Annotated in this window: 46 protein-coding genes (2 of these 46 only partly in view); 23 read left to right on the top strand and 23 right to left on the bottom strand. The window is 44.8% G+C overall.

Annotated elements, in window-relative coordinates:
- The 3 genes in view from PBT90_RS17550 to panC are tightly spaced (at most 21 nt apart) and all read right to left on the bottom strand, a layout consistent with a single transcriptional unit that may run on beyond the window.
- Window positions 1-117 carry the start of a lysylphosphatidylglycerol synthase transmembrane domain-containing protein gene (locus PBT90_RS17550; RefSeq protein ID WP_320055333.1) on the bottom strand. The gene continues 891 nt to the left of window position 1, outside the view, so 117 of the gene's 1,008 nt are visible here — the first part of the coding sequence; its start codon is at window positions 115-117; the stop codon falls past the left edge of the window.
- Window positions 114-461, bottom strand: coding sequence for an aspartate 1-decarboxylase (gene panD, locus PBT90_RS17545; RefSeq protein WP_264807800.1), 348 nt, complete (start codon window positions 459-461; stop codon window positions 114-116). The genes PBT90_RS17550 and panD overlap by 4 nt, the downstream gene beginning before the upstream one ends.
- A 21-nt stretch (window positions 462-482) precedes the next feature.
- Window positions 483-1,331: a pantoate--beta-alanine ligase gene (panC, locus tag PBT90_RS17540; protein ID WP_264807799.1), complete on the bottom strand. Its 849-nt coding sequence runs from the start codon at window positions 1,329-1,331 to the stop codon at window positions 483-485.
- A gap of 129 nt (window positions 1,332-1,460) precedes the next feature.
- On the opposite strand from panC, the gene PBT90_RS17535 reads away from it, so the two are divergent.
- The 3 genes from PBT90_RS17535 (at window position 1,461) to glmS (ending at window position 5,600) form a co-directional block, all read left to right on the top strand.
- Window positions 1,461-2,279, top strand: a complete 819-nt coding sequence (locus PBT90_RS17535; RefSeq protein WP_264807798.1) for a glycogen/starch synthase — start codon at window positions 1,461-1,463, stop codon at window positions 2,277-2,279.
- Window positions 2,200-3,639 (top strand): DUF4270 domain-containing protein, encoded by a 1,440-nt coding sequence (locus tag PBT90_RS17530; protein WP_264807797.1) that lies wholly within the window; start codon window positions 2,200-2,202, stop codon window positions 3,637-3,639. The genes PBT90_RS17535 and PBT90_RS17530 overlap by 80 nt, the downstream gene beginning before the upstream one ends.
- Window positions 3,640-3,758: 119 nt before the next feature.
- Window positions 3,759-5,600 carry a glutamine--fructose-6-phosphate transaminase (isomerizing) gene (glmS, locus tag PBT90_RS17525; protein WP_264807796.1) on the top strand — a complete coding sequence of 614 codons (1,842 nt, stop codon included), beginning with the start codon at window positions 3,759-3,761 and terminating at the stop codon, window positions 5,598-5,600.
- Window positions 5,601-5,631: 31 nt separating this feature from the next.
- Here glmS and PBT90_RS17520 read toward each other — a convergent pair whose 3' ends face one another.
- The gene (locus tag PBT90_RS17520; RefSeq protein WP_264807795.1) at window positions 5,632-5,856 is read right to left on the bottom strand and encodes a Kazal-type serine protease inhibitor domain-containing protein; all 225 of its coding nucleotides are present in this window, start codon (window positions 5,854-5,856) and stop codon (window positions 5,632-5,634) included.
- 114 nt (window positions 5,857-5,970) lie between these two features.
- Here PBT90_RS17520 and prfA point away from each other — a divergent pair, with 114 nt between their 5' ends.
- Together prfA and PBT90_RS17510 are read left to right on the top strand one after the other, a co-directional pair.
- Window positions 5,971-7,050, top strand: a complete 1,080-nt coding sequence (gene prfA, locus PBT90_RS17515; protein ID WP_264811480.1) for a peptide chain release factor 1 — start codon at window positions 5,971-5,973, stop codon at window positions 7,048-7,050.
- An 84-nt stretch (window positions 7,051-7,134) separates the two neighbouring features.
- Window positions 7,135-7,662 carry a GNAT family N-acetyltransferase gene (locus PBT90_RS17510; RefSeq protein ID WP_264807794.1) on the top strand — a complete coding sequence of 176 codons (528 nt, stop codon included), beginning with the start codon at window positions 7,135-7,137 and terminating at the stop codon, window positions 7,660-7,662.
- Window positions 7,663-7,828: 166 nt separating this feature from the next.
- On the opposite strand, the gene PBT90_RS17505 is transcribed toward PBT90_RS17510, so the two are convergent.
- Window positions 7,829-10,636 (bottom strand): YCF48-related protein, encoded by a 2,808-nt coding sequence (locus PBT90_RS17505; RefSeq protein WP_270130383.1) that lies wholly within the window; start codon window positions 10,634-10,636, stop codon window positions 7,829-7,831.
- Between the two features lie 406 nt (window positions 10,637-11,042).
- Here PBT90_RS17505 and PBT90_RS17500 point away from each other — a divergent pair, with 406 nt between their 5' ends.
- The 9 genes from PBT90_RS17500 to PBT90_RS17460 all read left to right on the top strand — a co-directional run bounded on the left by PBT90_RS17500 (window position 11,043) and on the right by PBT90_RS17460 (window position 25,592).
- Window positions 11,043-11,699, top strand: a complete 657-nt coding sequence (locus tag PBT90_RS17500) for a Tll0287-like domain-containing protein (RefSeq protein ID WP_264807792.1) — start codon at window positions 11,043-11,045, stop codon at window positions 11,697-11,699.
- Between the two features lie 245 nt (window positions 11,700-11,944).
- On the top strand, window positions 11,945-15,115 hold the full coding sequence (locus tag PBT90_RS17495) for a SusC/RagA family TonB-linked outer membrane protein (RefSeq protein ID WP_264807791.1): 3,171 nt from the start codon (window positions 11,945-11,947) through the stop codon (window positions 15,113-15,115).
- Window positions 15,116-15,127: 12 nt separating this feature from the next.
- The gene (locus PBT90_RS17490; RefSeq protein ID WP_264807790.1) at window positions 15,128-16,996 is read left to right on the top strand and encodes a RagB/SusD family nutrient uptake outer membrane protein; all 1,869 of its coding nucleotides are present in this window, start codon (window positions 15,128-15,130) and stop codon (window positions 16,994-16,996) included.
- A 65-nt stretch (window positions 16,997-17,061) separates the two neighbouring features.
- The gene (locus PBT90_RS17485) at window positions 17,062-20,418 is read left to right on the top strand and encodes a VCBS repeat-containing protein (protein WP_264807789.1); all 3,357 of its coding nucleotides are present in this window, start codon (window positions 17,062-17,064) and stop codon (window positions 20,416-20,418) included.
- A 48-nt stretch (window positions 20,419-20,466) separates the two neighbouring features.
- Window positions 20,467-21,417 (top strand): formylglycine-generating enzyme family protein, encoded by a 951-nt coding sequence (locus PBT90_RS17480; RefSeq protein WP_396127652.1) that lies wholly within the window; start codon window positions 20,467-20,469, stop codon window positions 21,415-21,417.
- Between the two features lie 20 nt (window positions 21,418-21,437).
- A complete protein-coding gene (locus tag PBT90_RS17475) occupies window positions 21,438-22,751 on the top strand; it encodes a Gfo/Idh/MocA family protein (protein ID WP_264807788.1) in 1,314 nt (437 codons plus the stop codon).
- A gap of 2 nt (window positions 22,752-22,753) precedes the next feature.
- The gene (locus PBT90_RS17470) at window positions 22,754-23,668 is read left to right on the top strand and encodes a hydroxypyruvate isomerase family protein (protein ID WP_264807787.1); all 915 of its coding nucleotides are present in this window, start codon (window positions 22,754-22,756) and stop codon (window positions 23,666-23,668) included.
- 13 nt (window positions 23,669-23,681) lie between these two features.
- On the top strand, window positions 23,682-24,722 hold the full coding sequence (locus tag PBT90_RS17465) for a YCF48-related protein (protein ID WP_264807786.1): 1,041 nt from the start codon (window positions 23,682-23,684) through the stop codon (window positions 24,720-24,722).
- A 135-nt stretch (window positions 24,723-24,857) separates the two neighbouring features.
- A complete protein-coding gene (locus PBT90_RS17460; RefSeq protein WP_264807785.1) occupies window positions 24,858-25,592 on the top strand; it encodes a 1-(5-phosphoribosyl)-5-[(5-phosphoribosylamino)methylideneamino]imidazole-4-carboxamide isomerase in 735 nt (244 codons plus the stop codon).
- Between the two features lie 60 nt (window positions 25,593-25,652).
- On the opposite strand, the gene PBT90_RS17455 is transcribed toward PBT90_RS17460, so the two are convergent.
- Entirely contained in the window at window positions 25,653-26,003 is a 351-nt protein-coding gene (locus PBT90_RS17455; RefSeq protein ID WP_264807784.1) for a hypothetical protein, read from the bottom strand.
- A gap of 73 nt (window positions 26,004-26,076) precedes the next feature.
- Here PBT90_RS17455 and PBT90_RS17450 point away from each other — a divergent pair, with 73 nt between their 5' ends.
- Window positions 26,077-26,415 (top strand): tRNA-binding protein, encoded by a 339-nt coding sequence (locus tag PBT90_RS17450; RefSeq protein WP_264807783.1) that lies wholly within the window; start codon window positions 26,077-26,079, stop codon window positions 26,413-26,415.
- A gap of 3 nt (window positions 26,416-26,418) precedes the next feature.
- Here PBT90_RS17450 and PBT90_RS17445 read toward each other — a convergent pair whose 3' ends face one another.
- From PBT90_RS17445 to PBT90_RS17415, 7 genes are all read right to left on the bottom strand, one after another.
- Window positions 26,419-27,234, bottom strand: a complete 816-nt coding sequence (locus PBT90_RS17445) for an NAD(P)-binding domain-containing protein (RefSeq protein WP_264807782.1) — start codon at window positions 27,232-27,234, stop codon at window positions 26,419-26,421.
- Window positions 27,235-27,401: 167 nt separating this feature from the next.
- On the bottom strand, window positions 27,402-28,028 hold the full coding sequence (locus tag PBT90_RS17440) for a sterol desaturase family protein (protein ID WP_264807781.1): 627 nt from the start codon (window positions 28,026-28,028) through the stop codon (window positions 27,402-27,404).
- A 113-nt stretch (window positions 28,029-28,141) separates the two neighbouring features.
- The gene (gene bshA, locus PBT90_RS17435; protein ID WP_264807780.1) at window positions 28,142-29,278 is read right to left on the bottom strand and encodes an N-acetyl-alpha-D-glucosaminyl L-malate synthase BshA; all 1,137 of its coding nucleotides are present in this window, start codon (window positions 29,276-29,278) and stop codon (window positions 28,142-28,144) included.
- A 215-nt stretch (window positions 29,279-29,493) separates the two neighbouring features.
- Window positions 29,494-31,212, bottom strand: coding sequence for a GMC oxidoreductase (locus PBT90_RS17430; RefSeq protein ID WP_264807779.1), 1,719 nt, complete (start codon window positions 31,210-31,212; stop codon window positions 29,494-29,496).
- Complete coding sequence (locus PBT90_RS17425) at window positions 31,205-31,759, bottom strand: gluconate 2-dehydrogenase subunit 3 family protein (RefSeq protein ID WP_264807778.1); 555 nt, start codon at window positions 31,757-31,759, stop codon at window positions 31,205-31,207. Before PBT90_RS17425 ends, PBT90_RS17430 begins: the two co-directional genes overlap by 8 nt.
- 57 nt (window positions 31,760-31,816) lie before the next feature.
- Window positions 31,817-33,220 (bottom strand): sulfatase-like hydrolase/transferase, encoded by a 1,404-nt coding sequence (locus PBT90_RS17420; RefSeq protein WP_264807777.1) that lies wholly within the window; start codon window positions 33,218-33,220, stop codon window positions 31,817-31,819.
- Between the two features lie 15 nt (window positions 33,221-33,235).
- Complete coding sequence (locus PBT90_RS17415; RefSeq protein WP_396127651.1) at window positions 33,236-35,287, bottom strand: alpha-L-fucosidase; 2,052 nt, start codon at window positions 35,285-35,287, stop codon at window positions 33,236-33,238.
- 130 nt (window positions 35,288-35,417) lie between these two features.
- On the opposite strand from PBT90_RS17415, the gene PBT90_RS17410 reads away from it, so the two are divergent.
- A complete protein-coding gene (locus PBT90_RS17410) occupies window positions 35,418-37,661 on the top strand; it encodes a TonB-dependent receptor family protein (protein WP_264807776.1) in 2,244 nt (747 codons plus the stop codon).
- A 399-nt stretch (window positions 37,662-38,060) separates the two neighbouring features.
- The gene (locus tag PBT90_RS17405) at window positions 38,061-38,624 is read left to right on the top strand and encodes a hypothetical protein (protein WP_264807775.1); all 564 of its coding nucleotides are present in this window, start codon (window positions 38,061-38,063) and stop codon (window positions 38,622-38,624) included.
- A 209-nt stretch (window positions 38,625-38,833) separates the two neighbouring features.
- On the opposite strand, the gene PBT90_RS17400 is transcribed toward PBT90_RS17405, so the two are convergent.
- A complete protein-coding gene (locus tag PBT90_RS17400) occupies window positions 38,834-40,738 on the bottom strand; it encodes an ABC-F family ATP-binding cassette domain-containing protein (RefSeq protein WP_264807774.1) in 1,905 nt (634 codons plus the stop codon).
- 299 nt (window positions 40,739-41,037) lie between these two features.
- Here PBT90_RS17400 and rlmN point away from each other — a divergent pair, with 299 nt between their 5' ends.
- Together rlmN and PBT90_RS17390 are read left to right on the top strand one after the other, a co-directional pair.
- Window positions 41,038-42,105, top strand: coding sequence for a 23S rRNA (adenine(2503)-C(2))-methyltransferase RlmN (gene rlmN, locus PBT90_RS17395; RefSeq protein ID WP_270130367.1), 1,068 nt, complete (start codon window positions 41,038-41,040; stop codon window positions 42,103-42,105).
- Between the two features lie 56 nt (window positions 42,106-42,161).
- Window positions 42,162-42,638, top strand: coding sequence for an outer membrane beta-barrel protein (locus tag PBT90_RS17390; RefSeq protein WP_270130365.1), 477 nt, complete (start codon window positions 42,162-42,164; stop codon window positions 42,636-42,638).
- A gap of 129 nt (window positions 42,639-42,767) precedes the next feature.
- On the opposite strand, the gene PBT90_RS17385 is transcribed toward PBT90_RS17390, so the two are convergent.
- Genes PBT90_RS17385 through PBT90_RS17370 form a run of 4 tightly spaced genes read right to left on the bottom strand, consistent with a single transcriptional unit; the run spans window position 42,768 to window position 46,746 of the window.
- Window positions 42,768-43,703, bottom strand: coding sequence for a rhomboid family protein (locus PBT90_RS17385; protein ID WP_270130363.1), 936 nt, complete (start codon window positions 43,701-43,703; stop codon window positions 42,768-42,770).
- Between the two features lie 2 nt (window positions 43,704-43,705).
- On the bottom strand, window positions 43,706-44,497 hold the full coding sequence (locus tag PBT90_RS17380) for a rhomboid family intramembrane serine protease (RefSeq protein ID WP_264807770.1): 792 nt from the start codon (window positions 44,495-44,497) through the stop codon (window positions 43,706-43,708).
- Window positions 44,490-46,346: a DNA mismatch repair endonuclease MutL gene (mutL, locus tag PBT90_RS17375; RefSeq protein ID WP_264807769.1), complete on the bottom strand. Its 1,857-nt coding sequence runs from the start codon at window positions 46,344-46,346 to the stop codon at window positions 44,490-44,492. The genes PBT90_RS17380 and mutL overlap by 8 nt, the downstream gene beginning before the upstream one ends.
- Window positions 46,339-46,746, bottom strand: coding sequence for a hypothetical protein (locus tag PBT90_RS17370; RefSeq protein WP_264807768.1), 408 nt, complete (start codon window positions 46,744-46,746; stop codon window positions 46,339-46,341). Before PBT90_RS17370 ends, mutL begins: the two co-directional genes overlap by 8 nt.
- 368 nt (window positions 46,747-47,114) lie before the next feature.
- On the opposite strand from PBT90_RS17370, the gene PBT90_RS17365 reads away from it, so the two are divergent.
- Window positions 47,115-50,075, top strand: coding sequence for a glycoside hydrolase family 3 N-terminal domain-containing protein (locus PBT90_RS17365; protein ID WP_264807767.1), 2,961 nt, complete (start codon window positions 47,115-47,117; stop codon window positions 50,073-50,075).
- A 6-nt stretch (window positions 50,076-50,081) separates the two neighbouring features.
- On the opposite strand, the gene PBT90_RS17360 is transcribed toward PBT90_RS17365, so the two are convergent.
- Entirely contained in the window at window positions 50,082-51,032 is a 951-nt protein-coding gene (locus PBT90_RS17360; RefSeq protein WP_264807766.1) for a pyridoxal-phosphate dependent enzyme, read from the bottom strand.
- A gap of 90 nt (window positions 51,033-51,122) precedes the next feature.
- Here PBT90_RS17360 and PBT90_RS17355 point away from each other — a divergent pair, with 90 nt between their 5' ends.
- Entirely contained in the window at window positions 51,123-51,791 is a 669-nt protein-coding gene (locus tag PBT90_RS17355) for a peptidoglycan DD-metalloendopeptidase family protein (RefSeq protein WP_264807765.1), read from the top strand.
- On the opposite strand, the gene PBT90_RS17350 is transcribed toward PBT90_RS17355, so the two are convergent.
- On the bottom strand, window positions 51,788-52,558 hold the full coding sequence (locus PBT90_RS17350) for a type III pantothenate kinase (protein WP_264807764.1): 771 nt from the start codon (window positions 52,556-52,558) through the stop codon (window positions 51,788-51,790). The two genes, PBT90_RS17355 and PBT90_RS17350, sit on opposite strands and share 4 nt — an antisense overlap.
- 130 nt (window positions 52,559-52,688) lie before the next feature.
- Between PBT90_RS17350 and PBT90_RS17345 the strand changes: the two genes are divergently transcribed.
- The gene (locus PBT90_RS17345; protein WP_264807763.1) at window positions 52,689-53,165 is read left to right on the top strand and encodes a GNAT family N-acetyltransferase; all 477 of its coding nucleotides are present in this window, start codon (window positions 52,689-52,691) and stop codon (window positions 53,163-53,165) included.
- Window positions 53,166-53,335: 170 nt separating this feature from the next.
- On the opposite strand, the gene guaB is transcribed toward PBT90_RS17345, so the two are convergent.
- The 3 genes from guaB to PBT90_RS17330 all read right to left on the bottom strand — a co-directional run bounded on the left by guaB (window position 53,336) and on the right by PBT90_RS17330 (window position 57,037).
- Window positions 53,336-54,811 carry an IMP dehydrogenase gene (guaB, locus tag PBT90_RS17340; protein ID WP_264807762.1) on the bottom strand — a complete coding sequence of 492 codons (1,476 nt, stop codon included), beginning with the start codon at window positions 54,809-54,811 and terminating at the stop codon, window positions 53,336-53,338.
- A gap of 186 nt (window positions 54,812-54,997) precedes the next feature.
- The gene (locus PBT90_RS17335; RefSeq protein ID WP_264811477.1) at window positions 54,998-56,185 is read right to left on the bottom strand and encodes an RsmB/NOP family class I SAM-dependent RNA methyltransferase; all 1,188 of its coding nucleotides are present in this window, start codon (window positions 56,183-56,185) and stop codon (window positions 54,998-55,000) included.
- A gap of 54 nt (window positions 56,186-56,239) precedes the next feature.
- Window positions 56,240-57,037, bottom strand: coding sequence for a hypothetical protein (locus PBT90_RS17330; protein ID WP_264807761.1), 798 nt, complete (start codon window positions 57,035-57,037; stop codon window positions 56,240-56,242).
- A 56-nt stretch (window positions 57,038-57,093) separates the two neighbouring features.
- Here PBT90_RS17330 and prmC point away from each other — a divergent pair, with 56 nt between their 5' ends.
- Window positions 57,094-57,671 carry the 5' portion of a peptide chain release factor N(5)-glutamine methyltransferase gene (prmC, locus tag PBT90_RS17325; RefSeq protein ID WP_264807760.1) on the top strand. 262 nt of this gene lie beyond the right edge of the window, so the window shows 578 of its 840 coding nt (coding positions 1-578); its start codon is at window positions 57,094-57,096; its stop codon lies off the right edge, out of view.

Raw genomic sequence — 57,671 nt, 5'->3', positions numbered from 1 at the left:
CTGAGCAATCAGGGTTTCTAGTTCTATATCGCGATACAAAAACCAAAAAATCCAGACCGCTATCCCAAAGGAGAGCAGGATCTGGATGATTTGTTTGATGCGCTTAGAATTGATCAAATCAGTTTATTTTGATCGTCGGGGAAGACGATGGTAGGTTTGTGTTTTTTGGCTTCTTCGAATTCCATTCCGGCGTATGAAATGATGATGACGATATCTCCGACTTGGGCTTTTCTGGCTGCGGGGCCGTTGAGACAAACCTGTCCGGTGCCACGCTCCCCGGTAATCACGTAAGTTTCCAATCGTTCACCATTGTTGATGTTTACGATTTGCACTTTTTCATTTTCAATAAGATTCGCCGCATCCATCAGATCTTCATCGATCGTGATCGAACCTACATAGTGCAATTCTGCCTGAGTGATTTTCACCCGGTGAATCTTTGATTTCAGTACCTGGATTTGCATTGGTTTAATTTTGCCGCAAAATTAAGGAATTATTGGAAGGTTATCGATCAATCTGACATTTCCAATGTAAGCTGCTACGCAAATGGATGATTTTTGCTTTAAATCAAATTCTGAATATCCTTCAAAGCTCTCAGGGTGAATGAGTTCGAAATATTCCAGCTTTGCCAAAGGAGCCTGCTCAAAATCGCGGTGGATTTGTTGCTGCACCTTCAACCAAGGTTGCTTAGCCAAAAGTTCCTCCTTGGCTTTTGTCAGACTGCTGTATAATAAGAGTGAGGCCTGCCTTTCCTCCTGTGACAGGCGCACATTTCTAGAAGACATGGCCAGCCCGTCCTTTTCCCTTCTGGTGGGAACTATTTCCAGTTGGACGGGGATGGAGAGGTCACTGACCAGTCGTTTGATTATGCCGGTTTGCTGCAGGTCCTTTTGACCAAAGAAAGCCTTGTGGGGCCGTATTATGTTGAAAAGCTTAGCTACGATAATTCCCACTCCGTTGAAATGTCCCGGGCGAAAGGCACCTTCCAAAACGCGTTCCAGTTCTCCGAAATCAATACTGAGTTTAGGCTGGCTGGGGTACATGGTATCCGTATCTGGCACAAATACATAGTCAACTTTTTCCTTTTCCAGTTTCTCCAGATCCTGTTCTAGCGTGATAGGATAATTATCGAAATCTTCTTGGTTGTTGAACTGAGTAGGATTGACAAAGATGGAGGCGATGACGATGTCTGTGCTGGATTTGGCCTGTCTGACCAGGTCTAAATGACCTTGATGTAATGCGCCCATGGTAGGGACTAATCCAATGTTTTTGTCGGTTTTGATGCAATCAAGCCAGTATTTGTTCCAATCTGCCTCGGTATGGATGACCTTCAAAGTGTAAGGGTTTAGGATGGGTAAATAGAGGCAAATCTAGATTAATATTCAGAAAAACAAGGCTATTTAGGCTTTTTTTATTATCTTTGCGCAGTTGTTTTTTCACCTTCAACTTAAAATCCAATAAGCATGTCCAAATTACGTATTCTCTACGTTGCCAGTGAAATCAACCCTTTTCTTCAAACTTCCGAAGTAGCTAACTTCTTAAGATCTCTGCCTCAGGCTATGCAAGAGCGCGGCATGGAGATCAGGATTTTGGTGCCTAGATTCGGTTTGATCAATGAGCGCAAAAACCGCCTTCATGAGGTGGTGAGGCTTTCCGGGATCAATATCGCAGTAGGAGAGGAAGAAAAACCATTGGTGATCAAAGTTGCGTCTATCCCTAATGCCAAGTTGCAGGTTTATTTTATTGATAACGAGGACTACTTCCAGCGCAAGCATGTGTTCCATGACAAGCAGCAGAAGTTTTACGAGGACAATGATGAGCGGGCTATTTTCTTCTGTAAAGGAGTGATAGAAACCGTGAAAAAACTGGGCTGGGCCCCGGATATCGTGCATTGCAATGACTGGATGACCAGTTTGATACCGATGTATCTGAAAACTACCTATAAGAGCGAGCCTTTATTTAAGGATACCAAATCTGTATTCGCGATTTATAACAACGGATTTTCTCATACCTTTGGCGATGATTTGTTAAACAAGGTTAAGATGGTAGATATTGATGATACTATTTTAGCACCTTTGAAAAGCAAAGACTTTACAGGATTCATCAAGATAGGTATGGAATATGCCGACTTGGTGGTCAAAGGCGGAGAAGTCTCCGCAGAATTAAACCAACTAATCGAGGATTTCTCAAAAGACAAGAAGTTTGACATCAGCATTGAAGCAGAATCAGAAGAACAAGCTCACGAAGAGCTTTACGGTATTTACACCAACCTCGCCGGTTAATCTGGCCCTTGGGGCCATCTTGTCCTTATTTCTTATCAGTTCATGTAGTGACCCTGCCACAGTGGGGATCGAGCTTGCGCCTGGCAACAATCAGATCGGAGTGTTCTTCGAGGATTTTGAATTGCCAGCCGAAGTGGTGCTATTGGATTCTTTCAATACCACCAATCAAGCTGTACTTATTGTAGGGGAGGAAGAGGATGATTTTTTTGGAAAAACCTCCGCTACTGGTTACGCCAGAGTGGCAATAAATCCTGATGCTTCCCGTCCAGCGGAGAACGCCTTGCTGGATTCTATTTTCTTCCAACTGAATGTGGTAAGTGTCAGTGGAAATGACTTGGATCAGCCCAAGTATTTCTCCATTCATAAGCTACAGGAGCAGATTCTGGATACGGTCTATTACAACTTTGATGCCCTAGCCTATGAAGCCGAAGCTTTTTCTTCCGGAGAAGTGGTTTTCGGAGAAAATACCGATTCATTGGTGAATATGCAGTTAGAAGAGGCTTTTGCTGATGAGATCTTTCAGAAAATGCAGACTGGCCCTGAGTTTAATAATCTAATTTCATTCAGAGAGTACTTTCCGGGAATAGCGATTAAGGCAAGAGAAGGAGATAATAGCACAGTGGGTGTGGGCTTGGGTGCTAACACAGGCATTACTGCTTATTACCATTATGAAGGTGATACCGTATCTACCAGTTATAGTATCCCTACCGGAATAAGACTCTCAGGCAGTACGCAGACGGTGGCGACCAGAAGTTTTTCAGGCGTAAAAAGCGATCGTGCAGGAACCCCAACTCAGGTGGTCACCGAACCTCAGGAAAGCTATGATGTGGGTGCTCAGGTAGGCATGAAGTCCGGCGTGGGTATCGCTATACGCTTAGATACCAGTCCTCTAGATTCATTTTTGGACACCCTGAGTGGAATTACCTTTAATCAGGTCAGTTTAGAAGTAGGCGCTATAGAATCTTACGAGGAAGGAGATTATCCACCTTCAGCATTCTCGGTTTATTTTACTGATGAAAGCAATGAATTTCTGGAGAATGAAGATGGAGCTTATCTGCTTGTACAAGGAGATGGTCAACCCCAGGTCATTATGGATGAAGAAGGAAATATGGTTCCAAATGTGTCATCGCCTGTATCAGTTAGGATAGACCCTGACACTGGGATTTACGGCCAATTGATTACTTCTCACATCAATGCAATTTTCAGAGGGGACTTGGTCAGAAAAGATTGGTTGCTTTATGGGGGCTATGTCTACAGCAAAAACAGTATAGGAGGAGACGCATTTCGCAGATCACTTCGGCAGTTTGTGGTAGATAAAAACAAAATAAAAGTAAGGGCAGTGTATTCTAAAATACGATAAAAGCTGCTTTTAAGAAGCTAGAAATAGCCGTCTTCTTTTTTTTAAGAAGACGGCTATTTTTTTTGGCATGAAAGCTGTTTCTTTGGGGAAGTTCAAAAATTAATTAAGAATTTTTCTCTATGTGTGGAATTGTAGCTTACGTGGGACAGCAGGAAGCCTTGCCCATTATCATCAAAGGATTAAAGCGATTGGAATACCGAGGTTATGATAGTGCAGGAGTAGCACTTCTAGACCATGCTGGATTGAGTATTTACAAAAAGAAAGGGAAGGTATCTGAGCTAGAGAAGCACCTCACTTCCAGTGTTGACCTTACCTCCAAAATAGGCATAGGCCATACCCGCTGGGCCACACATGGCGAGCCCAATGATGTCAACGCCCACCCTCATTATTCTTCTTCTGAGAAGCTGGCGATGATCCATAACGGTATTATTGAAAATTATGAAGTACTGAAGAAGGATCTCCAGAAGAAGGGATACGTTTTTCATTCCGATACTGACACGGAGGTATTTATCAAGTTTATAGAAGACATTCAGCTGAATAATGAATGTAGTCTGGAAGAAGCTTTGCGCCTAGCGCTACATAAAGTAGTGGGTGCTTATGCTATCGTGTTGATCAATAAGGAGGAGCCGGATACATTGATCGCTGCCCGTAAGGGTTCACCTCTGGTGATTGGCGTTGGCGAGGACGAGTATTTCTTGGCTTCTGACGCCACTCCGATTATAGAATACACGAATAAGGTGGTTTACTTGGATGATTATGAGATCGCCGTGATCAGGAATAACAGACTTCAGGTCAAAACCATAGAAAATGTGGACACCAATCCCTACATCAACCAGTTGGAAATGGAATTGGAAGCTATAGAAAAAGGGGGATACGATCACTTTATGCTCAAGGAGATCTTTGAGCAGCCTAAATCTATAGCGGACTGTCTGAGGGGAAGATTAGATGCCAAATCGGGTCGGTTGGTCCTGGGAGGATTGAGAGACTACATGAATAAATTCCAGAATGCTGAGCGGATAATCATCACAGCATGCGGGACTTCTTGGCATGCAGGCTTGGTGGCGGAGTACCTCTTTGAGGAGTTTGCCCGGGTACCAGTTGAAGTGGAGTACGCCTCTGAATTCAGGTATAGAAATCCGGTGATCGGCGAAAAAGACTTCGTGATCGCGATTTCCCAATCTGGAGAAACTGCGGATACACTGGCAGCCATAGAGCTAGCCAAGTCCAAGGGAGCTACTATTTTCGGAGTTTGTAATGTAGTGGGATCTTCTATTCCCAGAACCACTCATGCAGGCTCCTATACCCATGCAGGACCGGAGATCGGAGTGGCCTCTACCAAGGCATTTACCGCACAGATTTCCGTGTTAGCAATGATGGCACTGAAGCTGGGCTATCAGCGCGGAACCTTGCCAGAAAGCAAATACATTCAACTCCTGCATGAGTTGGCAGCCATACCTGGGAAAGTAGAAAAAGCGCTTCAGACCAATGAGGTGGCCAGGTACATTTCCGAAGAATACAAGGACGTGTCCAACGCACTTTACCTGGGGCGTGGATATAACTTCCCTGTGGCTTTGGAAGGGGCTCTGAAGCTGAAGGAGATCTCCTATATTCATGCAGAAGGCTATCCAGCAGCGGAGATGAAGCACGGGCCTATTGCGCTGATAGATGAGGAAATGCCGGTGATTTTCATCGCCACCCAAGACAGCTCTTATGAAAAAGTAGTAAGTAATATACAAGAAGTAAAAGCCAGAAAAGGAAAAGTGATAGCAGTAGTGACAGAGGGAGATACTCAGGTGAAAGCCATGGCAGATCACGTGATTGAGATCCCTGAAACCCACGAGGCTTTTGCTCCTTTGGTAGCGGTGGTGCCGTTACAGTTGCTTTCCTATCACATCGCCGTGATGCGGGGATGTAATGTAGATCAGCCTAGAAATCTGGCGAAGTCTGTTACAGTAGAATAACATTGCAAGGCTGTCCGATCGGACAGCCTTTCTATTTACACTCCCCTTCTGTCCAGGAAGTTACTCCGGCCAGGTCAGCGGCACATGCATTGGCGTATGTTTTGCCGTCACAGCCACATACAGGATTGTATTCGTAAGTACAGGGTCCGGTTCTGATTCTTTCCGGGTCTATGCAGTTTTTTAAGGGCTCTTCTTTTTCACAGGCTATGGTGAAAAGGGAAGCCAAACAAAGGAGTAAAAATAGGGAATGCTTCATAGCTAGGAAACGCATCAAAATAGTCATTCGCTACAGCGACCTGAAGTTTATATGTAACTATGGATATTCTGACTCCGGATAAATTTCCTACTTTTGCGCAGCGATAAAAATACTATGCTGGACAAATTACAATCAATCAAAGAACGTTTCGAGGAAGTAGGGCAACTGATCATTCTGCCGGAGTCTATGGCAGATATGAGCAAATACACGAAGCTGACCAAGGAATACAAGGACCTTGAGAAAATTGTAGCAGTGTACGATGAGTATAAGCTCGTGCTGGAAAATCTTGCCAGCTCCAAGGAGATTCTGGACAAGGAAAAGGATCCGGACTTCAGGGAGATGGCCAAGGCAGAATTGGATGAATTGCGACCTAGAAAGGAGGAGTTGGAGAATGAGTTGAAGCAACTGCTCATTCCTAAAGATCCTAATGATGCGAAGGATTGTATTCTGGAAATCAGAGCCGGAGCAGGAGGAGACGAGGCCTCCATTTTTGCAGGAGATTTATTCCGGATGTATGAGCGTTTTTGTGAGCAGCAAAATCTTAAATTGACTGTACTGGATCTTACTTTTGGTACAGCTGGTGGCTACAAGGAAATCATAGCTACGATCACTGGTGGAGACGATGTATATGGGCGAATGAAGTATGAATCAGGCGTTCATCGTGTGCAGCGTGTACCTACCACGGAGTCCCAAGGCCGGGTTCACACTTCTGCTGCCTCTGTGGCTGTTTTGCCCGAGATGGACGAAGTGGAGGTTAATATCGATATGAATGACGTGAGGAAAGATACCTATTGCTCCTCAGGTCCTGGAGGACAGTCTGTGAATACCACTTACTCTGCCGTGCGTTTGACTCATGAACCTTCCGGGCTGGTAGTGACCTGCCAGGATGAAAAATCCCAGATCAAAAACTTTGAGAAAGCGCTGAAAGTATTGCGCTCCAGACTATACGAAATCGAACTGGCCAAGCACAATGATGCGGTGGGAGCACAGCGTAAATCTATGGTAGGCTCTGGGGATAGGTCAGACAAGATCCGGACCTATAATTATCCACAGTCCCGGGTGACGGACCATAGGATCAATAAAACTGTGTATAATCTCCCCGAGGTTATGGATGGTCATATTGAGGATTTTATCTCCGCTTTGCGATTGGCAGAAAATCTGGAGAAGATGCAAACCAGCGGTTTAGAGGATTAGGCCGGACATTTGCATAAATTTTCGGAGAATTTTATTGATTCTGCATTTAGCCTATTATCTTGAAGAATTAACCATCAGACTTTTATGATTATTACAGGAGAAAGAGAAATACGACTGGTGACATGGAATGAAGCGCATTTCCATCAGCTCTATCCCCTGGCAAATAACCCCAAAATAGCCATGAACCTGAAGGATAGTTATCCTCAGCCTTATACCATTCATGATGCTAGGTATTGGATAGAACATAATCAGAAGTTCAATCCACCTCAAAATTTTGCGATAGAATACGAGGGTAAACTGGCGGGTTCCATAGGTTCCGAGCGTGGACGAGACGAATTGAGAACCAATATGGAGTTGGGTTTTTGGATAGGAGAGCCGTTTTGGGGCAAGGGAATTGCCACAGAGGCAGTTAAGCTCTATACCAAATATATTTTTGAGAAGTTTGACATTGAGCGGATTTTCGCCCAGGTCTACGACTTCAACGGACAGTCTATGAATGTGCTGGAAAAGGCAGGTTATTTCCCTGAAGCCATCCTGAAAAAAGCATTTATTAAAAACAGTACCGTAGGAGATATCTTCCAATATGTAAATATCCGAGGGGAGCAGAGTTAATGAGTCTTGCCTTTCAGTGAAGTTGCCAGTTAGGCCATGGCCTTAGCTTTGGGTGGGTAAAATACTGACGACCGAAGGTTTTCCATTTCGCGGATTTCTCAGGTCCTTGTTTCGTTTAGCTCTACTGGCAGGAAAGTGTAAAACACTCCAAGTAATTTACAATTCCTTACTCCACCAGCACCTTCCTGACCACTACTTCTGTTCTGCTTTCCAAATAAATCAGCAATATGCCTTTGGGTAGGTCGCTAAGCGTGATTTCTTCAGTGCCTGCTGCGATGGACTGGTCCACAATTTCATAGCCTATTGCATGGACTACTTTCAAGGAATTCCAGTTGCCTTCTCCTAGCTGTATTTTGACTTTTCCAGAGGAGGGATTGGGATAGATTGTAATGTTCACATCCGCTTTTTCCGGAACTGAGGTGATTACACTGACTTTTACGTTTAGCTGTTGGGATTCGCCCAGATCACATTCATTTTGAGCCGCTACCGTTAGAGTATATTCTCCTTCTACCTGCCAAAGTACCTTTACGCTGTTGGTGCCCTGCCCCTCCAGGATAGAGGCACTGGAACCGGATATTTCCCATTTGTAATTTACACCTTCTACAGCAGGTACGGTGTAGGTAGATTCCCATAGCCCCACCAGGTCTTCCCCGACTATGGCGCCGGGCTGATCAGGAGCTTTGTTCACGCTGATGGGTAATAGTAAAGGTGCAGCTTTTCCGCAGGAGTTTTCTAGCTGTACTTCCAGGTTTTGCTCCCCGGTTTGGTTCCATAGGATACCTACTTCAGCACTGCCTTGTCCTGTGATGATTTCCCCTCCGGAAACTTTCCAGGTATAGCTCACCCCCGGGAGCTCCGTCACTGTGTATGTGTTGGTCTCTCCTGCGCAGACAGCTCCATTACCTAGGATGGGGATTTCTCCATCGGGGATTTCTCCGGTGAGTACCTCCATGGCAGAGGTTTTTCCATTTCCACAGAAGCTTTGCCTGCTGACAAAGACCCCGTTTCTGCCTGGCCTTTGCCAGTGTACTTCTATCTGGGAAGTTCCCTGTCCGGAAATGATCTCCCCTCCATCTACTCTCCACACGAGCTCCGAACCGAGCACTTCACCGTCTGGGATCTCATAAGTACTGGTGCTCAGGCAGGTTTCTGGTGGACCGGAAATTTCTCCCAAAGCGCCCGGAGTGCTGCAGATATATTGAAGCAAAGTGCCGTCATCTCCCACGGCAAAGGCTGAGTTTGGATTCCCGGTACTGATTGCATGTAGGTTTCTACTGGTGCCAGAGGGCAGCTGCCTCCAGGTTTTTCCTCCATCATTGGTCTGCAGAGTGACTCCATTTTCTCCGGAAATAAATCCTATGGCAGTATCCCAAAAGTCCACGGAGGAGAAATCACTGGTGACCGCAGTTTGGATTTGCTCCCAGGTTCTGCCTTTGTCTTCAGTGCGTAGGATTACCCCATTTTCTCCTACCACTACTGCCTGGGTGGTGTCCAGTTTAGCAAGTGCGGTCAGGTTTTCATTGGTTATTTTGGGCAAGGTTTCCCATTCATTGCCCCCATTGGACCAACTGATATGACCGTTTTTGCCAATGGCAAATCCATATTGGAAGTCGAAAAACATCAGATCTCGCAGGTCCTCCTCGGTATTGGAAATAATGCTATTATCCCAGGTGGCGCCGGAGTCAAAAGAGCGGGTGATGTAGCCGTGGGTGCCCGAGGCGTAGATGACCGAAGTAGCAAATAGGTAAAAGCCGGTGATGGTAGCTGTGGTTTGAGCCGGAACTGCCACCCAACTGGCTCCGCTGTTTCCGGTGCGGTAAATCTTGCCGTTTTCCAGGCCTATATAGCCGAAAGAGTTGTTCCAAAAGTCCATGCCTTGAATGTCCACTGGCTCCGGAATGGGTCTGGGCACTACAGATGTCCCAGCATTGGAAGTGACATACACGGCTCCATTTTGTCCGGCAAAGTAGCCTAGCCTATCCGTTTTGAAATCTGTATAATGGAAGTTGTTTCGGATACCGGCCAAGCGCTGCGAATAGCTGCTCCCCGCATTGGTGGAGGAAATCAGGTATCCCTCCTGGCCTACGGCAAAGACCGCGTTGCTGCCTGGCTTGAATGCCAAACCCTTCAAATACCTAGTGTTTGTGGCGCCCAAGTTTGCTTTGCCAAAGCTTGCCCCTGAATTAGTAGATCTCAAAGCCGTGGCTTCTGTGCCTACTATCGTAATGATGCGGCTGTCCAGCGGGCTGATTTCTATTTTGTGCAGATCTGTACTCACCGGTGAAATGAGTGGTGACCAGGATTCTCCGGCATCTAGGGTTTTGAGAATAAGGCCTGCGTTTCCTGCGGCATAACCTATGAGGGAACTGGAAAAGCGGATGGCATTGAGATTTGTGCTTTGTCCGCTGCTGAGTGGAGTCCAGGTATTTCCCTGATCCACACTTCTTAAAACTTCTCCTGCATTGGCTGCGATGAATGCTGTATCGGCAGATGCAAAGTGGATGTCATTCAGGCTCTGGGTACTGCCAGAGTTTAGCTTTTGCCAGCTTTGCCCGGCATCTTCAGATCGGAGTATGATTCCCTGAGCGCCTATGGCCAGAAGCTTGTTGGATGAGATTCCGCTGATGCTTTTGAGGTCCAAGGCTGTGCCAGAATTAATAGTGGACCAGATTTTCCCTCCATCCCCGCTTCTGAGTATCAGTCCATTTTCTCCAACCGCGATGAGTTGGTTTTCAGTGATAAAAGTCAGATCTAATAATTTCCCCTCATAACTGACCTGCATTTCCTCCCAGGTAGTTCCCCCGTCCTGGGTGCGGATGATTAGGTTTTCGCCTACGGCAAAGCCCAGGTTTTCATTGATCCAGGTAATGGCTTCCAGATCAAGGCCCCAGCTTTGCATTCTGGTCCAGGTCTGTGCAAAAGACTGAAACGAGAGGAGAAATCCCAAAAAGAGCAGACCTAGGCGTTTTTGCATGGAGAAAAGTATTCAAGATCTAATATATTTCAAAATAAGTGAATTAGAGGAAGCTAAGGAAGTCGTTTATAAGTAAAACACTCGTTTTGCCTGCAGAAAAGTCGCAGATCCCCATTGAATCCTAAACCTATCATGATCTTATGCTGAGCCAAAGACTGGGTCAACTATCAATTGCCATGGTAAATCAGCTTTTTCATAGGGTGGAGATGTTAAAGATTTGTAGATTTGACTATACTTATATTAAATTATGGTTATCCGCTTTTTACCAGTAGCGAGAGAAATTATGGGTTAAGGTTTTTTTCTACGTGCTGTAGGCAGTGGACTGTTGTCGGTGGACGATTATCGGCTACTTTCCAGCCTCTTCTTTAACTACTGGCATCATTGCGGATAATCAGATCATTTTACTATGAAAGCTTCATTATCCATTATCATAGTTTTTGTAATAGCGATTTCCGGCTGTGGCCCTCGAGAGCGGGTTTCCAAGGAGGTTTTTGAAGCTGTAAATAAAAACATGGAGGTGAAAAAACTCTCGGAAGTGGAAATCACAGAGGAGGCTATGATCTGGGGGGATTCCATTACTCAGGCTGCTCAGGCCGCACTTATGGGCCAATTGAAAAATGCTGTGGCTGATCAAGGTCCGGATGGGGCGGTGGAATTTTGCAACGCCAACGCCACTCCTATAGTGAAGGAATTGAGTGAGCAATTCGGCGTAGAAATCAGGCGGGTTTCTACCCGGGCCAGAAATCCCAAAGATCTGCCTGATGAGGCGGAATTTCCGATTTTGGATGCCTATGCGTATAATTCTGAAAACGACATTCCAAACGAACCGAATATTCAAAAAACACAAAATGCTCAGGCTCTGTTATATACGAAGGCCATAGTGATCCCGAATGGCTTCTGCCTGAGTTGTCATGGAAATCCTGAAACCGAAATATCCAAATCCACCTTGGAAAAATTGAATGCACTTTACCCAAATGATTTAGCCAAAGGCCATAAAATTGGTGACTTACGCGGAATGTGGGCGGTAAGAATTCCAACTAAAATGATTGTTGGAAGGCTGTAATGGGAGGTTTTTGAAGGAATTTATCCCAATTTTTTTTGACCTAAATCAATTTTCAGCCTTTATGTTGATTTAGAAGAATCCTACTGTTTTTATCAGAATAATGCAATATTGTTCAATTCAGAACAATAATATCAGAAGGAATGGTCATGATTCAGTCATTTTTCAGCAATAAACAGTTTGCAATTGGTTTTAATTACCCTCAACTTCGAATGTTAATATTTATTAATAATAAACCTAAAATGCCAATGAGAAACTTTACTCAGTTTAAGCTGTGTGGCTTAACATTACTATTTTGCCTGGGCCTGATGAGCTCAGTGCTTGCCCAGACGAGGGAGGTGTCTGGTGTCGTCATTTCAGGCGAGGATAATTTACCTCTTCCAGGTGTATCTGTAGTGGTCAAAGGAACCACTGTAGGTGCCGTGACAGATATAGATGGAAAATTCTCTGTCAATGTTTCAGGAGAATCAGATGTGTTGGTGTTGTCTTTTATTGGCTTCACTACCATGGAAGTCCCTGTAGGTAATCGATCAACCTTTGATCTTACCTTGTTGCCGGATACACAATCTCTTGAAGAAGTGATTGTGGTGGGATATGGTGAGCAAAAGAAGGAGACCATCACAGGTTCCGTGGCTACCGTAAAAGGTAAGGAACTGACCAAGTCTCCAGCAATGAACCTGTCCAATTCCATCGCCGGACGTATGGCTGGGGTAGTAGCGGTAAACAGAAGTGGTGAGCCGGGATATGATGGTTCTGGTATCCGTATCCGTGGTTCCAATACCTTAGGTAATAATGATGCCTTGATTGTAATCGATGGAATTCCAGCAAGAGCTGGTGGGTTGGAGCGATTGAATCCAAACGATATTGAGAATATCTCCGTATTGAAGGATGCTTCTGCTGCGATTTATGGATCACGAGCTGCCAACGGTGTAATCTTGGTCACCACTAAAAGAGGTACTACTGGTAAACCAGAGTTGACCTTCCAGGTGAACCAGGGTTGGGCTCAGCCTACAAGAGTTCCAGATTTAGCAAATGCAGCGCAGTATGCTTCCATGCTGAACGACCTCAGTGTATATGAGCTTCCTACGGAGGAGTGGTCAGCAGCAAATGCAGCTTATCAGCAATCAGGTGAATATGTGCGGCCAGATGGATCTCTGAGATCTGCTCCTTATACTCCGGACGAATTGGAATTGTATAGAAATGGTTCTGATCCTTGGCACTATCCAAATACTGACTGGTACGGGGAAACGTTGAAAACCTGGTCACCACAGAGTAGGTATAATCTACAGCTAGTAGGTGGTAGCGAAAATGTGAAGTATTTGACTTCCTTAGGTTACCAAAACCAGGATGCATACTATAAGGATGCTGCCACTGGCTATAAGCAGTATGACTTCCGTATCAATCTGGATGCGAATATCAACGAGTATGTAAAAGTAGGATTGGGTATTATGGCCAGAGAGGAGTCTAGATTCTTCCCTACTGTAGGTGCTCAGCCAATTTTCCGTATGCAGATGAGGGGTAAGCCTAATCAGCCGGCGTACTGGCCAAACGGCCTACCAGGGCCTGATATTGAAAATGGACAAAATCCAGTGGTAGTAACCACCAATGCTACAGGATACGATCGTGATAAAAGAGATTACATTCAGACTACAGGTAACCTGGAAATCAAGATTCCTGGAGTGGAAGGTCTGAAGTTCACGGGTACTGCAGCCATAGATAAGTACATCAGAGCTACCAAAAGGTGGGAGATTCCATGGACTTTATACGAAATGGGTAGTGGATTTGAGGAGGATGGAGTGACCCCTGTATTGGTTCCTAGTAAAAGAGGTCCCGCAGAGCCTAGGTTAAGTGAGTCTACTTCCCAGCAGTTGAATATACTTCTAGGTGGTGTGTTCAATTATGATAAGACCTTCAATGACATTCATACATTGAATGTGGTAGCTGGTGTAAACCGGGAGACCATTGAGGGGAATGACTTCAATGCTTACAGACGGTTCTTTATTTCCCCGGCAGTTGATCAGATGTTTGCAGGAGGTGATTTGCAGAAGGATAATGGTGGGGGAGCATTTAACAGAGCTCGTTTGAATTATTTCGGTAGAGTTGCTTATAACTTCAAGGAAAAATACCTCGCTGAGTTCTTATGGAGATATGATGGTTCTTACATCTTCCCCGAGGATACCAGATTTGGATTCTTCCCAGGTATAATGTTAGGTTGGGTTGTATCTGATGAGGGATTCTGGCAAAACAGCCTAGGCGGTACCTTTGACTTCTTCAAAATCAGAGGATCATGGGGACAGCTAGGTAACGATCAAATTTTCTTTGATGATGAATTGCAAGAGTATCAATTCCTTTCCACTTATGGCTTTAGCTCTTACATCATAGATGGCGCTCAGACCAAGACCCTGTTCGAGACAAGAGTTCCCAACAATGCTATTACTTGGGAGATTGCTAATAATTCCAATATAGGTTTTGAAGGTCAGTTCTTGCAGGGCAAAATCTTCTTCGAATTTGATATGTTCTATAACAAGCGTACCAATATTCTTTGGAGAAGGAATGCCTCAGTCCCACAGACTACTGGACTTTCCCTTCCTGCTGAGAATATAGGCGAGGTTGAAAACAAGGGATTTGACTTGAATCTAGGTATCCGAGGTGGAAAAGGAGAATTCCAGTATTCTGCTAGCGTAAATGGTGGCTATGCCAAGAACAGCATTTTGTTCTGGGATGAGTCTCCAGGAGCACCTGATTGGCAGATGTCCACGGGTAGTCCTATGAATACAGGTTTGGTCTATCTGTATGATGGAGTATTCCCTGATCAGCAGTCTATTGATGCAGAAACCTTGGACTATACTGCTATCACCAATAACCTACGTCCTGGTGATATGAGATTCAAAGATTATAATGGAGATGGTGAAATCAACCAGCTTGATCAGGTACGTATGGATCAGAACAATATCCCTACCTTCCAGGGTGGGGTGAATTTCAGTGCAAACTGGAAAGGCTTTGATTTGGCCATTCTCTTCCAAGGAGCAATGGGAGCAAGACAAAATATCTCTGCTAACGAGTCAGGAAATATTGGTAACTATTTCTTAGATATCTATGAAAATAGATGGACTATTGATAATCCTAGCAGTGTACACCCTAGAATTGCCAATAGAAATGATCAATACTATTCCAGTGGAAATACGTACTGGTTTAGAGAAACAGACTACCTAAGATTGAAGAACTTGGAGATCGGGTATAACCTTCCTGCTCACATAACTGAGAAAGTTGGAATACAAAATGCTAGATTCTATGTAAATGGATTGAATCTACTCACTTGGGACAAATTGAAGATACTAGATCCTGAATCAAGTAGCGCCAATGGGCAGTATTACCCACAAGCAAGGGTACTCAACACTGGTCTTTCTGTTTCATTCTAAAAACCCGAAATAATGAAAAGAAATATAAAACACTTAGTAATAATGATTTCAGCTTGCTTTACCATAGCAAGTTGTAATGGTGACTTTCTGAATACAGAGCCACTAACTGAAATATCTGAATCTCAGGTATGGTCTGATCCAGCATTGGCAGAAGCATTTGTCACAGGAATTTACCAAGGTTTGGGAAATGGAGGCTTTAATGAAGAAATGTTGGCTTCTTTTACTGATGAAGCCATCTTTACTCACCCGGGAAGAGGTATTACTACGGTCACTGAAGCCAGAGTAAACCCTGCGGATGTTGGATGGAACAACACCGATAGAAGAACTTGGAACTGGCAGAGGCTTTACAGTTACATCCGTAGGACAAACTTGGCAATTGATGAGCTTTCTGAGCCTCAGTTCCCAAATGATGGGGGTATAGTAGACCGATTAATGGGTGAAGCTTTATTTATGCGTGCCTATTATTATCATGATCTCGCTAGGTATTTCGGCGGTGTACCGTTGGTAGAGCGTCCATATGAATTAGGAGAAGAGTCTTATACTTTGCCTAGAGCTACTTATGAAGAGACGATCAATTTTATCATCTCAGATTTAGATGAGGCAGCTTCTTTATTAGCTGGAAAGTCTATGGTGGATGGACGTACGTCAGAATTGGCTGCCTTAGCTTTGAAATCCAGAGTATTACTATATGCAGCTTCTGATCTACATGATGCACCTACTGCTCAAGCAAATTCATCGCTGTTGGCTGGATATGGAGATATTGGGTTACTTGCTTATACCAGTGGAAACCAGACTGAAAGATGGCAAAAAGCACAGGCTGCTGCGATGGAAGTGATCCAAAAAGGAAGCGGAAATCTTTATGGCCTGTCTGAGCCTGTATCACATGAAGAAGGTATACAAAACTATATCAATAATTCCCTTTCCAGAAATGGTGGAGAGAATGAGTTGATTTTTGCTAGGTACTTCATCAATATGAATCAGGAAGACGGAGGACGTCAGGGACTTTATAATGGTCCTAATGGCTATAATAACTGGGCAGGTAATACCCCGGTTCAGCTACTAGTAGATGATTATGAAATGATGGACGGTACCGAGTTTGACTGGTCAAATCCTGATCATGCCTCTAGTCCTTATGAAAACCGGGATGCCAGATTCTATGCATCTATTCTGTATGATGGTGCACAGTGGAAGCCCAGATCCACAGCCAATCAGCCTAAGGATCCACTAGGGCAAATCCAAACTGGAACCTATGAGGTAGTAGATGGATCTGGTGATATAGTCCCACATTTTGGATTGGATACCAGAAACAGTTCTATTGAGGACTGGAATGGTAGCTACACAGGATACTATGTACGTAAGTTTATAGATCCGGATCCGGCTATAGTAGATCAGAACACCTGGCAGGAAGTTCCTTGGCCATTTTTGAGATATACCGAAGCAGTATTGAATTATGTGGAGGCATCTTTGGAATTGGGTCAGGAAGACGTAGCCAGAGACTGGCTGAACCAAATCAGATTTAGAGTAGGGCAGCCTGCAATTACTGAATCCGGTGAAGCGCTGATGGAGCGCTATAGAAACGAAAGACGTATAGAGATGGCTTATGAAGAACAAAGATTCCACGATGTAAGAAGGTGGATGGTAGCAGAGGAAACCTTTGGTCGTCAGGCGAATATCGTTTCCATTACTGGTACATTGAAGCCAGGAGAAACGCTTTCTACCTACCGCTATGATCCTGAGATTTATGACTATGAATATGTGGTTCAGCCAATTGATCCAGGTAAGGAAAACCGACTATGGTTGGATAAGATGTATTTCACTCCTATTCATAGAGATGAGATGAATAGAAACTCAGAACTGATCCAGAATCCTGGATTTGAATAAAATGAAGCTTTATTAATTTTTAGTCTAAGCCACTCCATTTGGGGTGGCTTAGATTATTTTATAGCATGATGACCAGAAATTCCATTTCAGTAGTAATTTTCAGTTTCCTGATACTTTCCTGCTCCGGGCCGGATGATTCAGCAGGCACTTCCAGAGCTGAAAAATCCACTACCCCAGCAGTTTTTGAATTGCTACAGCCGGAGGAGTCCGGGATTACTTTTAGCAATCAGATTGAGGAAAATCTCAATCTCAATGTCCTGATGTACGAATACCTCTACAATGGAGGAGGCGTGGCTATAGGAGACCTGAATCAGGATGGATTGGATGATATATACTTTTCTGCCAATGTCAGCGGCAGCCAGCTTTACCTGAATGAGGGGGAGTTGAAATTCAAAGAGATCACGCAGCTCTCTGGAGTAAGCGGAAGAAACGGACCCTGGAAGACCGGCGTGGTATTCGTCGATATCAATGGGGACAATAAATTAGACATTTATCAGTGCTATTCTGGAAATCTGCCCCCAGAGAAGCGAACCAATCAACTTTTTGTCAATCAAGGGAATGATGAAAACGGCATTCCTATATTTGAAGAAATGGCAGCGCAATATGGGATTGCTTCTAGCTCACCCAGCACCTCGGCCAGCTTTTTTGATTTTGACCTGGATGGGGACTTAGACCTTTTTCTACTCAATCATAACACTAAATCCATTCAGAATCAGGATGTCAATTTGACCCAGGTATTGCTGAAGCAAAAGCATGAAGCCGGCCCCCAGCTTTTTGAAAATAAGGGAGGGAAATTTGAGGAAATTACCTTGCAGGCCGGTATTTCCAGTTCTAGCCTATCTTATGGATTGGGTGTGGCTATTTCTGATATCAATCAGGATGGCTATCCGGATATCTACATTGGCAATGACTACGCTATGCCGGACTATCTTTATATCAATCAGGGAGATGGTACCTTCCAAGACGAGATTTTAGACCGTATGGGGCATGTGTCACACTTTTCCATGGGAAATGATATTGCTGATTACAACAATGACGGGCTCCAGGACATCTTCACTTTGGATATGCTACCAGAGGGAAATGAACGACAGAAACTACTGCTGGCCCCTGACAATTTTGAGAAATTTCAACTGAATGTGGACCGGGGTTTCCATCATCAGTACATGCGAAACATGCTACAAGTAAATGCCGGAGATGGTACTTTTCAGGAGATCGGACAGCTGGCAGGGGTGTCTAATACCGACTGGAGCTGGGCGCCTTTATTTGCAGATTTTGACAATGACGGATGGAAAGACCTGTTTGTGACCAATGGTTACCTGAGGGATTACAATAACCAGGATTTTCTGAAGTACATGGACAATTACGTCCGCACTTCCGGAGGCAAATTGAAGCGTCAGGACTTGCTCAATATGGTGAAGAATATGCCTTCTTCGAATCTGACTAACTATATTTTTCAAAATAGTGCGGATTTGACTTTCCAAAACCAAACTTCCAGCTGGGGAATAGCCCATCCGGCCAATAGTAGCGGGGCAGCCTACAGTGATTTGGATAATGACGGGGATTTGGATTTAGTCATCAATAATATCAATCTTCCGGCTTTTGTTTATAAAAATCGCTCTGCTGAGCAGGGGAATGGCAATTATCTAAAAATAAAACTCAGTGGAGAAAATGGGAATTCCTATGCGCTGGGCGCCAAGGTGACCCTATATGCCGATGGGCAGATCCAGATGCTGGAGCAAAACCCTTATAGGGGATACCAATCGTCTATTTCTCCCATTTTGCATTTTGGGTTGGGAGAAACTTCTCAGATAGACTCCCTGAAAGTGTCCTGGCCAGGAGGCAAAGTCAGCCTGTTAAATGCTCCTTCTGCCAATCAAACCCTAGAGCTAAAGCAGGCTGATGCTGAACGCAAAGTTTATGAAACTGCCAAGGAAGCGACTTATCTGGCATTAGCAGGAGAAATTGAGCTTCCGCGAGGTCGTCAAATCAATGATTACAAGCGTCAACCACTGCTGATCAATCCAGTTTCCGGCAATGGAAAAGCCATGGTACTGGCAGATTTCAATGGAGACGGTAGGGAGGATTTATTTTTAGGTTCTGGCCCTGGAGTAAGTGCTAGTCTACAGTTTCAGGGGAGCAATGGTGATTTTTCTCCCGCTGAGTCCTCCGCATTTGCTGTTGCCAAAGATGCTGAAGACACCGAGGCCATAGCTTTTGATGCGAATGGGGACGGGTTTATGGATTTGTACGTCGCAAGCGGAGGAGTATATGACTATAATGTGGGAGATGAGGTGTTCCAGGATAGACTTTATTTGAATGATGGCAAAGGCAAGTTGAGCTTGAGCAGCAGTTCCATACCTACGGAGCGATTTCCTACTGGTACGGTGAGCGTGATGGATTTTAATTTCGATGGAAATCCTGACCTTTTCGTAGGGGCTAGGTTAGATCCCGGACAGTTCCCTACTTCCCTTGGAGCTAGAGTGTATATCAACGATGGTCAGGGGAATTTTTCTGATCAGACCAAGAGTTTGGCGCCTACATTTGTGAATCTGGGTATGCTGACCGATTCTGCAGTAGAAGATCTGGATGGAGACGGCAGGCCTGAATTGATCGTGTTGGGAGAGGCCATGCCCATACAGATTTTTTCCTTCCAAGATGAGCAGTGGAGGGAATCGACTTTGGATTATTTTGCCAAGCATGAATTTGGGATGTGGTATGACCTGAAACTTGCAGACTGGGATGGAGATGGACGAGTGGAATTGCTGGCCGGAAATCTGGGATTGAACTCACAGATCAAAGCCAGTGACACAGAGCCTGCGGAGATTTTGTATAAGGATTTTGATGGCAATGGCTCGGTGGATGCTTTCCTGGGGTATTACATTCAGGGTGAAAAATACCCTGCCGCCAGCCGGGATGAAATTCTAGGTCAGGTGCTTTTTCTGAAGAAGCGATACCTGGATTTCAAGTCCTTTGCCAATGTGAAAATGAACGAATTGTTTACAGCCAGTGAGCGCGAAGGTTCCAGTTCGATTTATATCAACAGGCTGGAGACCACTTATTTTGTGAGAAATCAGGAAGGAAAGTTTGAGGCTAGGGTATTGCCTATTCAGGCACAGATTTCGCCGGTGTACGCGGTAGAGTCGGCTGATGTGAATGGAGATGGAAACCTGGATATTCTGATGGGCGGCAATATTGACTATGGAAAATTATACTTTGGGAAATATGATGCCAATCAAGGGGTAGTTTTGCTGGGCAATGGAGCGGGTCAATTTACCCATGCGCCGAAGTCCAAAACCGGTCTCAGCCAGACAGGTACTATCCGAAAAATCACAGGATTAGGGGAGCGGCTTTTCTTTTATTCCAATGATTCGCAAGTAAGCATCTACACTTTCCATCCATCAAAAATGGAAAAGTTAGATTGAGTGATTTAACTATATTGAAAGCATAAAAATAAACCTCCAATTACGAGTATGACCTTAAAATACCTAGCTGCCAGCGCATTGATGCTGATGAGTTTTGATGTGAGCGATGCAGCTTTTGAAGCCTATACCCAGACCATTCCGGGGACGGAAGTCAGCTTTGGCATGACGCCGATTCCAGCAGGCACTTTTTCCATGGGATCTGAAAAGCATGAAGATGCCCAGCCCGTTCACCCGGTGAAAATAGACGCGTTTTGGATGGGAACACACGAGGTGACCTGGGATGCATTTGAGATGTTTTTGGACAAAAATTACGAGTTGGCGATCTCTGAAGGCCCCATTGAAGATCAGGTGGACGGCTTGACCCGGCCCAGTATTCCGTACTTAGATATGACATTTGGTATGGGCAAAGAAGGAAAGCCTGCCATAGGGATGACCCAATATGGAGCGATTCAGTATTGCTACTGGCTGTATTTGAAAACCGGCATATTCTACCGTTTGCCTACAGAAGCGGAATGGGAATATGCAGCTAGAGCAGGTTCAGAGACGGAGTATTTCTTTGGGACCGATGCTTCCCAAATGAATGAATATGCCTGGACGCAGGAAAACGCTGAAGAGACCACGCATAGTATTGGGCAAAAGAAAGCAAACCCTTGGGGGCTTTATGACATTTACGGAAATGTGCTGGAGTGGACTTCAGATCAATATGATCCGGCGTATTATGGAGTTTCTCCGGATGAAAATCCTACTAATCCATCTACTGAGCTCTATCCTAGAGTAGTTCGAGGTGGCAGCTATGATACGCCCGCAGCGGAGATCAGTAGCAGCAAAAGATATGTGACCACTGCAGACTGGAAACGTATAGATCCTCAGATTCCAAAAAGTCAATGGTGGTTTCCCGAAGCTCCATTTTTGGGCATGAGGCTGGTAAGGCCTTTGGATCCACCCAGTGAAGAAGAAATTCTGGCCTACTATGAGGCCAAACCCATAACCGATTATTAAACCTTAAATAACACTATACTATGAAACTCGAAAACTCCCGGAGAGATTTTATCAAAACCTCAGCTTTGGTGACTGGAGGCTTGATGACTTCTCCTTTCGTATTACCAGGTGCCTATGCGGCCCCTGCAAATGAACTGAAACTAGCTTTGATTGGATGTGGTGGCCGTGGTACCGGTGCAGCTTTTCAGGCAATGGAAACTGGCCATAACATCAAGTTGGTCGCCATGGCAGATGCTTTCAGAGATAGATTGGACAATAGCTATAACGCTTTGGTAGGAAAATATGGAGCTGAAAAAATAGCAGTTTCTGAAGATATGAAGCTGACTGGATTTGATGCCTACAAGCAAGCCATAGCTGAAGCAGATGTGGTGATTTTGGCCACTCCTCCGGGGTTCAGACCTATTCACTTTGAGGAAGCTGTGAAGCAAGGCAAGCAGGTTTTTATGGAAAAGCCGGTAGCTGTGGATGCAGCAGGGATACGAAAAGTACTAGCCGCTGCCGAAGAAGCCAAAGCCAAAAAACTCAATGTAGTGGTAGGTCTTCAGAGACATTACCAGGCAAACTACATCGAAACTATAGATAGGATCCACAATGGAGATATAGGGGAAATCATCAATGGACAGGTGTACTGGAATGATGGTGGAGTATGGGTAAGAGAGCGCCAGCCTGGACAGACAGAGATGGAATACCAAATGAGAAACTGGTACTACTTCAACTGGCTATGCGGAGATCATATCAATGAGCAGCATGTACACAATATCGATATCGCCAACTGGGTGAAACAGGGCTACCCTGTAAAAGCCGAGGGAACAGGAGGACGTCTAGTACGGACGGGTAAGGAAAATGGGGAGATTTTTGACCACCATGTGCTGACCTTTACCTATGAAGATGGCTCTGTGATTCATAGTGAGTGCAGACACTTCCCAGGAGCACAAAATAGAGTGGATGAAAGCTTCCAAGGAACCAAGGGAACAGCTTACCTGAGTGCAGGAAACCACGGGGTTTTGAAGGACTGGAAAGGCAATGTGCTCTATGAGCATGACCGTAAGAATCAGCCAAACCCATATCAGGTAGAGCATGATAAACTTTGGGCAGCACTATTCAACGGGGAGTACAAGTTTGCAGATGCAGAAAATGCTGCTAAGAGTACCATGACGGCGATTATGGGTAGATATGCGACCTATTCTGGCAAGCCTTTGACCTGGGATGAGGCTTTGAACGGGCAGGTAGATCTGATGCCGGAGACCTTTGCCTGGGATGCCATGCCTAAGGTCTTGCCTGGTGATGATGGCTACTATCCACATGCAGTTCCTGGTAAAACCAAAGTGATATAGTCATGGAAAGAAGAGGATTTATTAAGAAAGTTGGATTGGGAGGCACATTGCTTGGCGCATCTGGAGCCATGAGTTTTTCCTCCTTTGCGAAAGGAAAAGCGGAACCCACCTTCAATATGGATTTTGCACCACATTTTGGCATGTTCAGAAACTCTGCTCCTGGAGGGATTGTGGATGAGCTCAAATTTATGGCTGATCAGGGGTTTAGATCATTAGAAGATAACGGCATGCTGGGTAGGTCTGTGGAGGATCAAAACCTGATAGGCAAAACCCTGGAATCTCTGGGCATGAGAATGGGCGTATTTGTGATAGATGGAGGCGAAAACTGGAAGACTTCTCTGACCACGGGGAAGAAAGAACATGAAGATTTGTTTGTGGAGACTTGCAAAAAATCAGTGGAAGTAGCCAAGCGTGTAGGAGCCAAGTGGATGACTGTGGTGCCGGGTTACTTCGAAAGAAATCTACCTATGGGTGTGCAGACGGGCAATGTCATAGAAGCCTATAAGCGGGGAGCAGAGGTTTTGGAAAAAGAAGGGCTGGTGATGGTCATGGAACCGCTCAGTGATAATCCGGATTTATTCCTTCGCCATGCGGATCAATCTTATGCCATTTGCAAGGCAGTGGATAGCCCGGCCTGCAAGATTCTTTATGATGTGTATCACATGCAGCGTAACGAAGGTAATCTGATCGCCAATATGGAACGGACCTGGGAGGAGATTGCCTACATACAAATCGGAGATAATCCTGGCCGAAAGGAACCAACTACGGGAGAAATCAATTACAGCAATGTATTCAAATACATCCACGAGAAAGGTTACAAAGGCGTGATGGGGATGGAGCATGGTAATGCCAAACCGGGTGTTGAAGGTGAAAAAGCCTTAATAGAAGCCTACAGAAAAGTAGATGTAATAGTCTGACTTAATTAAATATATGATCAATAGAAGTTTACTGGCGCTATCAATTTTGATAGCGCTTTTTTCCTGCAATAGCAATTCTGCTCCTTCGTATTCAGAACAACCTTTGGGTTGGGAATTGAAAGAAACTCCTGTGAAGTCCTCCCTTCGTGGACTGTCTGCTGTGACGGCTGAGATTGTTTGGGCCAGTGGAAGTGGAGGTACTTGGCTGAAAACATTGGACGGAGGCGAGACCTGGGAGCATGGGGTTATCGCAGGACTTGACACCGTAGACTTCAGGTCCATTCATGCCTTTGATGCGATGAACGCCGTGGTGGTGTCTGCAGGGCAGCCGGCAGTCATTTACAAGACTAGCGATGGAGGGGCAAGCTGGGGTCTCAAATACCAAGAAGAAGATGAACTGGCATTTTTTGATGGGATAGCATTTCCTTCTCCGGATCTGGGCTATGTGATAGGAGATCCCCTAGAGGGCAAGTGGACGATTTTGAAAAGCGCAAATCAGGGAGAATCTTGGTACCCCATTGATTCCCTTCCGGTGGCTGAGCCAGGGGAGGCAGCATTTGCTGCCAGTGCTACTTCTCTGGTCGCAGCAGGAAACCAAATCTGGCTGGGCACTGGAGGGACTGCCTCTAAGATGCATTACTCATCAGATGGAGGCTCCTCTTGGACGCAGGTAAAATCCCCATTTGTACAGGGAGAATCATCTCAAGGAATCTTTTCCCTGGCTAATTTAGGTTCAGGTCAAATCGTAGCAGTGGGAGGAGACTACTTAGATGAGCCCATGCGAGAGGGAGTTGCTGCTAATTTTCTGAGTTCTACTGGTGAATGGGTTCCGGCACAAGAAGCTCCGGGAGGTTACCGGTCTGGAGTGAGTTATTTTTCTATGCAAAAATGGCTAATAGCAGTAGGTCCCGGAGGCTCTGATTATTCAAAGGATGGCGGCCTGACCTGGGAAGCATTTAGTGGAGAAGGTTTTCATGCAGTTAAAATGGGACAGGCAGACGGTTCAGTCTGGGCTTCCGGATCTGAGGGTAGAGTGGGCAAATTGTTATATTGAATGCTTTTTCTGGGTTGATTATCAGGATTGAATTTCAGCATTGATAAATTTTGCTGATGCACAGTTCTGGAAAGTGCCGATCTGTGTTATCTTTAGGTAGATTTGTAAACCCCAATTCACCTGAATTCTATTGAAATGTTTGAAATAATTCCATCCATCTGGTTGATTAACGGAAAATGTGTGCGACTCAAGCGGGGCGATTTTGCCACTGAGGAGGTGATTTCCACCAATCCATTGGAAATTGCTCAGGCGTTTGAATCTATAGGTATTCAAAGGCTACATCTGGTAGATCTGGATGGTGCCCGACGTGGTGAACCGAAAAATTACCATATTCTCGAAGCTATCACCGGATATACGAACCTTAAAGTGGATTTCACCGGAGGTGTCTCTACAGATGGAGACGTGATCAAAAGCTTTGAATTTGGTGCTGCTACAGTCACTGTGGGCTCAGCCGCTGCTAATCACCCTGAGCGATTTGCTCAATTCATCCTTTCCTATGGAAGGGAAAAAATAAACTTAGCTGCTGATACCAATCCGGCCGATCACAAAATTAAAATCAGAGGCTGGCAGAAGAAAACCTCCATAGATCTTTATGATCATATTGATTTTTTCTACCAGAAGGGGCTGAAGTACCTGAAAGTTTCTGATGTGACCCGTGATGGTGTCATGGAGGGACCAAATTTCGCTTTGTTCAGAGAAGTATTGGAGAAATTCCCTCAAATTCACCTAGCTGCCAGTGGAGGAGTACGGGGGATAGACGATTTCCGAAGACTTAGGGATATGGGCATACATGCTGCTGTTTTTGGCCGAGCCTATTATGAGGGCATGATTACGCTGGAGGACTTGTCAAGTTTTCTTTCAGAAGGATAAGGAAAAAAAAGAGAGGCTGAATTATATTTCAGCCTCTCTTTTTATAGGGTCAAATTGTTTTTAATCTGCTTTGAATTTATCTACGATGTAGAGGAAAATATTAAAGGATAAGGTGGAAGGTGCTGTCTCTGCTTTTTTTCCTTCTCCGCTCACTTGCGTTTCTTTCTTAGGTGCCGCAGGCTTGCTGCTTGTCACTGTAGCTGCTGCAGGAATACGAACATCCTGAACTTGCATATCACCATGGTCAGCTTGGTTTTCAAAGACTGGTCTGTCAATAGGCTTTTCCTGTTCCATCTCTGAATTTTCACCCTCGCTTTGAGCCATAGAATCTCCTGCGTACAAGCAAAAACCCACTACGGCTAAGCCGAGTAATGCCTGTTTCTTAAAAGGAAATTTTGTTATTTTAGCCATATCTGAAATGAGTTACCTTTAGGGTTACGTTGGGTGCTTTGAAAGGTTCCTAAAATTAGGAAAAAAAACGACTATGCAAACGATTGAGTACAAAGAATTTGGCAATATAGAATTACGCGTAGGCACCATTAATCGGGTGGAAATATTCGAAAAGGCGCGGAAACCCGCCTATAAAATATGGGTGGACTTGGGACCAGAAATCGGAGTGAAAAAATCCTCTGCGCAGGTTACCGCCAATTATTCACCTCAGGATTTGCTAGACAGGCAAGTAGTCTGCGTTTGTAATTTGGCTCCCCGTCAAATCGCTGATTTTATGTCTGAAATTCTGATTACAGGATTTGAAGACGAGCAGGGAGCCATAGTACTGACCACGGTAGAAAGGCCAGTACCGAATGGCTCTAGGCTGTACTAAGAATTACATAGAATAAGGGAAATCCAGCGGGTTTGGATACTCAAATTCAAATCCGCTATCTAGGATTTTCTGTCCCGAGATCAAGCGGTCTTCTTCATTCCTCTCGTTTTGATAGCTAGCCGGGAGCTGCAGTCCTAGATCGGAGGCATTTTTTTCGTAGATGTCTTTTCTGAGCGAATGTACTGGCGCTACCCCATTGAAGGTTTGGTTCCACAGCTCATTTTTGATTACCCAGAGAAGCAGTCTGGCTGCGTCATTTCTGTAGATAAAGTTAACACGGGTATGGCCTGCTACGTTTTCTTTTCCTGCTGCATATTTACCAGGAATTCTATCATCGCCCAGTAATCCTCCGAAGCGTACAATGGTGAGGTCTCCATGCCCCTTAAAGGTCTGCTCGCCTTTAAATTGAGTCCGGTTTCCGGTGTTTTCCAATGTAATATCTTCCTCTTCCTGATAGGCTTTCGATCGCCCTGCCTGGGGGTAAACTCCTGTGCTGGATACAAAGACTATTTTTTTAATGGAGGACTGTTTTACTATACTTTGTAAAAACTTGAGTTGCTCCAGGTAGAGTTGTCCATCTGTAGATCTTGTTTTTGGAGGGATATTGACGACCAAGATTTCACTATCAAACAGCTGTTGAAATCCCTTCCCTTGGGGAAAGGGTACCAAAGCAAAATGTATGGCTTTGATGCCCTGTTCTTTGAGTTGTAATTGTTTTTCGGCAGAAGTGGTGCTGCCTATTACCTCATGCCCGTCTTTCTGAAGCAGCTTTGCCAATGGTAAACCTATCCAACCTAAACCTATTATTGATATTTTCATCTGTTTACAATTTGTCTTTCAAAGGTCATAACCTGTCCCGTGACGAAGGAAACGGGATTGAATCTCGCCTAGGAGATAATCATCTCAGTGTCTTACATTTTCCGAAATGCTTGATTTCATTGTTTTTTCATAAAAAAAACCTCCTGAAAATCAGGAGGTCAAGTTTCTTAGTCTCGCTTGGGTACCGTGCCGAGTATATAGTCCCAAAGTGGTGTGCTCACCCCAAATGCTACATCAGGATCCTTATAGTGATGAATGGCATGGTGCACCCAAAGTACTTTCATGAAGTTTTTTGGTGGTTGTACAGCATGTACCAAATAGTGAATTCCTAAGTAAAGTGCATAGCCGAAAAGGAAACCAGGCAGGAAATAAAACGCCAAATCTCCCATAATCAGTTTAAAGACTAAATAGAGAATAGCAGCATAGGCAGCACTTACAAATGGTGGCATGGCTAGTCTGTCTTTGTCCTTTGGGTAATCATGGTGTACACCATGTACAGTGTATTGCAGTTTGTCCTTGATGGGAGTATTTGGTTCCATGTGGAAGAAGTGCTTGTGCATCATGTATTCTACCAGGGTGAACCCAATATAACCAGTGACAAATAGCAGAATCGCGGTACCCACACCCACACTGGTTTTTTCTATGCCAAAATACACGGATACACAGCCCAAAATGATGAACATGGCGATAGGCATCCAAATGGGGGTACGTGTAATTCTTTCGAGAATAGGGTTGGAGAACATTTGGGCGGTCCCGTTATTGTCCGGTTTATCCAATCTTCCAATCTTTTTCATAAGCTTCTAAATAATATTCTTCAGCTCCCGGCTTAAACTCAGGAGTATTTTACAAAGATAAAGCAAAACTGTGTTTTGTCCCTGCAAATTTAATGACAATAATCATGCAATGATCAAATCTGTGCCATTGTGGACTCAATAGTCTTTTGATAATAAGATACATAGAGGGGCAGTACCTCCGAGATGTCAAATTCTTTTGCTCTGGCAAGTGCATTTCGCTTAAAGGTAGCCAGGTGGGCATCATCCAATATGTGCAGGGCTTTCTCCTTCATCCCATGGATATCCCCTATTTTACAAACAAAACCGGTCACTCCGTCCACGTTTAATTCAGGAATACCCCCGGCATCAGATGAAAGAATAGGTACTTCGCAGGCCATGGCCTCTAGTGCAGCCAGACCAAAACTTTCTTTCTCTGATGGCATCATGAATAGGTCTGCCACGGATAGCACTTCTTCTACCGCATCTAATTTGCCCAGGAACCGAACGTCATCGCAAGTACCGAGTTCTCTGCACAGCCTTTCCATTTTGTCCCTTTCCGGACCGTCCCCCACCAGTAGCAGTTTTGCAGGAATCTCTTTTCTAACCTCGTAAAAAACCCGAATGACATCTTCTACGCGCTTTACTTTTCTGAAATTGGAGGTGTGCACCAGTAGTTTTTCACCGTTTGGGCAGATGGCAAGTTTGAAATGTTCTTTTTTCTGCCGCTTAAATCTCTCCAGGTCAATGAAATTTGGTATCACCTCGATTTCCCGTTGGATGTCAAAGAAGGCGAAAGTCTCTTTTTTCAAATCTTCGGATACCGCCGTAACTCCATCTGATTGATTGATGCTGAATGTCACTACGGGCTCATAGCTGGGGTCTTTTCCTACCAGGGTAATGTCCGTACCGTGAAGTGTGGTCACTACTGGGATATGAATGCCTTCAGTTTTTAGTATTTGTTTGGCCATATAAGCCGCGGAGGCATGCGGGATGGCATAGTGCACATGCAGTAAATCCAGCTTCTCGTATTTCACCACACTGACCATTTTGCTGGCCAGCGCCAATTCATACGGAGCATGTTCAAAAAGCGGATAACTTTTGATATCCACCTCATGGTAATATAGATTTTCGCTAAAAAAGTCTAATCGGGTGGGCTGCTTGTAGGTGATGAAGTGAACTTCATGACCAATTTTTGCAAGACCTTTTCCCAGTTCTGTCGCTACTACTCCACTACCTCCAAAGGTCGGGTAGCAAACAATACCTATCTTCATAATTTTGTTGGGCTGGTTAATTAACCTGATTTTTAACACGTATTAGCCCCTCTTTTGTTCAAAATGGATGTTATTTAAGTGATTAATAAAGAGTTTTAAGCGAAAAGCACTGAAAACCAAGTGTTTTGGAATTTTAGTTCTTACCAGTGAAAACCAAAAAACCCTTTGGAACACATATTTTCCAAAGGGTCTCTACCAATCAAATGCCTACTCAATTAGCCTTTTTTACTTTCATTAACGGCATGATGGGCAGCTCTGGCTGCGAAAGCCATATAAGTCAAGGTAGGGTTCTGGGTGGAAGTAGAAGTCATACAAGCTCCATCCGTCACATACACGTTTGGCGCAGCGTGAAGCTGATGATTTCCATTGAGCATGGAGGTTTTTGGGTCCTTGCCCATGCGTACCCCGCCCATTTCGTGGATGTCCAGGCCAGGGGTTCTGTGGTCATCGTTGACCCGGATATCAGTGAATCCTGCTTTTTCAAACATTTCTGAAATCTGCTCCTGATAATCGATGACCATTTTTTCGTCATTGTCATCGTAGGAGACATTGAATTTCATTGTAGGTAGCCCATAAGGATCCAGCTTGTCCTTATCCAAGGCGATGAAATTGCTCTCTTTTGGAATAGTCTCGCCCATCATGTGCGAACCTACTCTCCAAGGACCGTCCGGGGGCGTAGGATTGAGCATATTTTCTTTCAGATCCATTCCCACTCGGGCATCTGCTACGTATCCTCTTCCGCGATAAGCGCTGAAACCACCGGCGTAGCCACGTAGGAAATCAGTTTCCTGTTTTTTTACATTTCTGAATCTAGGAATGTAGCCGCTAGTAGGTCTTCCTCCCGTGGTAGTATATTCCATAAAACCCTCATAGGATGCATTGACCTGCGCACGGTAGTTATGGAAGGCAAAATATTTGCCTAATACCCCACTGTCATTTCCCAGACCATTTGGGAATCTGGAAGACACGGAGTTCATTAGTATCAGGTTGGAATTGATGGCTGCGGCATTTAGGAAAATCACGTCGGCATAAAATTCCTCCATTTCCTTGGTATGTGCATCGATTACACGTACACCTGTTGCTTTGCCCTTTTCATCATCATAGATGATGGAGTGGACCACTGAGTCAGGTCTCAGTGTTACATTTCCGCTTTTGAGAGCCCAAGGTATAGTCGATGAATTACTGCTGAAATATCCTCCAAATGGACAGCCTCGCTGGCAAAGGTTTCTGTTTTGGCAGAAAGCCCGGCCCTGAGCCGTAAATTGCTCATGGGGGCCATTGATGTGCGCACATCTGGCCGAGATCATGTGGCGTTCGTTGCCGTAATTCTCTTTCAGTTTCTGTGCAAAGTGCTTCTCTACTATGTTTAGGTCATAGCCAGGTAGAAATTCCCCATCCGGCAATACATCCAGCCCATCTTTATTTCCTGAAACGCCTGCAAACTTCTCCACATGGCTATACCAGGGAGCGATGTCCTTATAGCGAATCGGCCAGTCGACTGCAAACCCATCTCTGGCCGGACCTTCAAAATCATAATCGGACCAGCGCTGCACCTGTCTGGCCCAAAGCAGGGATTTCCCTCCTACCTGGTAGCCTCTGATCCAATCAAACGGTTTTTCCTGGATATAGGGCTGCTCATCATCTTTGACGAAAAAGTGCTCACTATCTTCCCCAAAAGCATAGCATTTGGACACTATGGGGTTTTCATCTATCACCTCCTGTGGCATTCTGCCCCGGTGTTTGAACTCATAGGGAAGCATATTGGTCGTAGGGTAATCCTTAAGATGCTCTACGTTTCTTCCACGTTCCAATACTAAGGTTTTCACGCCTAGATCACCAAATTCCTTGGCTGCCCAGCCTCCGCTGGCACCTGATCCGATTACGATGGCTTGGTAGGTTCTTTCTTGCTTATTTCGAATGTTTAGATTAGCCATTGATGCGCGGTTTTTGGGTCTCTGAAATCAAAGCGGCACCATTGTACCTGCCGGGAATAAGTGAGTAAGGGATGATTTCGGTTTGGATGTACTCGGAGGCCATATAGCCTTGCATGGTAAATCTTTTGGTAGTATTCAAAAAGTAGGAAACAGCTCTATTGTCCTCGCCTTCTAGTTCCAGGCCATTCTGAATCAAGTCTTCTTTTTGACGGGCTTCAAGGTTTTCAAATTTAGCCCCAGCAGATTTTTTAGCATAGGCAGGGAAGGCAGCAAGGCCTTGTGAAAAAAGCTCTTGATCTTCCTTTTTCATGCAGTCATTGACCATTACGAGAATAAAGTCCTGCACTTCCAGGTCTAATGCGCCTTTGAGCTCACCGGAAGGAATGATGGTGTCTGATAGTTGACCCAAAAGTTGTTTCTGGGAATTGGTGACTTTTAGGTTATCGTATGCTGCCAGGATATCATCTGAGCTGAAATCACAGGATGGAATCAAAGCAAGACCTCCGGAAATCAGCGCCAGGTGCCTGAGTGCGATTCTTCTATTCATAGGTTTGATTAGGTAATGGGTTTTTCAATCGAAGGGCCAATGTAGCCATATTGATGCTTATTTGCCATCATTATTTAATCGACTTTCCAAGATTGGAGCAAGCCAATCCTCGTGGAGTTGAAGGAGTTCGGAGACTACTTCAGGATGTTTTTGGGACAGATTGCTGGATTCCGTGCTGTCCTGTTCCAGGTTGACGAGATAGAGTTTGTCCTCCTCTGTAAAAGTCAGCTTTTGGCTTGGATCCCGCGGATTTCCCAGGAGTTTCCAAGGTCCTTTACGAACTGCCCATGCTTTGTTTTCATTTTCCGGAAAGCCCGTAGCCCAGTGCATCACCTCATGAGGAGAAGCTGCATTGTCATAAATCACATTTCTTAAACTCAATCCACTTATCTCTGTAGGGTTAGGGATTGTTACCTCTGCCAGATCCGCCAATGTAGGATACCAATCCACACTTCCTGCCCACTGGTTTCTCACTGCTCCTTGGGGTAGATTTCCTCCGGGCCAAGAAATGATTGCCGGCACCCTGATTCCTCCTTCAAGCATACTGAATTTTGCTCCGTTGAAAGGTCCGGCATTGCCCCCGCCGAAATAAGCACGGGACTCTGTGCTGTGTCCATGATCAGATTGGAAAACGACGATGGTGTTTTCTAATTGCCCTGTAGCTTCTAAATGATCCAGTACATTTCCGACCAGCTCATCCACTGTAGAGATAAAAGCCGCATATTCTCTCCTTGGGCTCGGTAGATCTTTGTAATGTTCCAGCCAGCTAGGGCGCCCTTGGTAGGGGTAATGCGGCATATTGATGGCCCAATAAATGAAAAATGGATCCGCTGAAGACTGGGTAAAATTCTTCACTTCATCTACCATCAGGTCTCCAAAGAATTCTCCCGGACGGTAGATTTCTTGATCATTTTGGTAAAGATCATGAAGGTTTGGTCCGTCCCAAAAAAAGAAATGGGAATAATTATCTATGCAGCCTCTTTGGTGCCCAAAGAAATAATCGAAGCCCTGGCCATTAGGGAGCTTATCGGGACTGTGTCCCAGGTGCCATTTACCGATATTGGCAGTGTTATATCCGGCAGATTGGAACATCTCAGCCATGGTGATCTGCTCCGTTGGCATGCCTGATTTTCCTTGCGGATCATTATCCGGAATATCTACATTGCCAAATAAGCCTGCGTCGAAATTGTATTTGCCGGTCAATAAGCCTGCTCTTGACGGTGAACAGACCGGAGCAGCCGCATAAAACTGGGTAAAACGAACGCCTGAATTTGCTATGCGGTCCAAGTTGGGTGTGGCCAGGTCGGTGGAACCGTAACTGTTCAGGTCCAAGGTGCCCTGATCATCCGTGAGGATCACCAGGATATTGGGTTTGGAAGGGGTGGAGGAGGTTTCTTCTTTTTTGGCACAGGAGGCCATCAGTATAGAAACTCCCAAAATTATAGAATAATGAAATTTCATTGGGCTTGGGCTTAATTATTTGGTCAAAACACCTATTTCTGCGAAAGTGGCTGCATTTCCGTCTGCTGTTTTGGTGGCAGTAAGACGGATGAATTTGCCTTTGACTGCGTCAAAATGAATGAGCTGCTCAATTGGGCTGTTGACGATATTAGAAAATTCACCGGCAGCTACTTGCTGGAAGTTTCTGCCATCGCTGCTCACCTCGAAAACGTAATTGGTGATAAAACCACTAGGATATCTTGCCTGCATAGGCAGGTAGGTGAATCCGGTCAGCTTGACTTCCTCGCCCAGGTCAATGGTCACCCTATTGCTGTTGCTTGTTAGGTAGCTGTGTCGATTTTCGTCCATAAGTCTCTCGCCATTTTCCTGGTCTGTTGTCCATTTTGCTTTGGCTAAATCCACTTCTATGGTGATGCTTTCACTTTTTTCTCCGGATTCGGGATTGACGGAAATCGCTTTGATGGTACTGGCTTTGTCCACCAAAAAAGGAGCTGTATAGCGTGAGCTTTCGGTGGAAGGTGCTGATCCATCCAGGGTATAATAAACCTCTAAACCAGTTTCTGGTCTTGCCAAGGTGATTTCACCTGCCTTGTTTCTGGAATAGGCAGGAGGCAGCATGAGCTTCGGTGCATTGTAGATCCCTAACTCAGAGATGACCGGAATGTCCTTGCTATCAGTAATGCGGATACGAAGCGCACTGGCAGTTACATCTGGGAAGCGGAGAATTCTCTTGTACCCGATTGTGGTGCCTTCAGCGATTTTCTCCCAGCTGTCCTTATTTTTCATTTCCAAAACAAAGCTTTTCACCCGTTGGCCAAGTGGCGTGTATTCTTGCAAAAGCAGTCTGTTGAAAGTGATTTCATTTCCAAAGTCTAGGCTTATTTCCCCGGTTTTTCCTCCATCAGATGTGGACCAGTAGGTTTCATAATCCCCGTCTAAAATATTTTCTACCTCATATCCGGTACCTCTTTCCTCGCTTGCAGTAGCGCTGGCCTGGGGAGCCAGATTATTGGCAAAATCCTCCTTGACCTTGTTGGCAAGTTTCATTATCGCATCCACATCATTTTCATGGATTAGTCCTCTGGTGTCAACAGGGAAATTGATTAGGAGAGAACTGTTGCGGCCAATGCTTTTATAGTAAATCTCCAATAACTCCGGGAGTGTCTTGACCTTATGGTCTTCGTATTTGTGATAGTACCAGCCCGGACGTATGGACACGTCAGACTCTGCAGGTACCCAATGGGTACCGTTTTCCTGCCCGGAGGCATATTTTTCAGGGTAGCCCGGCATGCCTGCATAGACGGAGTCGCGCATCAGGTTTGACCAGGTGGTCTCATAGGCAAAGCCATGCTCATTTCCCACCCATCGCACATCAGGGCCTGCATCACTGAACATCATCGCACCAGGCTGTAGCTCCCGCACCAGAGCATGCACACTTGGCCAGTCGTAATAGGTTTTCTTGTCTACTTTTCTTACCTCATTGGCACCTCCGTAGTATCCGTCACCTCCATTGGCGCCGTCAAACCAAACCTCGAAAATATCTCCATAATTTGTCAGCAACTCAGTGAGCTGATTTCTCATGTAAGTAATGTATTCCGGCTTGCCATAGTCTGGATGATTTCTGTCCCAAGGGGAATAATAAATCCCGAACTTCAGTCCATATTCTTCACAGGCTTCAGCCAGTTCTTTGATCAAATCTCCCTTTCCGTCTTTCCAGGGGCTGTTTTTGATGGAATGCTCGGTGTATTCAGAAGGCCAAAGCACAAAGCCATCGTGATGTTTTGCGGTAATGATGAGCCCTTTCATGCCTGCCTCGGCGGCTACCTGGGCCCATTGTCTTGGTTGAAGATCGGTGGGGTTGAACATCTCGGGTTTTTCATCACCAAAGCCCCACTCCCTATCCGAGAAGGTGTTCATGTTGAAGTGGACAAAACCGTAGAACTCTAGCTCTTGCCAAGCGATCTGTCGGGGTTCCGGTACGGGCAAAACAGGGGAAGGAGGAGCAGCTTTTTCGCTACAAAAACTTAACGAAAGCAATAAAACGAACCAAAGTGTATTTCTCATCATAGGAATATTAAGTCTGAAAATTAGGGCTTTTGCCTGAATTTTGGAAGTGGTATGTGATTAATAGCCATTAAGCATGACCTTTGGTGGAAACAGTTTACATTCTTCACATTAAAGCCATTAATTTGCTTTCATGAATAAAATTCTCACACTTTTCCTCTTTTTCTTATGCTCCTGGGCAAATGCTCAGATCGTTTTGAAGATAGCCGATGTAGACAGCAGAGAACCCCTGGCTAATGTACGGGCAAGCGCAGGGGGAGAACTATTGGGCCGTAGTGATCAACGGGGAGAGATGAGGATTTCCTCATCAGAAAGCTTACTCCTGCACTTCGAACTGGAAGGCTATGAATCCATGAGCAGAGAAGTGGGTCCGGGAAAGGAACTGACTCTATTGATGGCGAAGCGTATCATGAACCTTTCGGAGGTTACTGTTTCGGCTTTTGAGTCTGAGCGTCCGATTCTTGAGCAATCCTCTTCCATTGCTGTGGTTACTGAGCAGGATTTCAGCAGATTCAATGAGACTTCCATTGTCAACTCATTCAATACCAAACCGGGAGTTCGTATAGAAGAACGAGCTCCCGCCAGCTATAGGATTTCTATTCGGGGCAGTTCCTTACGTGCTCCGTTTGGGGTCAGAAATGTGAAAGTGTACTGGAATGAAGTTCCCTTTACAGCCCCGGATGGTACCACTGCACTGAACTTGCTGGATCTATCCAATATCCGAAATGCAGAAGTAATTAAAGGTCCATCGGGAAGTATCTATGGCGCTGGAAATGGCGGAGTGGTGAATTTACACAGTCCTGCTAATCCAGTGGGAGGAAGGCTTTCTGCAGATTTTATGGCAGGGGATTTTGGGATGAGCCGCTATCGATTGGGAATTTCCCAGCAAGTGGGAAATGGTGGATTTGAGGCTTCTTACGTAAGCCAAAAATCAGATGGCTATAGGGAGCACTCCGCGATGGACAGGCAGGTTTTTCAATTGGGAGGCTTCTTCGATGTTTCTGCAAAGCAGGAGATCCGTACCCAACTATTGGTTTCTGATCTGGATTATCAGATTCCGGGTGGGCTAAATGCCGATCAATTGGCAGAGGACCCTACCCAAGCTAGACCTGGATCTGTGGGGCAGAACAGTTCCATTGCCCAGCAATCTGTTTTCGCTTCCATCGGGCACCTGTATAGATTTTCCTCAAAGTTTAAAAATTCTACCACACTCTACCTGAACACCAATGATTTCGAAAACCCATTTATCCTAGATTATAAAAAGGAATTGGGTTTTGGATATGGAGGAAGAACGGCATTTACTTTTGATGGAAAATTAGCCGGAAAAGACCTGAGACTCATCGCTGGAGGAGAATACCAAAGCAGTTTGACGGATGCACAGAATTTTGGAAATAGAGCCGGAGTGGCTGATACGGTACGTTTTGCAGATAAACTGCGGGCTACTCAAGGATTTTTATTTCAACAGGCAGAGTGGAACCTGAGCGAGGATTTGATGCTGACCATAGCATTAAGTGAAAACTTCAGCAGCTTGGAAGTGGATCGGCAGATTGACGCTTCTGGAGGGACTACCGGTTTGCAGACCAGAAAATTTGACCCCATTGTGGTTCCAAGGTTTGCGGTGAATTACCAATTCAACACCTATTCCGGGGTTTATGGAAGTATCAGTAGCGGCTTTTCCCCTCCAACCATTGACGAAGTAAGGACAAATGAAGGGAGTTTGAATCTTGACTTAGAAGCTGAAAAAGGGGTCAATTATGAAGTTGGTTATAGACTGGGAAAAGGAAAGCTGAATTTGGACCTAACTGCTTTTTACTTCAAGCTTGATCAGACCATCACCACTTACACTAATCCCCAAGGCGTGGTACTTTTCCGAAATGCAGGTTCCACTGACCAAAAAGGGATAGAAGCAGCGATTGATTATGCTTTAATCCGAAGTCAAACGGCTTTTGTCAGAGATCTAAAAATCGGTACCGCCTTTACGGGGAATTATTTCACTTTTGCAAATTATCAACAAGGAGACAATGACTTCTCAGGAAATGACCTGACCGGAGTATCTCCAAATACGCTAGTTTCCCGTTTGGATCTTCGAACTGCCCCAGGTTTTTACCTGAATTTCACCCACCAATACGTAGATGAGATCCCACTAAATGATGCGAATACAGTTTATCAGGATGCTTACAATTTGGTGAATACCCGATTCGGCTGGGCGAGAAGTTTTGCTGGAAAGTGGGAATTGGAAGCTTTCGCAGGTGTGGACAATTTGCTGAATGAAAGCTATTCCTTAGGCAATGATCTTAATCCTTTTGGCGGAAGATACTATCAGCCTGCCCCGACTAGGAATTGGTATGGAGGGGTGAAAGTGGGGTTTTTGTATTGAGTTTTAGACGCTAGTAGCTAGACGTTAGACAAGAGATTTTAACGTCATTGCGAGAAGTGAGGTACGAACGACGAAGCAATCCGTTCTAGAAGGGAGATTGCTTCACTCCTTCGTCGTTCGCAATGACGAGCTAAATATGGCCCCATTTGGCCCCGTTTGGCGCAAGTCTTCCTGACTTGTGCCTATATTAATGCAGTCTCCAGACTGCTATCATAGTAAGGTTGCGATGTTTTTGCAGTCTGAAGACTGCATTGTCTTAAGTCCAAGTCTGAAGACTTGAACTAAAAGTGTAACTTCCCCTTAGATTCCATAGTCTGGTTGGAAACGAAAAATAATTTAAAGGGGGCAGCGGGGTTTTTAGAGCAAGTATTAATCACATGAGATTTTAGACAACTTGTAATGAAAAAAAGCAAGGAAAAAGTAATGGTAAGGCTCAAAAGGAATTTCCCATTCATTGAATTAAGCCTGATGGGGTTCTATGGATTTATCATTGTTATTAGTATTTATAAGCTGTTCATTAGACATGAAATGGAATTCGTCTGGATTCTAATTGGAGTCATCCTTGCTCTTTTGGCCTTTGGAATTTTTTTCAGCAATTCAAATAAGATTTTAACAGTAACTGATGAAAGGCTTCATATCAAAAAATGGTTGTCTGGGCAGCGATTTGATTTTTACCTGAAAGACATCAAAGGATTTGACCTCAAAGAAAATTATGACCGGTTTGGTCTTGTAAAACACGTGAGGATAATTACTAAGGATAATGAGATATTTGAATTCATTAAAATGAATTATTCAAATTATGACAAATTAATTCCAGGACTACAAAGAGCTGGTCTACCATTTTTAGGATCAGTAGAATTAAAATCAAAATACAAACATATTTATGCTTTAATTGGAGCAATATCTAGTGCCCTAGCTGTTTTAGGGTTTTTCCTAGTTCAACTTATGAAAGTGATAAAGTAAAAATTGTGCTATAAGCAAGTCAGGTTTGTTCCAACATATTTCTACTGAATACCTGAGTCAATAAGAGATTGCTTCACTCCTTCGTCGTTCGCAATGACGACCTAAATATGGCGCAAGTCTTCAGACTTGTGCCTACACTATGGCAGTCTGAAGGCTGCATTATCAAAAGTCCAAGTCTGAAGACTTGAACTAAACGCAGCAACAGCCACCTACTCTATCCCATCCAACTCACTCAATTCCAACCAAGTCAATTCCAATTCTTCCAGTTCTGAATCGATTGCTCCGATGCGATTAGATTGCTTGATCAGTTCTTCGTGATCAGCTATTCCTGCAGCTATTTTAGCAGTGATTTCAGCCTTTTCTTTCTCCAATTTGGCAATGGAAGCATTCACTTCCTTAAACTCATTCTTTTGCTTAAAGGTGGCCTTAACTTTTTCTGGAGCTTTCTCCTCTTGATACTTGCTACTTGCTACTGGAGTCTTTTCCTCTTGACTCTTGGATCTTGGCTCTTGATTCTTGTTTTCTTTTTCCCATTCCCTGAAATCCGTATAGTTTCCAGGAAAATCCTTGATCTCTCCTTCTCCTTCGAAAACGAACAAATGCTCCACCAATCTATCCATGAAATACCTGTCGTGAGAAACGATGATCAAACAGCCCGGAAAAGTATCCAAAAACTCCTCCAGCGTATTCAAGGTCATCAGATCCAGGTCATTGGTAGGCTCATCGAGAATCAGGAAATTAGGATTCTTGATCAGGACCATTAAAAGTTGCAATCTTCTGCGCTCACCACCACTTAGCTTAGCGATAGGCGTGTGCTGCTGCTTGGGAGGAAAACCAAACTGGGTCAAAAACTGGGAAACGGTAATCGTAGCACCTCCAGCTATGGTCACTACTTCGGCGACTTCCTTTACAATATCCAACAGACGTTTTTCCTCATCAAAACTACTTTCTTCCTGCCTGTAATACCCAAAAGCAGTGGTCTGTCCAATAGAAACTTTTCCAGAGTCAGGTGCCAGTTGCCCAGTGATCATATTCAGAAAAGTGGTCTTGCCAGCACCATTTGGTCCTACGATTCCGACTCTATCTTTCTTTTTGAAGGTATAGGAGAAGTCATTGACGACGGTTTTGTCACCAAATGCTTTGTTTATTTTTTCGATCTCAATGATCTTATTGCCCAATCGCTGAGTAGTTACGGTCAACTGGATATCCCGCTCCTCACGCTTCTGGGAGGCTTTTTCTTTGGTTTCTTCGAAAGCATCCACGCGGTATTTTGCTTTGGTGCTTCTGGCTTTTGGCTGACGGCGAATCCATTCCAGTTCCTTTTTGTAGAGGCTTTTGGCTTTTTCGAGCTCAATGTCCTCGATTTCCATTCGCTCGGCCTTTTTATCCAGGAAATACCCGTAGTTGCCTAAGTAGCGATGGACTTTACCCTGATCAAGTTCCAGGATTTCATTGGTTACTTTCTCGAGGAAATATCTATCGTGAGTTACCATGAAAAGGGCCAGATTAGCTTTTGCCAAGTAGTCTTCCAGCCATTCGATGGTTTCCAGATCCAAGTGGTTGGTAGGCTCATCGAGCAGCAACAAATCAGGTTTCTCCAAGATGGCTTTTGCCAAAGCTACCCGCTTGCGCTGTCCGCCTGAGAGCGTTCCCACAGGAAGATCAGTATCATGAAGACCCAATTTGCCCAAAACCTCTTTTACTTGATATTCGAAATCCCAAGCCTGGAAGGCATCCATTTTCTCAAAAAGCTTGGTCATCTTTTCGGAATTATCTAAGCCCCGCTCGGCTTCCAGCATAGCTTTGTGATAGTCTTCGATCACCTGAAGAACCTCCGAATTACTCTGATCGAAGATGGTTTGGTAGATGCTCATCCTCCCTTCAAAAACCGGGTTTTGGTGTACGTAAGCTACTTTCACCTGCTGGTTGATCGCCACGTTTCCGGTATCTGGGATTTCCAGACCCATGATGATTTTCATGAGCGTAGACTTGCCGGCACCGTTGATGCCGACCAGGGCGATTTTTTGTCCTTGGGAGATGCCAAAAGAGATATTGGAAAAAAGCCTGCGCTCACCGAAGGCTTTACTGAGGTTATCGACCGAAAGGTAATTCATGCCGCAAAAGTAAGGAAAAGGCGGGGGAGAATTGCTTTAATTCAAATCATGTTGATTTGAATCAACATTTTAACTAATCAAAATGTAATCGAATCAGCTCATTTTAGAATCAATTTTGACTCAAAATTACCGTGAATTGAGCCGTATTTAGTAAGAATTCCAATTTTCTTGAGCCGTATTTCACATTGAATAACCAACTATTTTTCGAAAAGAATTCAAGAACCTCTTAAATCTTGGCTCTCTAATCTTGATACTTACACCTAGCTTCTTGCTACCCTGAAAATCCTTACCTTTGCAGCATGGAAGCAATTCAGAAAAAAGACATCCGTAAGCTATCACTAGCGCAGTTGGAAGAATTCTTTTTGGCACATGGGGAAAAGAAATTCCGCGCCAAGCAGGTCTATGAGTGGCTGTGGAATAAGTCTCTGAAGAACTTCGATGAGATGAGCAATATCTCACTGAGCACCCGAGAAATGCTGAAAAATCATTTTGAGATCAACCATATTCTCGTGGATCTCATGCAGCATTCTTCTGATGGTACCATCAAGAATGCGGTGAAGCTTTATGACAATAAGATTGTGGAGTCTGTCTTGATTCCAACGACCAAACGGATTACGGCTTGCGTTTCTTCCCAGGTGGGCTGTAGTTTGGATTGTAATTTTTGTGCTACCGCACGGTTGAAGCGTATGAGAAACCTGAATCCGGATGAGATCTATGATCAGGTGGTGGCGATCAAGGATGAGGCGGAAAAGTACTTCGACCGTCCACTCACCAATATTGTTTTTATGGGAATGGGCGAACCCTTGCTGAACTATGCCAATGTGCTGGAAGCCATCGATAAAATCACTTCCCCAGAAGGACTGGGAATGGCACCCCGGAGAATCACCGTTTCCACCGTGGGAGTGACCAAAATGATCCGCAAACTGGCAGATGATGAAGTCCGCTTCAATCTGGCTGTTTCCCTTCACTCTGCGATCAATGAAACCCGTTCACTCCTGATGCCTATCAACGACAGCAATCCGGTGGAGGAATTGGGAGAGGCACTAAAATACTGGTACAGTAAGACCAAGCGTAAAGTAACCTATGAATACGTGGTGTGGGACGGAATCAATGACGACGAGCGTCATGCCCGAGCGCTCGCAAAATTCTGTAAAATCATCCCTTCCAAAGTCAACCTGATCCAATATAATCCCATCGACGAGGGAGATTTCTGTCAAGCCAAACAAGAGGCTGTGGATATGTATGTGCGGGTTTTGGAGTCTCAGGGCATCATTGCCAAAGTCAGAAAATCCCGTGGCCAGGATATAGATGCTGCCTGTGGGCAATTGGCGAATAAGAATGAGGTAGCAGATTTAACTGAAGAATAAGATTTGTTTCTTAGCTAAAAGCCACCTAATTTCTTGCCCAAAATACACTTGTACTGATGAAAAAAGTTTTCTGGATTTTTTGCTGCGTTATGCTTATCTCCCCGGTGTCAATCGCACAGACCCAAGATCAGGGAAATGCCCGTTTTCACGGCTACGGCACTTATGGTTTGCGCTATCAAAACTTCGGGGCCGGGGCTGGAATAGAATATTTCTTTGTGGACAAATTTGCCCTGATGCCGAGTTTCACTTTTGTGTTTCCGCAGGTAGGCAAGGAGAGTAATTTCAGTGCCGACTTGAGGTATTATGTATCTGATGGCCCTTCGCAACTCTATTTTATGGTAGGCTATAGCCAAACTTGGCAGGACACCCAGCCCGATGGAGCAGGTACGCGACGGAACTCAAAAGGTGCAAATATGGGCGTAGGTGCTTATATCAGGATTACCGAAGGAATAGGTCTCAGCACTGAGTTCCGCTTCCAAAGCCCCTACCCGAGAGAAGTTGGATTTAGGGTAGGATTGGCGATTCCACTGTGATTTAATGTATCAAGTATCAAGATATTAGAGCCAAGAACCAAGATTCAAGAAGGTAAAACTTAGATTCGAGAATCCGGATTCGTCTAAACTCTGTCTAATGTCTAACTACTTGATAATAAATACTTCGGATCACTTTTTCGAAAACTCAAACAGTTTCCGCTTCTCTTCTTTGTTCAGTGCTTCGTAACCACGATCAGCGATTTTGTCCAGGATTTTATCGATTTCCTCTTGGGTGGTTTCTGCAGGATCTACAGGTTTGGGACTGCTCTTAGTGGATTTGGTAAAGGAGGAAAAACTACCACTGCTCTTAGGTTTGCGATAGCTGACCTTTACTTTTTGCCTTCTTTTTCCTGAGAAAAGATCTTCGAAAAATATCCCGACCTTTTGCACCGGTACGCCCAGATCCACTCCTCTTCGCAGCTGAACTATATAGAGGTAACCCAGCAAAGCTCCCCCTAGGTGCGCCAGTTCTCCTCCTGCATTTGCACCGGCAGAATTGGCAAAAGAGAGCAAAACGTAAAACATAGCGATGTATTTAATCTTCACCGGACCTATGAGAATGAGGAAAAAAGTGGTATTTGGACTGAGTGTAGCTGCCCCCACCACTATAGCAAATACACCTGCACTGGCTCCCAGCATCAAGGAACTGTCAATGGATTCACTGAAATACGGTGCCAGATTATAGATCAGCACATAGAAGGCTGCCCCTGCCATTCCTCCCAGGATATATAGGTTGGTGAGTTTTCTACTGCCCAGAAACTGATGCACCAGCTGGCCAAACCAGTATAGAAAAAGCATGTTGAAGAGGATGTGGAAAATCCCTTCGTGCAAAAACATGTAAGTGAAAATACTCCAGGGCTGCGTGATCAATCTAGACAGTGAAGCCGGCATCATCAAGTACTGTAGTGCTTCTGCGTACAGGTTGCCCAGCCCACCTATGGTCATAAATACGCGTACCACCAAGACGGCAAAGAATACGAGAATATTGATTGCAATCAGCTTGTAGAGGCTATTATCAGTATGCTTAAAAGCATTTCGAAGATTTTCCCAAAAGTTACCGTACATTTCTAATAGAAGCTATTTCTGTCTTTTTTCCATCGATAAACTAACACCCCGCCTATCAGTAATCCACTCAAATGTGCAAAATGTGCCACATTATCCAGCGGGTTATTCACCAATACGTTATAAATCGTGTATAGGCCGTAGAAAAGCACCAGATATTTTGCTTTGATGGGCATAGGCGGAAAAAGCAGGAATAGCTGCGTATTGGGGAAGAGCATGGCAAAGGCGATCAATATCCCAAACAAGGCACCGGAAGCTCCTACCATAGGTACGTTTCCTTGTATGTCCACGATCGCGTCTAAGGTCTGTTTTGCCTGGGAGATTTTCTGCGGATCATCTGGGTTACGGCTATAATCATCCACAAAATCAAAGACTGTACGCTGAAAAAAGCCGCGGTTTTCTACTACTAGTTTGTTGAAAGTTTCCGGGTCAGGGTTATTTTGAAAGACCGCCACTTTGGTTTCCAGATCGTTCATGCGGTAAGCAGTATAACCTGAATACAAAATCCCCGAGCCAATGCCACAGACCATCCACAGTGTCAATAATTTTTTTGGTCCCAAAAACTGCTCCAGCAATGGCCCGAATATCAATAGCCCAAACATATTGCTGAACAAGTGCCAGAAATCTGCATGCATAAACATGTAGGTCAAAAACTGGAAAGGCTTGAAGTAGGGACTATGAATGTAATAAAGTGCAAACCACTCGCTCAACTGAGGAAAAATGAATGCGCTTACCAGGAAGAGCACCACATTGGCCAGTAGGAGGTTTTGTACTATAGGGGTGATATTTCTAAACATGTGATTTGCCGAAAAAAGATTGAATACTGCTTAAATCCAATTTTACGAAGGTTTTGTTCCCTCCTAAACCATAATTTGGATTTTGGCAGGCAAAAAGCTGCCCTACCAGGGTTTCCATTTCTTGTGAATTTAATTTTTGCCCTCTTTTGAGGGAGGATTTACGAGCCAAAGAGCGTGCGAGATTTTCACGGGTATCTAGTGAAAGCTCGTTTTTGAAGTTTTTAAATTGTTCCAGAAGTCCCTCGAAGAGCTCTTTTTCATTTTTCACCTGAATGTCCGCAGGAACACCCTGAATGATGATGGTGTCCTTGCCAAATTCCGATACCTGAAAGCCTAAGTTGTGCAATTCTGGCAAAATATCCATCACCAGGGCAAAGTCTGCCGAGCCCAGCTGCACTGTAGGAGGGAAGAGGCACTGCTGGGAAGTTCCTTGGGCTAGTTTCAGCTGGCGCAAATAGCGCTCATACAGGATGCGCTCATGGGCGGTTTGCTGATCTATGATCAACATACCTGTGGACATCTGGGCCACTACGTAGTTTAATTCCACCTGAAAGGTAGTGCCGGCCTGCTCTTCTTCCGCAGGTTTGGGAATGGCAGGAAGGGATTCCTCTGGATTTGCCCGGCTAGAGAAGGTGAGCACCTCACTTTCTTGCTGGCTGTCCCGAGTGTCGGGCATGTTGTTTTTTTGTTGATCATTTTCAAAGAGCCGCTCCCAGCCTGAGGCATCTGTTTTTTTGAACTCAGGGGTGTTGAAGGACTTATAGCTATATTCCCGATCTATCTGTGCTTTCTTCTCCGGGTCCTTGTCCCACTTCTCACTGAAGTTGACATCAAAGCTGAAATCCAGGGCAGGAACTACGTGATGCGCTCCCAGAGCCTGTTTTACAGCAGATCTGATCACAGAGTAAATGGTACGCTCATCATCAAATTTAATTTCAGTTTTGGTCGGGTGGACATTGATGTCTATATGTGAAGGATCTATGTCCAAAAAGAGTACGTAGAAGGGATGCTGATCGGTCTGGATGAGGCCTTCATAAGCAGAGCTGACCGCATGGTGCAGGTAGTTGCTTTTGATGTAGCGGTTATTCACAAAGAAAAACTGCTCACCCCGGGTTTTTTTTGCACTTTCAGGTTTGCCGATGTAGCCTTTGACATTGATATGTGGCGTGAGTTCTTCGCAGGCTACAAGATTGCCTTTGTAGTTTTTGCCAAATAGGCCCACGATTCGCTGACTGAGTTTACCTGAAGTGAGGCTATAGACCTCCAGGTCTTGCTGATAAAGTGAGAAACTGATTTCCGGGTAAGAAAGGGCTACGCGCTGAAATTCCTCTACGATATGCTTCATTTCTACCGGGTTGGATTTCAGGAAATTTCTGCGAGCTGGCACGTTATAAAACAGGTTTTTCATGGAAACTGAGGTTCCAGGATTTCCTGCACAGGGTTCTTGTTTTTTAACCTCAGACCCTTCGATCTGAATCAGTGTGCCCAGTTCGGAATCTGCTTGCTGCGTCTTCAATTCCACCTGGGCCACGGCAGCTATAGATGCCAATGCTTCACCTCGGAAGCCAAAGGTCCGGATGGAAAATAAATCTTTGGATTGCCGGATTTTGGAAGTAGCATGTCGCTCAAAGCTCATCCTAGCGTCCGTTGCAGACATTCCTTTCCCATTATCTACTACCTGAATGAGCTGCTTGCCTGCGTCCTTGACGATTACCTGTACTTGAGTGGCGCCAGCGTCTACAGCATTTTCCAGTAATTCTTTCAAAGCGGATGATGGCCGCTGCACTACCTCTCCAGCCGCAATCTGATTTGCGATTGCATCTGGCAGGAGTTGGATGATATCACTCATGTTTCTTCTTGGGTTTGAGCCTGAAGAAATAGTAAATTCCGACTACAATAGCCACAACATAGGCTAGGTATTCAAATACAATCGGCCCAAAATAAACATAGCCAAATATTGATCCCAAAAGCAAAAGAAAGATGAAAGTACGGATCATGGCAGTGGAAGCGAATACATTGGCTCCGTCACGCTCTTTGATTCCTTTGTGCTGGGCAAAAGATCCACGAATTCCCGATCCATAGCCTAATTCCCTTCTTTCAGCATCAGATTTGATTAACCCTTCTGCTTCCAGTTCACTTTTGATTCTCGAAGTCCGCTGATCGATTTCCTCCTTCACGGGGTCATAATATCGCGGTTTGATATCAAAGCGCATGGGAGCTGCCGTACGGAATATGGAAGGAAATTTCATGTGTTTATAATTTTTTTTAAGGTCACATGGAATCTTCGCATGAATTATAATCATCCCTCTGTTTGTCGCTTCGGGTCATGCTTGATTTCATAGCACTATGTTTTTTATTTCTTGCTTCACCTTAGTGGAAAAAGGTCATCTGGATAGATAAGTTCCGATAGATCTACCAGATATCAAATTTATGACCTTTTAAACCCACTTTACGGTTTAATGTTGCCTTATCTTTACTAACTTCAATTACTGAAGTCCCTAATTTCACATTGATCGGCTAAGGGGCTACGCAACTGCGTATATTAGTCTAGTCGGTTTACGGAACCGGCCGAGTCACAAATTTATTTTAAAAGTTAAGGATAAAAAATTACCGAGGTATGAGCAGTAGGCTTTGGAGAGTATTAATGATTGGCATAGTAGCCCTTACTTTTTCCTCCGGAAAACTCGATGAATCATTGAAAATAGATGATCCACTGAGTGCTGTAGATGCTATGGACCAGCGCCGCTGGGTGGATTCTGTATTCAATAGCATGACCTTTGACGAGCAGCTGGGGCAGTTGTTTATGGTCGCGGCTTATTCAAACAAGGATCAGCGGCATGTAAATGAAATCAGCGAACTGATCAAATCGGAAAACCTCGGCGGATTGATATTTTTTCAGGGTGGGCCAGACCGTCAGGCCAGACTGACCAATTACTATCAGGCTCAGTCCAAAACCCCGCTGTTCATTGCGATGGATGCGGAGTGGGGCATCAGCATGAGGTTAGACTCCGTACCGGATTTTCCCAAAGCCATGACCTTAGGAGCAGTGCAGGACGAAAAACTCGTGTATGCCATGGGCAAAGAGATGGCCCGGCAATTCAAAGAGCTGGGGATGCATATCAATTTTGCCCCTGTGGTAGATGTGAATTCCAATCCGGACAATCCCGTAATCGGCTACAGAGCATTTGGTGGTGATAGGGAAGTGGTGGCAGAGCATGCCGTGTCTTATATGAAAGGTCTTCAGGATAATGGCGTGATCGCCAATGCGAAACATTTTCCCGGTCATGGAGACACGGAGGCAGACAGTCATTATGCTTTGCCGGTCATCAAGCATCCAGAAAAGCGGATTTGGGACATTGATTTGTACCCCTACCAAGAGCTTTTTAAAGAAGATCTGATGTCCGTGATGGTCGCCCATTTGAATATTCCAAGTTTGGATGATAATGGAAAAACTGCGACTAGTCTTTCCAAAAAAGTAGTGACAGACCTACTTCAAAATAGGATGAATTTTCAAGGGTTGATTTTTACTGATGCCTTGAATATGAAAGGAGTGGCTATCGCAAATGCTCCCGGAGAAGTGGATCTCAAAGCACTATTGGCCGGAAATGATGTGCTGCTGTATTCTCAGGATGTTCCAAAAGCAAAAACCCTGATCAAGACTGCCGTGGCGGATGGGCGCATCAGCAAGCAGGAAATCGGAAGGAGAGTCAAAAAAATTCTTCGGGCAAAATATTGGGCTGGATTAAATGAGTATAAGCCCATAGATACCTACGAACTCATCAAGCGATTAGACACCCCGGAGACCAGAACCATCATTGAGGAGCTGTATGCAGATGCCGTCACAGTGGCTACCAACAAGGGGAACCTGGTACCATTCAGGCATTTGGATTTCACGGATTTTGCCAGCCTGAGTATTGGTGATGAGGGAGAGGTTTTCAAGCAGTATTTGGACAAATACTCCAAGTTTGAGCACTTCACTACCCCTAAAGGAAGCACCGCGAGCGAGCAAAATGCCCTGATGGATAAGCTAGAGGGGTATGATGTAGTGGTGGTAGGCTTGATGGGATTGAATAATAGCCCGAGAAGAAAATTCGGAATATCAGCCAGTGATGTTCAATTGATTAAAAAGTTGTCTTTAAGACAAAAAGTGGTGACGGTACTGTTTGGCAATGCCTATGCAGCGGAGCAGTTGGAAGGTTTGGGAAATGTGGTGATTGCTTACGAAAACAATGATTTTACCCAGAAAATGGTGCCTCAGGTGTTATTTGGAGGAAGAGATGCAGCGGGGATTTTACCGGTCACAGTCAATTCTGACTTTGTAACTGGGGTAGGCGGGTATTTGCCTGCTAATGGACGTTTAGCTTATGGTTCTCCAGAAAGTGTGGGATTAGATAGCGAAACATTGGACAAAATAGATGAGGTGGCGGAGCGAATGATCCGGATTCAAGCCGCGCCGGGCGCTAATGTGCTGGTAGCCAAAAATGGGAAAGTAGTATTTGAGCGGTCTTATGGAAATTTGGAATACAAAACTAGCCCTAAGGTGAACTCCCAAACTGTCTACGACTTGGCTTCGATTACCAAGGTGCTGGCTACTACCCAAGCGGTGATGTTTTTGGCCAGTAGAGGGGAGATAGAGATGAGCAAAACTTTGGGGGATTATCTGCCCGAGCTTAAGGGTACGAATAAAGCCAATATGGTTTTGAGCGATGTGATGGCTCATGAGGCTGGCTTGGTCGCCTTTATTCCCCACTATGCAAAGACAGTTTCTGCAGGACAATGGCGGGGAGATTATTATAAGCCCACCCCAGAGCCTGGTTTTTCCAGACCTGTTTCTAATGATATGTATGGATTGGATGCCTTGAGGGATAGTATTTGGAACTGGACTGTAGCTTCTAAAGTAACTCCTGTCCCGCGTGGAGCCAGCAAGCATAAGTATAGGTATTCTGACCTCACGATGTACTTTATGCAGGCTGTGGTAGAGCGTGTGGTAAATCAGCCCTTAGAGTCCTTTTTGGCCCAGAATTTTTATGAACCGCTGGGCTTGCATACCATGACTTTCAATCCTGCTCAGAAGATGCCATTGGACAATATAGCTCCTACTGAAAATGATGTAGCGTTCCGCAAAAGGCAGGTTCAAGGATTCGTCCATGATCCTGGAGCGGCCATGTATGGTGGTGTGGCTGGACATGCGGGGCTATTTGGCACAGCTAATGACCTGGCTGTGATGATGCAGATGATGTTGAACAAGGGCTATTATGGTGATGTTTCGCTGATCAAACCAGAAACGGTGGAGAAGTTTACCAAGCGACAATCCCGGCAGAGCAGAAGAGGCTGGGGGTGGGACAAGCCTAATGTGGACAAAGGTGACGGAGGTTCAGCGGGAGATCTGGCACCAAAGTCAACATTCGGGCATACCGGATTCACCGGAACCTGTGTATGGGCTGACCCTGAAAATGACCTGATCTACGTATTTTTATCCAATCGTGTATATCCTGATGCCACAAACACCAAGTTACTGAGAGAAGGCATCCGCACAGATATCCATGATATCATTTACGAAGCAATGGGCAAAAAATAGGCTTTCTTAGAAAGGTAATTTTCCCAGGTCCACATTTCCTCCGGATAGAATAATGCCTACTTTTTTGCCTGAAAAGCTATCCTGATCAGCCAGTAGTGCGGCCAAGGGGACAGCACAGGAAGGTTCGATGACGATTTTCATGCGCTCGTATATGAGCCGCATGGCTTCAATGATCTGCGGGTCTGTGGCCAAATGTATAGCTGAAACATGGGTTTTGATCAGCTCAAAATTCAAGAACCCCAGAGAGGTCAATAAGCCATCTGCTATGGTATTTGGGCCGGATTGAGGGATCAGTTTGCCTGCATAAAATGACTGGAAAGCATCATCAGCGCCTTTTGGCTCACATCCAATTACCTCTATGTTTGGGTTGAGGTAGTGAGCAGCTAAGGCAGTACCGCCCAGAAGTCCTCCTCCGCCGACCGGTGCCAAAATAACATCCAAATCTGCTTGCTCTTCGATCAATTCCAAAGCGCAAGTAGCCTGGCCTTCGATCACATCCATGTAGTCGTACGGAGGGATGAAGGTAGCTCCGGTTTTCTTCACTACTTCTTCCAAGGTAGTTTCTCTGGCCTTCAGATTGGGCTCACATTCAATGATCTCACCACCGTATCCTTTCACTGCTTTTTTCTTAATCTCAGGAGCATTTGAGGGCATGACTATGTAAGCGGGTATTCCAGCTACTTTGGCCGCTCTTGCTAGGGCTGCTGCATGATTTCCACTGCTGTGGGTGGCAACTCCCTTGCTTTTTTGTTCATCCGTCATTTTCATCACGGCATTGGCAGCCCCTCTGGCCTTGAAGGCCCCTACCTTCTGGAAGTTTTCACACTTAAAAAAAATCTCACATCCTGCAATCTCATTGATAGCAGTGGAGCTTAGAATAGGAGTGCGATGTACAAAGGGCTGGATGCGTTCATGCGCAGCGCGGATGTCCGCAAGGCTTGGGAAAGATTGGCTCATGGGCTGAAATTAGAAAGAACTGGAGAAAAGTGAATTAGAGATTCCCGAATTTTCTGATTCTTAATGATTGGATAATTTATATTTTCGGGCATGAACTGGAATGCCCATGAATTTTTCCCGATAGTAGGAAAGCCGCTTACCTCAGAAAACACCCTTAAACTTGATTTTAGCTCAACTAATACAGATCTAAAAAGTATTGATCTGCGCAGTACGCAAGCGTTTGACGAATATGTGTTTGGGCAAATCCTATCAGAAGGAAAGACCTTTGGAATAGGAGGATATTTGGAAAATCGTGCCATTTATGCCAGGAGTGAGGTTTTTGCGACCAAAGAATCTGAATATAGAAATATACATTTAGGGATTGATATCTGGGCCAAGGCGGGAACCGAAATTCATGCTCCGCTGGATGGTGAAATCCACAGTTTTCAGGATAATGCTGGTTTTGGGAATTATGGGGCCACGATCATTTTACAGCATGAAGTAGGCGGAAGAAAGCTATTTTCTTTGTATGGCCACCTTTTTCGTCAGGATCTGATAGGGCTACAGCCTGGGCAAAAAGTTCAGGCTGGCGAAGTGTTTTGTGGCATAGGGCCATTTCCGGAGAATGGGGATTGGCCTCCACATCTGCATTTTCAGTTGATGTGGGATTTGCTTGGCAATTCAGGGGATTTTCCAGGGGTCTGTTCGCAGCCTGAGTTGCAGACCTACATGGAAATCTGCCCTGATCCTAATTTAATGCTAAAATGTGAACTGCTTTAATTATTTACTTGTGTGATCAGGCGAAGGCCTGTTAGGGTGAGATTTGGATCTATTTCATCAAAGACGCTTTTCAGGGGAGTAAGAATAGACGCCAATCCTCCAGTAGCAATTACAGTATAGTCTATTTTAGTTTCCAACGCTATACTTTCCAGCATGCCTTTGACCAGCCCGGTGTAGCCATAAAGTACGCCGGCCTGAATGGCCTGAATGGTGTTTTTGCCCAGCGCAGATTCTGGAAGTTTTAGTTCCACTTCAGGTAATTTGGAGGTGTTTAGAAAAAGCGATTTGATGGCAGTTTTCAGACCTGGAACTATGTTTACGCCTATAATTTCCCCATTTTTATTGATCACGGTGAAAGTAAGGGCTGTGCCAAAATCCACCACGATAAGATCGGTTTGCTTTGCGGTATAGGCGGCCGCTGCGTTGCACATCAGGTCGGTTCCGATTTCATCGGGTCGCAGGGTTTTTACTGGTAGCTTCGCAAAGCTTTTGGGCGTGATGAGGTAAGGCTCGGTTCCGAAGAAATTTTGACAGAACTCAATAAGCTGCGGGTTCAACTCTGGAACTACCGAACTCAATCCTACCTGGAGGATGTCCTGAGGACTAATGCCATGTTCTAGAAAATACAATGGGGCTTTCTTTGCCAATTGAGCAGAAAACTTGGCACTGTGCGTTTCCAGCCGAAAATGGTTTTTCCATTGTCCTTTCTCCTCGTCGTAAATGGCAAAAACCACATTGGAATTGCCGGCATCTATGGCTAAAAACATTGAAATTGGTTTTGATTAATACGATTATCCGCTACTTTACCAGTAGGCTGAAATATTTACTTTGCACAGCGGATATTCTATTGATTAATTTAGCTATTCCCAAAAATAAACTCTTTTACGAACAATAATCATGTATAAACTCAGAGAAGGAAAAATTGAAGATCTGCCCAGGGTTCTTGAGCTGGTCAAGGAACTTGCGCTTTACGAAAAAGCTCCTGAGCAGGTCTCCAACACGGTAGAAATGATGGAAAAGGATGGCTTTGGCCCAAATCCGGTCTACGGTTTTTTTGTCTGTGAAAAGGAAAATAGCGGAGAGATCATCGGTATTGCTATTTATTACTACCGGTATAGCACCTGGAAAGGAAAGCGGATTTACCTGGAAGATATAGTGGTGACCGAATCGGAGCGAGGGAATGGTGCCGGCAAGTTGCTGTTTGATCGCGTGATGGCAAAGTCCCTGGAAGAGGGCTGTACAGGCATGATGTGGCAGGTGCTGGACTGGAATGAGCCGGCGATTAATTTCTACAAAAAATATGGCGCATACCTGGAAGCAGGCTGGCTAAACGCCCATCTTCAGGATCATGAGATCAAAGAAATTCTAGCATAAAACTGAATCTTTAAATGGGGGATTGAGGCAACCTTGATAGGTTCTGTTAGGAGTGTGAGCCAAAGGTTGTTTATGAAACTTCGTTGGCAATGCTATGCGATATAGTTTGAGCAAAGCAAAAAAGACCAGGTTTCCCTGGTCTTTTTTATATTGTAAGAAAACTACCTTGTTTATCTCACGCTGTAGTTTGGAGCCTCCCTGGTTACGCTAATGTCATGAGGGTGGGACTCTTTCACTCCCGCTGCGGTGATTTTTACGAATTTGCCGTCTTTCTGAAGCGCCTCTATGGTATTGGTACCACAGTAGCCCATGCCTGCCTGTAGTCCACCTACGAGCTGGTAAAGCACTTCTGATACCAAGCCTTTATAAGGAACCCTTCCTACGATACCTTCAGGGACTAATTTTTTGATATTGTCTTCTGCATCTTGGAAATAACGGTCTTTGGAGCCAGATTCCATCGCTTCCAGGGAACCCATTCCTCGGTAAGATTTGAATTTTCTGCCTTCAAAAATGATCATTTCACCCGGCGCTTCTTCAGTTCCTGCTAAAAGGGATCCTATCATAATGGAGCTTCCACCAGCAGCGATAGCTTTAACCAAATCGCCTGAGTAGCGGATACCCCCATCGGCAATAACAGGCACTCCGCGTTCTTTTAACACTTGAGCGCATTCGAATACTGCAGAAAGCTGGGGAACACCTACGCCGGCAATAATTCTAGTGGTACAGATAGATCCAGGTCCTACGCCTACTTTCACGGCATCTGCTCCGGCATCCGCCAATGCAATAGCTGCTTCCGGTGTGGCAATATTTCCAACGATAACTTCCAGATCTGGGAAAGCATCTTTGATTTTTCTACAGGTTTCGATTACTCCTTTGGAATGTCCGTGTGCCGTATCTATAGACACCACATCCACTCCGGCGTTTTTCAGCGCTTCTACCCGCTCTACAATATCCGCTGTAACGCCTACTGCTGCACCTACTCTTAACCTGCCATATTCATCCTTACAGGCGTTTGGTTTGTCTTTTCTTTTCAGAATATCCTTGTAAGTGATTAGGCCGGACAGCTTGTTGTCCTCATCTACGATCGGTAGCTTTTCTATTTTATATTCCTGCAGAATCTCTTCTGCCTGCTCTAGAGATACTCCCGCTTTGGCTGTGATGAGATTGTCTATGGTCATAATCTCCCGGATCGGGCGATTTTGATCTTTGATGAATCGTAGGTCACGATTGGTAATGATACCTTTTAAGGATTTGTTTTCATCTACTACAGGTATACCACCGATGTGAAATTCCCGCATGATTTTCTCAGCATCCCTTACTTTTGCGTCGATATGAAGAGTAATGGGATCTAAAATCATCCCAGCTTGAGAGCGCTTTACCTTGCGTACCTGGGCAGCTTGCTGCTCGATAGACATGTTTTTGTGTACAAAACCAAGCCCTCCTTCAAGCGCGATTGCAATTGCCAGTTCAGCCTCGGTCACGGTATCCATAGCAGCGGACACCAAGGGGATGTTTAGGCGGATTTTTTTGGTGAGTTGGGTGGAGGTATTCGTGTCGCGTGGAAGGACTTCTGAATAACCTGGGACAAGAAGCACATCGTCATAGGTGAGTGCTTCGTAGAGGAACTTGTCGGAGTTTCGATTCATGGCAAATATTGGTATGAGGTAACCCTATTTGCCCGTCAAAGTTACACACAAAATCCAATGTAAAACCAGTACCCGCCAAAATAAATTTGGGGAGCCCTCTTATTTCTTCTTAAAGCCTGTTTTTCTTTGGGCTATCCGCTAGTCCCTTAGTCAAAAAACATCACTAAGGAACTCGTATACTTGCCTTTACTTTTTTTGTAACCTCGCGATATAAAAGCCATCAAAACCACTTTCATGCGACAGCACTTTTTGATCTTCGATCAATTCAAAGTCTTTTCCCGCTTCGCTTTTTAGAAATCTCTCAATTTGATCTTGATTTTCTGAAGGTAAAATGCTGCAAGTAGCATAGACCATCTGACCTCCGGATTTCAACATGGAAGGGTAGGCCTGAAGAATTTCCTGCTGGGTTTCACGTACTTTCTCTATGGACTCCAGGCTTAGTTTCCATTTGGTGTCTGGGTTTCTTTTTAAGACTCCAAGGCCTGAGCAAGGTACGTCTAGCAGTAGTCGGTCTGCGGATTCTTTGAGTCGTTTGATGGTTTTGGAGTTTTCAATGACCTTACGCTCTATGATGGATACTCCGTCTCTTCGAGCCCGGAGTTTGGTCTGCTGAAGCTTCCATTCTTCCACATCCAATGAAAGTATTTTTCCTTTATTTTCCATTAATGCGGCTAAGTGCAGGGATTTTCCTCCTGCACCTGCGCATGCGTCGATCACTCTCATGCCCGGCTCTACTGCCAAAGCCTCTGCCACGAGCTGGGAAGAGCCGTCCTGAACTTCAAAGAGCCCTTCTTTGAATGCCGGGTGGCGGAAAACGTTTTGGCGCTGGTCTAGGATCAAAGCATCCTTGTACCCTTTGATGATGTGGGTTTTGATCCCGTCTTCTGCTAGCTGATTTCTCAGTTTTTCACGTGTGGTTTTTAGCGTGTTTACCCGGAGAACCACATCTGCCTCTTGGTTTAGACTATGAAGCTCTACTTCCCATTTGTCTCCCAATTCCTTTTCGCCAAGCTCAAAAAGCCAATCCGGAACTGACTCTAGCAGGGCTGGGTCCTCTAGCTCATCGTATTTGGTTTTGAGTTTCTCAGGATTTATTTTCTGAAATTCTTCCCATGGAGGCAAGCTATGTCCCTGCATCAACCAATAGGTGCCAAAAAGATCATAAGGATCCTGACTTGGGCTCAGGTAATTGATCAAACGCCACCATCGGACCATTTCATAGGTGGTTTCTGCTATGAATGAACGGTCTCTTGCTCCCCATTTAGGATTGGATTTCAGTGTTCTTTCGATCACTTTGTCAGCGTATTGACCTTCTTCAAAAATGGCTGCTAACGCGGTGTGGACTCCGCGGATGGTATTGTTGTGTAGCTTCATGGGAAATAAATTCTCCACAAAGGTAGTTTTTCTTTCTGAGTCTGTCAGAATGTACTACCAAAAGGGTTGAAAAACTAATCCCAAACGTATGCCATCACGCTTCACTGCAGAGCCAAAATCCTCCGTAGATCCCATCAGAGGAAAGAAATCATAATAAGTGCCTCCAAATCCCGGGTCAAGCAGCGGGGGTGCATTATCCTGAATCACCCGCCTTCTAAACTCCATGAGATTTGCCCGCAGTTCTACTGCCATCCAAGAAGTGGCCTGGTATGCAAATGCTGCATCTATGCCAAATTTCCAATTGGTTTCTATGATGGGGTTGCTGACTGAGTATGGGCCGGGAATGACTGAAAGACATAAAGCACAGGGATAATAGTCTGGATAAACTTGTATGCTTCCATTTTTGCCTTTTTCACGGATGCCGTAAAGGTTGAAGTTTAGTGAGGTCTTTTTGCCTAGCTTGACGTAGCGGCGGAGGAAAATGCCGAAGCCTTTGAGCTCATTGGATATGGCAGATTCTTCGAGCTTTTCATTATATGCAATGACCGGGTAATTGCCATTTTCATCTGGCTCATTGCTATAAATGGCATAGGAACCGGAGATAGGGTCTATTTTCTCTCTATAGGACAAAAAATTTCCCATTACTCCCAAGCCCCACCGGTCGTTCCACTTATAGCCGATCATGGGTCTGAGGCTACCACTTCGCTCTCTGGTAAAGCTATTGAAATTGGAGGATCGGTTGTCCGTTTGCCAATAACTTCCATCTACTTCCAGCCAAATGCCGGGATTGTTTTGACCATAACTAAGGGCGGTAGTGAAGCTGAATATCAGAATCAGGTAAAGGTATCTCATATTTTGGGGATTGGTTTTGGTAACTTTACGTGCTCCAATCACCAAACGCTACATCTATGCCCTTTCTTCATGAAATTATAAGTTCCTGGTCCTCAGCGCTACTTATCTATGAGCGTCAGGAAGCGGAGTCTCTGATCGGATGGTTGTTTGAGCACCACGTAGGGTTAGGCAGGAGTGCTCTCTACCAGCAGGTAGATGAGAATACTTTGCCGACGGGTCTTTATCAGGATTTTGAACGCTTGAAGACCGGAGAGCCTATCCAATATATTATGGGGAAAGGACCGTTTTACGGTAGGGAATTTAAGGTATCACCTGCGACTTTGATCCCCAGAAATGAAACAGAAGAACTGGTCCACCTGATCATTAAGGAGAATATAAAGTCCGGTTTGAGGATTATGGATATTGGCACAGGGACAGGTTGTATTCCCATTTCACTGGCTTTGGAAATGAACAGTCCAGTAGTTTTTGGCGTGGATGTTTCCCTGGAAGCTTTGGCTATAGCCAATCAGAATGCGGGTGCACTTGGGGCAAAAGTTTCCTTTTCAAAGTGCGACATTCTGTCTGAAATTCCCGCAGAAGATGAGTTGGATATATTGGTCAGCAATCCTCCTTACATCCCCCACAAAGAGAAAGC

Source organism: Algoriphagus sp. TR-M9, assembly GCF_027594545.1.
Lineage (GTDB): Bacteria > Bacteroidota > Bacteroidia > Cytophagales > Cyclobacteriaceae > Algoriphagus > Algoriphagus halophytocola.
This window is presented reverse-complemented; position numbering and strand designations above follow the sequence as displayed.

Excerpts from the sequence above, each read along its gene's own strand:
- rlmN (WP_270130367.1), top strand. The coding sequence starts at position 41,038 with ATGGAAGCAATTCAGAAAAAAGACATCCGTAAGCTATCACTAGCGCAG.
- prfA (WP_264811480.1), top strand. The coding sequence starts at position 5,971 with ATGCTGGACAAATTACAATCAATCAAAGAACGTTTCGAGGAAGTAGGG.
- PBT90_RS17420 (WP_264807777.1), bottom strand. The coding sequence starts at position 33,220 with ATGAAATTTCATTATTCTATAATTTTGGGAGTTTCTATACTGATGGCC.
- PBT90_RS17475 (WP_264807788.1), top strand. The coding sequence starts at position 21,438 with ATGAAACTCGAAAACTCCCGGAGAGATTTTATCAAAACCTCAGCTTTG.
- PBT90_RS17510 (WP_264807794.1), top strand. The coding sequence starts at position 7,135 with ATGATTATTACAGGAGAAAGAGAAATACGACTGGTGACATGGAATGAA.
- PBT90_RS17385 (WP_270130363.1), bottom strand. The coding sequence starts at position 43,703 with ATGTACGGTAACTTTTGGGAAAATCTTCGAAATGCTTTTAAGCATACT.
- PBT90_RS17505 (WP_270130383.1), bottom strand. The coding sequence starts at position 10,636 with ATGCAAAAACGCCTAGGTCTGCTCTTTTTGGGATTTCTCCTCTCGTTT.
- PBT90_RS17355 (WP_264807765.1), top strand. The coding sequence starts at position 51,123 with ATGAACTGGAATGCCCATGAATTTTTCCCGATAGTAGGAAAGCCGCTT.
- PBT90_RS17360 (WP_264807766.1), bottom strand. The coding sequence starts at position 51,032 with ATGAGCCAATCTTTCCCAAGCCTTGCGGACATCCGCGCTGCGCATGAA.
- PBT90_RS17440 (WP_264807781.1), bottom strand. The coding sequence starts at position 28,028 with ATGAAAAAGATTGGAAGATTGGATAAACCGGACAATAACGGGACCGCC.
- PBT90_RS17330 (WP_264807761.1), bottom strand. The coding sequence starts at position 57,037 with ATGAGATACCTTTACCTGATTCTGATATTCAGCTTCACTACCGCCCTT.
- PBT90_RS17370 (WP_264807768.1), bottom strand. The coding sequence starts at position 46,746 with ATGAAATTTCCTTCCATATTCCGTACGGCAGCTCCCATGCGCTTTGAT.
- PBT90_RS17405 (WP_264807775.1), top strand. The coding sequence starts at position 38,061 with ATGAAAAAAAGCAAGGAAAAAGTAATGGTAAGGCTCAAAAGGAATTTC.
- PBT90_RS17455 (WP_264807784.1), bottom strand. The coding sequence starts at position 26,003 with ATGGCTAAAATAACAAAATTTCCTTTTAAGAAACAGGCATTACTCGGC.
- PBT90_RS17350 (WP_264807764.1), bottom strand. The coding sequence starts at position 52,558 with ATGTTTTTAGCCATAGATGCCGGCAATTCCAATGTGGTTTTTGCCATT.
- glmS (WP_264807796.1), top strand. The coding sequence starts at position 3,759 with ATGTGTGGAATTGTAGCTTACGTGGGACAGCAGGAAGCCTTGCCCATT.
- PBT90_RS17430 (WP_264807779.1), bottom strand. The coding sequence starts at position 31,212 with ATGGCTAATCTAAACATTCGAAATAAGCAAGAAAGAACCTACCAAGCC.
- panD (WP_264807800.1), bottom strand. The coding sequence starts at position 461 with ATGCAAATCCAGGTACTGAAATCAAAGATTCACCGGGTGAAAATCACT.
- PBT90_RS17495 (WP_264807791.1), top strand. The coding sequence starts at position 11,945 with ATGAGAAACTTTACTCAGTTTAAGCTGTGTGGCTTAACATTACTATTT.
- PBT90_RS17415 (WP_396127651.1), bottom strand. The coding sequence starts at position 35,287 with ATGATGAGAAATACACTTTGGTTCGTTTTATTGCTTTCGTTAAGTTTT.
- PBT90_RS17500 (WP_264807792.1), top strand. The coding sequence starts at position 11,043 with ATGAAAGCTTCATTATCCATTATCATAGTTTTTGTAATAGCGATTTCC.
- PBT90_RS17445 (WP_264807782.1), bottom strand. The coding sequence starts at position 27,234 with ATGAAAATATCAATAATAGGTTTAGGTTGGATAGGTTTACCATTGGCA.
- PBT90_RS17485 (WP_264807789.1), top strand. The coding sequence starts at position 17,062 with ATGATGACCAGAAATTCCATTTCAGTAGTAATTTTCAGTTTCCTGATA.
- PBT90_RS17400 (WP_264807774.1), bottom strand. The coding sequence starts at position 40,738 with ATGAATTACCTTTCGGTCGATAACCTCAGTAAAGCCTTCGGTGAGCGC.
- PBT90_RS17535 (WP_264807798.1), top strand. The coding sequence starts at position 1,461 with ATGTCCAAATTACGTATTCTCTACGTTGCCAGTGAAATCAACCCTTTT.
- PBT90_RS17480 (WP_396127652.1), top strand. The coding sequence starts at position 20,467 with ATGACCTTAAAATACCTAGCTGCCAGCGCATTGATGCTGATGAGTTTT.
- guaB (WP_264807762.1), bottom strand. The coding sequence starts at position 54,811 with ATGAATCGAAACTCCGACAAGTTCCTCTACGAAGCACTCACCTATGAC.
- PBT90_RS17410 (WP_264807776.1), top strand. The coding sequence starts at position 35,418 with ATGAATAAAATTCTCACACTTTTCCTCTTTTTCTTATGCTCCTGGGCA.
- PBT90_RS17470 (WP_264807787.1), top strand. The coding sequence starts at position 22,754 with ATGGAAAGAAGAGGATTTATTAAGAAAGTTGGATTGGGAGGCACATTG.
- PBT90_RS17490 (WP_264807790.1), top strand. The coding sequence starts at position 15,128 with ATGAAAAGAAATATAAAACACTTAGTAATAATGATTTCAGCTTGCTTT.
- PBT90_RS17450 (WP_264807783.1), top strand. The coding sequence starts at position 26,077 with ATGCAAACGATTGAGTACAAAGAATTTGGCAATATAGAATTACGCGTA.
- mutL (WP_264807769.1), bottom strand. The coding sequence starts at position 46,346 with ATGAGTGATATCATCCAACTCCTGCCAGATGCAATCGCAAATCAGATT.
- PBT90_RS17390 (WP_270130365.1), top strand. The coding sequence starts at position 42,162 with ATGAAAAAAGTTTTCTGGATTTTTTGCTGCGTTATGCTTATCTCCCCG.
- PBT90_RS17465 (WP_264807786.1), top strand. The coding sequence starts at position 23,682 with ATGATCAATAGAAGTTTACTGGCGCTATCAATTTTGATAGCGCTTTTT.
- PBT90_RS17345 (WP_264807763.1), top strand. The coding sequence starts at position 52,689 with ATGTATAAACTCAGAGAAGGAAAAATTGAAGATCTGCCCAGGGTTCTT.
- PBT90_RS17460 (WP_264807785.1), top strand. The coding sequence starts at position 24,858 with ATGTTTGAAATAATTCCATCCATCTGGTTGATTAACGGAAAATGTGTG.
- PBT90_RS17335 (WP_264811477.1), bottom strand. The coding sequence starts at position 56,185 with ATGAAGCTACACAACAATACCATCCGCGGAGTCCACACCGCGTTAGCA.
- PBT90_RS17380 (WP_264807770.1), bottom strand. The coding sequence starts at position 44,497 with ATGTTTAGAAATATCACCCCTATAGTACAAAACCTCCTACTGGCCAAT.
- PBT90_RS17365 (WP_264807767.1), top strand. The coding sequence starts at position 47,115 with ATGAGCAGTAGGCTTTGGAGAGTATTAATGATTGGCATAGTAGCCCTT.
- PBT90_RS17520 (WP_264807795.1), bottom strand. The coding sequence starts at position 5,856 with ATGAAGCATTCCCTATTTTTACTCCTTTGTTTGGCTTCCCTTTTCACC.
- PBT90_RS17425 (WP_264807778.1), bottom strand. The coding sequence starts at position 31,759 with ATGAATAGAAGAATCGCACTCAGGCACCTGGCGCTGATTTCCGGAGGT.
- bshA (WP_264807780.1), bottom strand. The coding sequence starts at position 29,278 with ATGAAGATAGGTATTGTTTGCTACCCGACCTTTGGAGGTAGTGGAGTA.